Origin of the sequence: Burkholderia crassaminum (assembly GCF_964265005.1) — a bacterium.
In the GTDB taxonomy this organism is placed as follows: Bacteria; Pseudomonadota; Gammaproteobacteria; order Burkholderiales; family Burkholderiaceae; genus Burkholderia.
Genome location: NZ_OZ183800.1, coordinates 513,108 through 569,270, shown reverse-complemented (window position 1 = coordinate 569,270; position 56,163 = coordinate 513,108). Strand labels below are relative to the sequence as shown.

The 56,163-nt window shown below is 66.9% G+C and carries 53 protein-coding genes and 1 pseudogene (1 of these 54 cut by a window edge); 33 read left to right on the top strand and 21 right to left on the bottom strand.

Going from position 1 to position 56,163, the window contains the following annotated elements:
* Window positions 1–410: 410 nt before the first annotated feature.
* Entirely contained in the window at window positions 411–2,378 is a 1,968-nt protein-coding gene (locus ACPTTF_RS19660) for a Xaa-Pro dipeptidyl-peptidase (RefSeq protein WP_423367841.1), read from the top strand.
* Window positions 2,379–2,510: 132 nt separating this feature from the next.
* Window positions 2,511–2,879 carry an NUDIX domain-containing protein gene (locus ACPTTF_RS19655; protein ID WP_166965369.1) on the top strand — a complete coding sequence of 123 codons (369 nt, stop codon included), beginning with the start codon at window positions 2,511–2,513 and terminating at the stop codon, window positions 2,877–2,879.
* Between the two features lie 19 nt (window positions 2,880–2,898).
* Here the strand turns inward: ACPTTF_RS19655 and ACPTTF_RS19650 are convergent, their stop codons facing one another.
* Window positions 2,899–3,828 (bottom strand): 2-hydroxyacid dehydrogenase, encoded by a 930-nt coding sequence (locus ACPTTF_RS19650; RefSeq protein WP_423367840.1) that lies wholly within the window; start codon window positions 3,826–3,828, stop codon window positions 2,899–2,901.
* Window positions 3,829–3,995: 167 nt separating this feature from the next.
* On the opposite strand from ACPTTF_RS19650, the gene osmF reads away from it, so the two are divergent.
* From osmF to ACPTTF_RS19620, 6 genes are all read left to right on the top strand, one after another.
* The gene (gene osmF / locus ACPTTF_RS19645; RefSeq protein WP_423367839.1) at window positions 3,996–4,919 is read left to right on the top strand and encodes a glycine betaine ABC transporter substrate-binding protein OsmF; all 924 of its coding nucleotides are present in this window, start codon (window positions 3,996–3,998) and stop codon (window positions 4,917–4,919) included.
* Window positions 4,916–6,094: an ABC transporter permease gene (locus ACPTTF_RS19640; protein WP_423367838.1), complete on the top strand. Its 1,179-nt coding sequence runs from the start codon at window positions 4,916–4,918 to the stop codon at window positions 6,092–6,094. The genes osmF and ACPTTF_RS19640 overlap by 4 nt, the downstream gene beginning before the upstream one ends.
* A complete protein-coding gene (locus tag ACPTTF_RS19635; RefSeq protein WP_166965377.1) occupies window positions 6,091–7,038 on the top strand; it encodes an ABC transporter ATP-binding protein in 948 nt (315 codons plus the stop codon). The genes ACPTTF_RS19640 and ACPTTF_RS19635 overlap by 4 nt, the downstream gene beginning before the upstream one ends.
* Window positions 7,035–7,823 (top strand): ABC transporter permease, encoded by a 789-nt coding sequence (locus ACPTTF_RS19630; protein ID WP_423367837.1) that lies wholly within the window; start codon window positions 7,035–7,037, stop codon window positions 7,821–7,823. The genes ACPTTF_RS19635 and ACPTTF_RS19630 overlap by 4 nt, the downstream gene beginning before the upstream one ends.
* 219 nt (window positions 7,824–8,042) lie before the next feature.
* Complete coding sequence (locus ACPTTF_RS19625; RefSeq protein ID WP_423367836.1) at window positions 8,043–8,711, top strand: transglycosylase SLT domain-containing protein; 669 nt, start codon at window positions 8,043–8,045, stop codon at window positions 8,709–8,711.
* A 40-nt stretch (window positions 8,712–8,751) separates the two neighbouring features.
* Window positions 8,752–9,162, top strand: coding sequence for a lysozyme inhibitor LprI family protein (locus ACPTTF_RS19620; protein ID WP_423367835.1), 411 nt, complete (start codon window positions 8,752–8,754; stop codon window positions 9,160–9,162).
* A gap of 30 nt (window positions 9,163–9,192) precedes the next feature.
* On the opposite strand, the gene ACPTTF_RS19615 is transcribed toward ACPTTF_RS19620, so the two are convergent.
* Window positions 9,193–10,068, bottom strand: coding sequence for a LysR family transcriptional regulator (locus ACPTTF_RS19615; protein ID WP_423367834.1), 876 nt, complete (start codon window positions 10,066–10,068; stop codon window positions 9,193–9,195).
* A 170-nt stretch (window positions 10,069–10,238) separates the two neighbouring features.
* Here ACPTTF_RS19615 and ACPTTF_RS19610 point away from each other — a divergent pair, with 170 nt between their 5' ends.
* Complete coding sequence (locus ACPTTF_RS19610; RefSeq protein WP_423367833.1) at window positions 10,239–11,351, top strand: alkene reductase; 1,113 nt, start codon at window positions 10,239–10,241, stop codon at window positions 11,349–11,351.
* Between the two features lie 137 nt (window positions 11,352–11,488).
* Here the strand turns inward: ACPTTF_RS19610 and ACPTTF_RS19605 are convergent, their stop codons facing one another.
* The 7 genes from ACPTTF_RS19605 to ACPTTF_RS19575 all read right to left on the bottom strand — a co-directional run bounded on the left by ACPTTF_RS19605 (window position 11,489) and on the right by ACPTTF_RS19575 (window position 19,615).
* Window positions 11,489–12,232, bottom strand: coding sequence for a hypothetical protein (locus tag ACPTTF_RS19605; RefSeq protein WP_423391172.1), 744 nt, complete (start codon window positions 12,230–12,232; stop codon window positions 11,489–11,491).
* Window positions 12,233–12,565: 333 nt separating this feature from the next.
* Entirely contained in the window at window positions 12,566–13,006 is a 441-nt protein-coding gene (locus ACPTTF_RS19600) for a dihydroneopterin aldolase (protein WP_011354099.1), read from the bottom strand.
* The gene (locus ACPTTF_RS19595; protein WP_122947937.1) at window positions 13,003–13,635 is read right to left on the bottom strand and encodes a sarcosine oxidase subunit gamma; all 633 of its coding nucleotides are present in this window, start codon (window positions 13,633–13,635) and stop codon (window positions 13,003–13,005) included. The genes ACPTTF_RS19600 and ACPTTF_RS19595 overlap by 4 nt, the downstream gene beginning before the upstream one ends.
* A complete protein-coding gene (locus tag ACPTTF_RS19590; protein WP_166965393.1) occupies window positions 13,625–16,636 on the bottom strand; it encodes a sarcosine oxidase subunit alpha family protein in 3,012 nt (1,003 codons plus the stop codon). Before ACPTTF_RS19590 ends, ACPTTF_RS19595 begins: the two co-directional genes overlap by 11 nt.
* Entirely contained in the window at window positions 16,633–16,947 is a 315-nt protein-coding gene (locus ACPTTF_RS19585) for a sarcosine oxidase subunit delta (RefSeq protein WP_423367831.1), read from the bottom strand. Before ACPTTF_RS19585 ends, ACPTTF_RS19590 begins: the two co-directional genes overlap by 4 nt.
* A 22-nt stretch (window positions 16,948–16,969) precedes the next feature.
* On the bottom strand, window positions 16,970–18,214 hold the full coding sequence (locus ACPTTF_RS19580) for a sarcosine oxidase subunit beta family protein (RefSeq protein ID WP_006480591.1): 1,245 nt from the start codon (window positions 18,212–18,214) through the stop codon (window positions 16,970–16,972).
* A 15-nt stretch (window positions 18,215–18,229) separates the two neighbouring features.
* Window positions 18,230–19,615, bottom strand: a complete 1,386-nt coding sequence (locus ACPTTF_RS19575) for an L-serine ammonia-lyase (RefSeq protein WP_423367830.1) — start codon at window positions 19,613–19,615, stop codon at window positions 18,230–18,232.
* A gap of 303 nt (window positions 19,616–19,918) precedes the next feature.
* Between ACPTTF_RS19575 and ACPTTF_RS19570 the strand changes: the two genes are divergently transcribed.
* Window positions 19,919–20,977, top strand: a complete 1,059-nt coding sequence (locus ACPTTF_RS19570; protein ID WP_166965399.1) for a GlxA family transcriptional regulator — start codon at window positions 19,919–19,921, stop codon at window positions 20,975–20,977.
* A 42-nt stretch (window positions 20,978–21,019) separates the two neighbouring features.
* Here the strand turns inward: ACPTTF_RS19570 and ACPTTF_RS19565 are convergent, their stop codons facing one another.
* Complete coding sequence (locus tag ACPTTF_RS19565) at window positions 21,020–21,934, bottom strand: LysR family transcriptional regulator (protein ID WP_243771836.1); 915 nt, start codon at window positions 21,932–21,934, stop codon at window positions 21,020–21,022.
* 464 nt (window positions 21,935–22,398) lie between these two features.
* Between ACPTTF_RS19565 and ACPTTF_RS19560 the strand changes: the two genes are divergently transcribed.
* The 8 genes from ACPTTF_RS19560 (at window position 22,399) to denD (ending at window position 30,066) form a co-directional block, all read left to right on the top strand.
* Window positions 22,399–22,662, top strand: a complete 264-nt coding sequence (locus tag ACPTTF_RS19560; RefSeq protein WP_423367829.1) for a TauD/TfdA dioxygenase family protein — start codon at window positions 22,399–22,401, stop codon at window positions 22,660–22,662.
* A 213-nt stretch (window positions 22,663–22,875) separates the two neighbouring features.
* The gene (locus ACPTTF_RS19555) at window positions 22,876–23,580 is read left to right on the top strand and encodes a FadR/GntR family transcriptional regulator (protein ID WP_423367828.1); all 705 of its coding nucleotides are present in this window, start codon (window positions 22,876–22,878) and stop codon (window positions 23,578–23,580) included.
* Window positions 23,574–24,530 (top strand): L-threonate dehydrogenase, encoded by a 957-nt coding sequence (ltnD, locus tag ACPTTF_RS19550; RefSeq protein ID WP_423369849.1) that lies wholly within the window; start codon window positions 23,574–23,576, stop codon window positions 24,528–24,530. The genes ACPTTF_RS19555 and ltnD overlap by 7 nt, the downstream gene beginning before the upstream one ends.
* A 19-nt stretch (window positions 24,531–24,549) precedes the next feature.
* A complete protein-coding gene (gene otnK / locus ACPTTF_RS19545; protein ID WP_423367827.1) occupies window positions 24,550–25,851 on the top strand; it encodes a 3-oxo-tetronate kinase in 1,302 nt (433 codons plus the stop codon).
* Entirely contained in the window at window positions 25,848–26,486 is a 639-nt protein-coding gene (locus tag ACPTTF_RS19540; protein WP_423367826.1) for an aldolase, read from the top strand. The genes otnK and ACPTTF_RS19540 overlap by 4 nt, the downstream gene beginning before the upstream one ends.
* A gap of 112 nt (window positions 26,487–26,598) precedes the next feature.
* Entirely contained in the window at window positions 26,599–27,933 is a 1,335-nt protein-coding gene (locus ACPTTF_RS19535; RefSeq protein ID WP_423367825.1) for an MFS transporter, read from the top strand.
* A gap of 68 nt (window positions 27,934–28,001) precedes the next feature.
* Entirely contained in the window at window positions 28,002–28,784 is a 783-nt protein-coding gene (gene otnI, locus ACPTTF_RS19530; RefSeq protein WP_423367824.1) for a 2-oxo-tetronate isomerase, read from the top strand.
* A 310-nt stretch (window positions 28,785–29,094) separates the two neighbouring features.
* Entirely contained in the window at window positions 29,095–30,066 is a 972-nt protein-coding gene (gene denD / locus ACPTTF_RS19525; RefSeq protein WP_423367823.1) for a D-erythronate dehydrogenase, read from the top strand.
* Between the two features lie 50 nt (window positions 30,067–30,116).
* Here denD and ACPTTF_RS19520 read toward each other — a convergent pair whose 3' ends face one another.
* The 3 genes from ACPTTF_RS19520 to ACPTTF_RS19510 form a co-directional block, all read right to left on the bottom strand.
* Window positions 30,117–31,202, bottom strand: a complete 1,086-nt coding sequence (locus ACPTTF_RS19520; RefSeq protein ID WP_423367822.1) for a lysylphosphatidylglycerol synthase domain-containing protein — start codon at window positions 31,200–31,202, stop codon at window positions 30,117–30,119.
* The gene (gene hpnI / locus ACPTTF_RS19515) at window positions 31,199–32,368 is read right to left on the bottom strand and encodes a bacteriohopanetetrol glucosamine biosynthesis glycosyltransferase HpnI (RefSeq protein ID WP_423367821.1); all 1,170 of its coding nucleotides are present in this window, start codon (window positions 32,366–32,368) and stop codon (window positions 31,199–31,201) included. The genes ACPTTF_RS19520 and hpnI overlap by 4 nt, the downstream gene beginning before the upstream one ends.
* Window positions 32,369–32,435: 67 nt before the next feature.
* Entirely contained in the window at window positions 32,436–32,840 is a 405-nt protein-coding gene (locus ACPTTF_RS19510) for a hypothetical protein (RefSeq protein ID WP_166965419.1), read from the bottom strand.
* 226 nt (window positions 32,841–33,066) lie between these two features.
* On the opposite strand from ACPTTF_RS19510, the gene ACPTTF_RS19505 reads away from it, so the two are divergent.
* From ACPTTF_RS19505 to ACPTTF_RS19495, 3 genes are all read left to right on the top strand, one after another.
* A complete protein-coding gene (locus ACPTTF_RS19505) occupies window positions 33,067–33,726 on the top strand; it encodes a response regulator (RefSeq protein ID WP_423367820.1) in 660 nt (219 codons plus the stop codon).
* Complete coding sequence (locus ACPTTF_RS19500; protein WP_423367819.1) at window positions 33,723–35,177, top strand: ATP-binding protein; 1,455 nt, start codon at window positions 33,723–33,725, stop codon at window positions 35,175–35,177. The genes ACPTTF_RS19505 and ACPTTF_RS19500 overlap by 4 nt, the downstream gene beginning before the upstream one ends.
* A gap of 70 nt (window positions 35,178–35,247) precedes the next feature.
* Complete coding sequence (locus tag ACPTTF_RS19495; RefSeq protein WP_423367818.1) at window positions 35,248–35,775, top strand: cytochrome b; 528 nt, start codon at window positions 35,248–35,250, stop codon at window positions 35,773–35,775.
* 267 nt (window positions 35,776–36,042) lie between these two features.
* Here ACPTTF_RS19495 and ACPTTF_RS19490 read toward each other — a convergent pair whose 3' ends face one another.
* Complete coding sequence (locus ACPTTF_RS19490) at window positions 36,043–36,318, bottom strand: DUF4148 domain-containing protein (protein WP_423367817.1); 276 nt, start codon at window positions 36,316–36,318, stop codon at window positions 36,043–36,045.
* A 71-nt stretch (window positions 36,319–36,389) separates the two neighbouring features.
* Window positions 36,390–36,734 (bottom strand): DUF4148 domain-containing protein, encoded by a 345-nt coding sequence (locus tag ACPTTF_RS19485; protein WP_166965429.1) that lies wholly within the window; start codon window positions 36,732–36,734, stop codon window positions 36,390–36,392.
* 241 nt (window positions 36,735–36,975) lie between these two features.
* On the opposite strand from ACPTTF_RS19485, the gene ACPTTF_RS19480 reads away from it, so the two are divergent.
* Entirely contained in the window at window positions 36,976–37,665 is a 690-nt protein-coding gene (locus tag ACPTTF_RS19480; protein WP_423367816.1) for an aspartyl/asparaginyl beta-hydroxylase domain-containing protein, read from the top strand.
* 94 nt (window positions 37,666–37,759) lie between these two features.
* On the opposite strand, the gene ACPTTF_RS19475 is transcribed toward ACPTTF_RS19480, so the two are convergent.
* Window positions 37,760–38,263, bottom strand: coding sequence for an ASCH domain-containing protein (locus tag ACPTTF_RS19475; protein WP_423367815.1), 504 nt, complete (start codon window positions 38,261–38,263; stop codon window positions 37,760–37,762).
* A gap of 99 nt (window positions 38,264–38,362) precedes the next feature.
* Between ACPTTF_RS19475 and ACPTTF_RS19470 the strand changes: the two genes are divergently transcribed.
* From ACPTTF_RS19470 to ACPTTF_RS19455, 4 genes are all read left to right on the top strand, one after another.
* Entirely contained in the window at window positions 38,363–38,632 is a 270-nt protein-coding gene (locus ACPTTF_RS19470) for a MoaD/ThiS family protein (protein ID WP_166965433.1), read from the top strand.
* A gap of 67 nt (window positions 38,633–38,699) precedes the next feature.
* The gene (locus ACPTTF_RS19465) at window positions 38,700–39,851 is read left to right on the top strand and encodes a WD40/YVTN/BNR-like repeat-containing protein (protein ID WP_423367814.1); all 1,152 of its coding nucleotides are present in this window, start codon (window positions 38,700–38,702) and stop codon (window positions 39,849–39,851) included.
* 333 nt (window positions 39,852–40,184) lie between these two features.
* The gene (locus ACPTTF_RS19460; protein WP_423369848.1) at window positions 40,185–42,188 is read left to right on the top strand and encodes a c-type cytochrome; all 2,004 of its coding nucleotides are present in this window, start codon (window positions 40,185–40,187) and stop codon (window positions 42,186–42,188) included.
* Between the two features lie 93 nt (window positions 42,189–42,281).
* Window positions 42,282–42,467, top strand: a complete 186-nt coding sequence (locus ACPTTF_RS19455) for a porin (protein WP_423367813.1) — start codon at window positions 42,282–42,284, stop codon at window positions 42,465–42,467.
* Window positions 42,468–42,495: 28 nt separating this feature from the next.
* On the opposite strand, the gene ACPTTF_RS19450 is transcribed toward ACPTTF_RS19455, so the two are convergent.
* Complete coding sequence (locus ACPTTF_RS19450; protein ID WP_423367812.1) at window positions 42,496–43,425, bottom strand: LysR substrate-binding domain-containing protein; 930 nt, start codon at window positions 43,423–43,425, stop codon at window positions 42,496–42,498.
* Window positions 43,426–43,583: 158 nt separating this feature from the next.
* On the opposite strand from ACPTTF_RS19450, the gene ACPTTF_RS19445 reads away from it, so the two are divergent.
* The 4 genes from ACPTTF_RS19445 to ACPTTF_RS19430 all read left to right on the top strand — a co-directional run bounded on the left by ACPTTF_RS19445 (window position 43,584) and on the right by ACPTTF_RS19430 (window position 47,059).
* The gene (locus tag ACPTTF_RS19445) at window positions 43,584–44,009 is read left to right on the top strand and encodes a PACE efflux transporter (protein WP_423367811.1); all 426 of its coding nucleotides are present in this window, start codon (window positions 43,584–43,586) and stop codon (window positions 44,007–44,009) included.
* 332 nt (window positions 44,010–44,341) lie between these two features.
* Window positions 44,342–44,470, top strand: a complete 129-nt coding sequence (locus ACPTTF_RS19440) for a hypothetical protein (protein ID WP_021163990.1) — start codon at window positions 44,342–44,344, stop codon at window positions 44,468–44,470.
* A gap of 78 nt (window positions 44,471–44,548) precedes the next feature.
* Complete coding sequence (locus tag ACPTTF_RS19435) at window positions 44,549–45,505, top strand: leucyl aminopeptidase (RefSeq protein ID WP_423367810.1); 957 nt, start codon at window positions 44,549–44,551, stop codon at window positions 45,503–45,505.
* A gap of 135 nt (window positions 45,506–45,640) precedes the next feature.
* Entirely contained in the window at window positions 45,641–47,059 is a 1,419-nt protein-coding gene (locus tag ACPTTF_RS19430) for a hypothetical protein (protein WP_423367809.1), read from the top strand.
* A 152-nt stretch (window positions 47,060–47,211) separates the two neighbouring features.
* Here ACPTTF_RS19430 and ACPTTF_RS19425 read toward each other — a convergent pair whose 3' ends face one another.
* From ACPTTF_RS19425 to ACPTTF_RS19410, 4 genes and pseudogenes are all read right to left on the bottom strand, one after another.
* Window positions 47,212–48,159, bottom strand: a complete 948-nt coding sequence (locus tag ACPTTF_RS19425; RefSeq protein WP_166965447.1) for a choline ABC transporter substrate-binding protein — start codon at window positions 48,157–48,159, stop codon at window positions 47,212–47,214.
* A 99-nt stretch (window positions 48,160–48,258) separates the two neighbouring features.
* Window positions 48,259–49,257, bottom strand: coding sequence for a GlxA family transcriptional regulator (locus tag ACPTTF_RS19420; protein ID WP_047902460.1), 999 nt, complete (start codon window positions 49,255–49,257; stop codon window positions 48,259–48,261).
* A gap of 107 nt (window positions 49,258–49,364) precedes the next feature.
* Entirely contained in the window at window positions 49,365–50,261 is an 897-nt protein-coding gene (gene choW / locus ACPTTF_RS19415) for a choline ABC transporter permease subunit (protein WP_166965449.1), read from the bottom strand.
* Window positions 50,254–51,545, bottom strand: a pseudogene (locus tag ACPTTF_RS19410) (quaternary amine ABC transporter ATP-binding protein); the annotation flags it as partial. The pseudogene ACPTTF_RS19410 and the gene choW, both read right to left, overlap by 8 nt.
* Window positions 51,546–51,760: 215 nt before the next feature.
* Between ACPTTF_RS19410 and ACPTTF_RS19405 the strand changes: the two are divergent.
* The 3 genes in view from ACPTTF_RS19405 to ACPTTF_RS19395 are tightly spaced (at most 26 nt apart) and all read left to right on the top strand, a layout consistent with a single transcriptional unit that may run on beyond the window.
* Window positions 51,761–52,003, top strand: a complete 243-nt coding sequence (locus ACPTTF_RS19405) for a hypothetical protein (RefSeq protein ID WP_166965451.1) — start codon at window positions 51,761–51,763, stop codon at window positions 52,001–52,003.
* 26 nt (window positions 52,004–52,029) lie between these two features.
* Window positions 52,030–55,434 (top strand): DUF2339 domain-containing protein, encoded by a 3,405-nt coding sequence (locus ACPTTF_RS19400; protein WP_423367808.1) that lies wholly within the window; start codon window positions 52,030–52,032, stop codon window positions 55,432–55,434.
* Window positions 55,431–56,163 carry the 5' portion of a DUF3999 domain-containing protein gene (locus ACPTTF_RS19395; protein WP_423367807.1) on the top strand. 611 nt of this gene lie beyond the right edge of the window, so the window shows 733 of its 1,344 coding nt (coding positions 1–733); it begins with the start codon at window positions 55,431–55,433; its stop codon lies beyond the right edge, outside the window. Before ACPTTF_RS19400 ends, ACPTTF_RS19395 begins: the two co-directional genes overlap by 4 nt.

The following is a 56,163-nucleotide window of genomic DNA, read 5'->3' as shown; positions in this document are numbered from 1 at the left end:
CGCCTCGCCGACTCGTGTCGCGCTTTCCTGCCGTTGCAGCACCGCCGTTCGCACCATCCCCGCCTCATCGCATCGTGCCGTTCCGTTTCATCCGAAACCTGAAGGAAGATCGGGCATGCCCACATTTGATTCGCACTCCTCCATTTATTTCGTACCGCCGGCCTCGCGTCGACCGTGCGGCATGAACCGGCCACCGTGCTGACGCTTTCCGGTCGGGGCAACGCAATCGCCCCGACACCCGCCGGGTTGCGCGTTGCGTGACGCGCGTCGACGCCGGCCGTGACACCCGGGCATGACGCCCGGCGCTTTCGAAGATGCAGTTCCGCTTTATCCGATGCAGCACCCGGCCGGCCCGCAGGGGGCATATCGCGGGCCGTCCGGTTCCAGACAATCAAAACAAGAGGTCGACAATGGACATTCATCGAACCGGATTGCGTCGTGCGTGGCTTCCCGCGCTCATTGCAGCCACGACGCTCGCCGCGTGCGGCGGCGACGACGGCGGCAGCGTGGCGGGCGCCTCCGCGCTCGCGCAAAGCCAGCAGGAGGGGGCCGCCGCATCGGCGGCCGACAAGCAGTCGCTCGCATCACGCATTTCGCCGTCCGGCGTCCCGTACGCCAACCCGGCCAGCGGCGGCCGCTACCGCCCCGTGATCACGAACGGCCAGGTGCAGCCGTCGCTGTCGGGCGGCACGATCGAGGAGAACGCGTGGGTCGACACGCCGGTCGATTCCGACGGCGACGGCACGCGCGACCGCATCCACGTACGCATCGTGCGCCCGACCGAAACCGCAAATGGCGCGCGCACCCCCGTCATCGTGCTCGCGAGCCCGTACTACGCGGGCCTCGCCGACAGCCCCGACCACAACGTCGACGTCGAACTCGACGGCACGCCGCATCCGGCCGCCACGGCGGCCACGGCGGCGACCGGCGCCTCCGCGCGCATCATGGCCGCCGCGCCCCAGGTGCGGATGCTGCAGCAGGTCGAAGCGGCCGCCGCCGGGCGCTCGTGGATCGAGAGCTACTTCATTCCGCGCGGCTTCACGATCGTCTACGCGGATTCGCTCGGCACCGCCGGCTCGGACGGCTGCCCGACGATCCTCACGCGTGACGAATCGGTCGCGATGGCATCGGTGATCCGCTGGCTCGGCCGCGACGCGACCGCGAAGGATGCGACCGGCAAGACGGTCGTCGCGAACTGGTCGACGGGCCACGTCGGCATGTACGGCGTGTCGTACGACGGCACGCTGCCGAAGATGGTCGCCAGCCTGCGCACGCGCGGGCTCGACGCGATCGTGCCGGTGGCCGGGCTGACGAACATGTACGGCTATTACCGCTCGGGCGGGCTCGTGCGCGCGCCGGAAGGCTATCAGGGCGAAGACGTCGACGTGTACATCAAGGCGCTGCTGACGAACGCGCATCCTGAGCGCTGCACGCACCTGATCGACGAAGCGTTACAGAAGGAAGACCGCACGACCGGCGACTATTCGCCGTTCTGGGCCGCGCGCGACATCCCGACCGGCTTCGCGGTCGCGCCGGCGCTCGTTGCTCAAGGGCTGACCGACGACAACGTGCGCGTCGACCAGTCGACCTCGTGGTATCTCGCGATGCGGCGCCAGGGCGTGCCGACGCAGTTGTGGCTGCACCGCCTGAAGCACACCGACCCGACCCGCGTGCCGGCGATGGCCGATGCATGGACCGCGGAGGTGAACCGCTGGTTTACGCGTTATCTGATCGGCTTCGACAACGGCGTCGAACGCGATCCGCGCGCGGTGATCGAGCAGGCGGACGGCACGCTGCTGAAGGAAGCGGACTGGGCCGCACGCCACGCCACGCCGGTCACGTATTTTGCGGGCGGCGACGGTGCGGGCACCGGCACGCTGCTGCGGCTGCCGACCGGCGGCCCGCTCGCACGCTTCACGGACGATGCGCGCATCACCGCGCTCACACTGGCGAACGCACCGACCGGCGAGAATCGCAGCCGTTTCGAAACCGCGCCGCTCACGGCCGCGACACGCCTGTCCGGTGCCGCGACCGCACGCGTCAGGCTGACCTTCACGGCGGTGGCCAACGTGACGGCCCTGCTGGTCGATCGCGCACCGGACGGGTCGGCCACGATCGTCACGCGCGCCTGGACCGACCCGCGCAACCGGTGGTCCGAATGGCGCTCGGAGCCCGTACTGCCCGGGATGCCGTACGACCTGAAGCTGACGTTCATGCCGCGTGACTACAAGCTGGAAGCCGGCCACCGGCTGGGGCTCGTTGTCCTGTCCAGCGACAACGAGGCAACGCTGCGGCCGACGCCGGGCACGGGCCTGACGCTCGATCCGGCCGGGACGTCGGTGACGGTGCCGCTGGCGGCAGCGTCGACGGGCGCGTAGCCGCACGCCAACTGCCGGCATGACGGCACCCCATCCCCCGCCTGTTCGCCCATCGGCGCAGGCGGGGGAATCGCTGCAAAAAGGGAACACCTGCGATAGGCTGCGGAAGTCGAACGCCAACGGTGAACCCACATGATCCCCCTCAGCGCGAAAGCCATCGTCCGTGACGGACGCTCGGTCCTGTTCCTGCGCAATCCACGCGACGAATGGGAACTGCCGGGCGGCTGGCCCGAAGCGGGCGAATCGCTCGAAGAAACCGTCACGCGCGAAGTGCGGGAAGAATGCGGGATCGTCGCCTCGGCGCTCCGCTATGTGGCGAGCCGCTCGTGCGAGGTCGTGCCGGGCAAGCGCGTGCTCATCGTGTGCTTCGAGTGCCAGGTCGATCGTCATGAAATCGTCCTGAGCGACGAGCACAACCAGTTCGGCTGGATCGATCTCGATGCCGACAAGCCCGCAAACCTGCCGGATTTCTATTGGGAATTCTGCAGGCAGGCGGGCTGATTCGCGCCCGCCCCGCCGCTCACACCGGCGTCAACACCGGCTCACCCGCGAAATGCCGCGCCGCGTTGTCGAGAAACTGCTGCACCGAGCGATCGAGCGCCTCCGGCGACCAGCCACCCATGTGCGGCGTCAGCACGACATTGTCGAGATCCGTCAGCGCGCGCGGCGGTTCCGGTTCCCCTTCGTACACATCGAGCCCCGCGCCCGCGATGCGCCTTTCGCGCAACGCATCCGCCAAAGCAGCGGTATCGACAACACTGCCGCGCGACACATTGACAAGAAAGCCGCCTGGCCCGAGCGCATCGAGCACCGTGCGGTCGATCAGGTGCCGCGTGCCCGCGCCGCCCGGCGTCGCGACGATCAGGAAATCCGCCCACTGCGCGAGTGCGTCGACGCGGTCGAAATAGCGGTACGGCACGTTCTTCTCCGACCGGTTGTGATAACCGATCCCGATGTCGAAACCGGCTGCGCGACGCGCGCACTTCTCGCCGATCTTGCCGAGCCCGACGATGCCGAGTTTCTTGCCCGACACGTTCGGCGGCATCGGCAGCCCGTCGCGCCATATGCCCGCACGGGTTTTCGCATCGAGCGGCACCACGTTGCGCACCGCTGCGAGCAGCAGCGCGAACGCGTGATCGGCCACGCAATCGTCGTTGGTGCCGGCGCCCGTGACCACGGTCACGCCGCGCGCCTTTGCGTGCGCAACGTCGATGTGCTCGTAGCCGGCCCCGAGCGCGCTGACGAACGTGAGTTGCGGAAGGCGGTCGATCTCGGCGCCGGTGAGCCCCGTGCTGCCGTTGGTCAGCACCGCGCGTATCGTGCCGCCGTGCTCGGCGATCGCGCGTTCGCGTGCTTCGGGGGTCGGGGCGTGGCGCACGTCGAACGACGCGGCGATCTCGCGATGCGCGTCGCCGCGCAATGCGATGAGAACCAGCAACTCGGGCTTCATGGCAGGAAGTGTCGGCAGGAGCGGGAACGGATTTCAGTGTAACAAGCCCGGATGACGGATGCGGGTTATCCCCACACGGGCTGTGGGCACGCCGCCGCACGCGGTTTGCCAAAGCCGGCTCAGTCAAGTAACTTTCGGCCTACGCCCCCGTCCTGGAGATTGGCCCGATGAAGCTCGCCCTGCCCGCCCGGATCCTGGGCCTCGCGCTCGCCGCAACCCTCGTCGCACCCGGCGCGCATGCCGACACGCCCGTCGTGGTGTCGTCGAAGATCGACACCGAAGGCAACCTGCTCGGCAACCTGATCGCGCAGGTGCTGAAGGCGCACGGCATCCCCGTCACCGAAAAGATCGCGCTCGGCACCACGCCGATCGTGCGCAAGGCGCTCACGAGCGGCGAGATCGACATCTACCCTGAATACACAGGCAACGCCGCGTTCTTCTTCAACAAGGCCGACGATCCTCTGTGGAAGAACGCGAGCCTGGGCTACGACGCCGCGAAGAAACTCGACTACGCGGCGAACCATCTCGTGTGGCTCACCCCGGCGCCCGCGAACAACACGTGGGGCGTCGCGTTGCTCGCGCCCGTCGCGCAGTCGCAGCACCTGAAATCCTTCTCCGGTTTCGGCAAGTGGGTAGCCGGCGGCGGCAAGGTGAAACTCGCGGCATCGGCCGAATTCGTGAACAGCGCGTCCGCGCTGCCGTCGTTCGAGAAGGCGTACGGCTTCAAGCTGAAGCCCGAGCAGCTCGTCGTGCTGTCGGGCGGCGATACGGCCGCGACGATCAAGGCCGCCGCGAACCAGACCGACGGCGTGAATGCGGCGATGGTGTACGGCACCGACGGCGGCATCGCGTCGAGCGGCCTCGCGGTGCTCGACGACGACAAGCACGTGCAGCCCGTCTACGCGCCCGCGCCCGTGATCCGGGAAGCCGTGCTGAAAGCGCACCCGCAGATCGCCGACTACCTGAAACCCGTGTTCGCGAGCCTCGACCTGAAGACGCTGCAGTCGCTGAACGCGCGCATCCAGATCAACGGCGAGCCGGCCGCCGGCGTCGCGAAAAGCTACCTGAAAGCGAAGGGCTTCGTGAAATGACCGAACGCGCGGCGGCGTCCGCGCGGCGCGTGAACCCCGACAAGGTCGGCATCCTGATCGGAGTCCTGACGATCGTTGCGGTGCTCGGCCTGCCGTTCGTCGTGCTGCGGCCGAACCGGATCGCGGCCGGCACGGGGCTGTCGGTGTTCGCCGCGCTGCCTGCGATGCAGGGCGCCGTGCTGGCCGCGCTGTGGATCGTCGGCGCACTGTGGGCGATGACGGCAAGCCGCCCCGCGTGGCGGCTCGCAGCCGGCTGCGCATGGCTCGCGACGCTCGCGTATGCGCTCGGCGCAGCCGCGACGCACGTCGTCGCCCCCGACGACATGCTCGCGCGCGTGTCACCCGACGCGGGCGTCTGGCTTCTCTTGTTCGCGTGGACCGTGCTCGTCGCGGACGCGCTCGCACGCCTCGCATTCGGCCCGTGGCGGCGCCTCGCCGCGCTCGTCGTCGCGATAGCAGCGATTTCGGTGCCGCTCGCGAGCGGCTGGTGGGACGGCCTCTCCGTGATGCGCGAATACGCGGTGCGCAGCGACGATTTCTGGCGCGAAGCGATCCGGCACGTGTCGCTCGCCGGTGGCTCGGTGGCCGCCGCGCTCGTCGCGGGCGTGCCGCTCGGCATCGCCTGCGCACGCATCGCGGTAGTGCGTACCGTCGCGATGCCCGTGCTCAATGTCGTGCAGACGATCCCCAGCATCGCGATGTACGGGCTGATGATGGCCCCGCTCGGCCTGCTCGCCGCACACGTACCGCTCGCGGCCGCGCTCGGCATCCGCGGCATCGGCGTCGCGCCGGCCGTGCTCGCACTGTTCCTGTATTCGCTGCTGCCGATCGCGTCGAGCGTCGTGGTCGGGCTCGGGCAAGTGCCGCCGCACGTGACCGAAGCCGCTCGCGCGATGGGCATGACGCGCGCCCAGCGGCTGCTGCGCGTCGATCTCGTGCTCGCGCTGCCGGTGATCCTGAGCGGCGTGCGCATCGTGCTCGTGCAGAACATCGGGCTGACCGCGGTCGCCGCGCTGATCGGCGGCGGCGGCTTCGGCACCTTCATCTTCCAGGGGATCGGGCAATCGGCCGCCGATCTCGTGCTGCTCGGCGCGATCCCGACGATCGCGCTCGCGCTGGTGGCGGCCGTCATATTCGAAGCCGCGACCACGCTCGCGAAGGGGCGTGCAGGATGATCGAGATCGAACGTGCGGGCAAACGCTTCGGCGATATCGTCGCCGTCGACGACGTCTCGCTGACGATGCAGCGCGGCACGATCACCGCGCTCGTCGGTGCGTCGGGCAGCGGCAAGTCGACGCTGCTGCGCATGATCAACCGGCTGATCGCCCCTACCAGCGGCACGATCCGCATCGACGGCGTCGATACGGCGACCGTCGCGCCCGAACAGCTTCGACGCGGCATCGGCTACGCGATCCAGGGGCACGGGCTGTTTCCGCACTGGAGCGTCGCGCGCAACATCGCGACCGTGCCGCGCCTGCTAGGCTGGCCGGCCGCGCGCATCGACGCGCGCGTGAACGAATTGCTCGACCTGTTCCATCTCGCGCCGGCCGAGTTCGCGGACAAGCTGCCGCACGAACTGTCGGGCGGCCAGCAGCAGCGTGTCGGCGTCGCGCGCGCGCTCGCGGCCGAGCCCGCGATGCTGCTGATGGACGAACCGTTCGGCGCGCTCGATCCGATCATTCGCGGCAAGGCACAGGACGACCTGTTCGCGCTGCAGCGCCGCCTCGGCATCACGGTCGTGATCGTCACGCACGATATCGAGGAAGCGTTGAAGCTCGGCGACACGATCGCGGTGATGGACGGCGGCCGGCTGCTGCAGGTCGCACCGCCGGCCGAGATTCTCGGCAAGCCGGCGGCCGGCGTCGTTGAGCAGCTCGTCGCGGGCGTCGACCGGCCGCTGCGCCTGCTCGCGCTGACGCCGATCGACGCAGTGGCCGAACCCGGTCATGCCGACGGCGAACCGATCGCCGCGACGCGCACGCTGCGCGATGCGGTGTCGGAATTGCTGTGGCGCGGCGTCGATGCGTTGCCCGTCGACGACGGCGATGCACGCGACGCGCGCGGCGCTCGCCGCATCACGCTCGATGCGATCCGTGCGCATGCGAGGAAGCCCGCATGACGACACCGGATGCGACGCAACGCGCACGGCCTTTGCGTCAGCTCCTGCCCCGCCACTTTGCCGCGTTCACGGCGCGCGCCGCCGCGCTCGCGCTGCTGCTCGTGCTGCTGATTCGGCCGATGTGGCTGCAGGGTCTTTTCGCACCGTTCGCGGACAATGGCGCGCCCGTCATCTACGATCGCGCGAGCCTGCTCGACCTGACGCTCGCGCATCTCGGCACGGTCGCGCTGTCGAGCCTGATCGGCACGATCGTCGCGGTCGCGGCCGGGATCTTCGTCACGCGGCCGGCCGGCGCGGATTTCCTGCCGGTCGCGCGCAGCGTCGTCGACATCGGCCAGACCTTCCCGCCCGTCGCGGTGCTCGCGCTCGCGGTGCCGGCCGTCGGCTTCGGGCTGAAGCCCGTGCTGATCGCGCTCGTGCTGTATGGCCTCCTGCCGGTATTCGAAAGCACGATCGCGGGGCTCGAAGACGTGCCGCGCGATGTCGTCGATGCCGCGCGCGGCATGGGAATGAGCGGCTGGCAGCAACTGGTGTCGGTCGAGCTGCCGCTCGCGTTCCCGGTGATCGTCAACGGCATCCGGCTCGCGGTCGTGATCAATCTCGGCACCGCGACGATCGGCTCGACGGTCGCCGCGCGCGGGCTCGGCGACGTGATCATCGCGGGGCTGCAGACGTCGAACACCGCGTTCGTGCTGCAGGGCGGCGTAATCGTCGGGCTGCTTGCGGTGCTCGTCAGCGATGCGATCGGTGCACTGGCGCGGGTGGCGACCGCGCGACGCGCGTAAGGTTTGCGGTGCAGCACACCTTACTCGTCTGTTAAAAAACGTCAGCGCGAGATTGCTCGGCGTTTATCCGGACTACGATGCGTGTCCGCGCAACGATCGCCCCGCCGCATCGTTGCGCGCCGAAACAAGCCTACATGCTGCTTTCATTCGAATCGACGTTCGACAACCCGTGTTGATTGGCCGATATACTATGCGCCTCCCATTTCCCCGCACTTCACCATGCGACGGTTTCTCTCGCTAATCGTGCTTTCGTTCGGCATCGCGCAACAGGCATCGGCGCAGCAAGCGCCCGCGCTGCCTGCATCCGCGCCCGAAGCGATTGCATCGGCACCGGCTGTCGCCTCCGCGCCGCTCGCCAACGCCAACGATCAGCCGAACGAAGCAAACCGCCGCATCACGTCCTACCTGACGAAGAAATTCGGCGTTGCGAAAGAAAAAGCCACGAAGCTCGCCGATATCGTGAGCGTGACTGCGACGAAGTATTCGCTGCCGCCGGCACTCGTTTACGCCATCATCTCGATCGAATCGCGCTTCCAGGAAAAGGCGCGCGGCCAGCATGGCGCGACGGGGCTGATGCAGGTCGTGCCGGCCGCGCACCGCGGCCTGCTGCGCAACGTGAAGGACCTGACCGAGCCTAACGCGAACGTCGAAGCCGGCTCCGCGATCCTGTCGGGCTACGTGAGGGCGGCCGGCGGCAACGTGCAGGCCGGGCTGAAGAGCTATGGCGGTTCGAACGCGTATGCGGCGAAAGTGATGCAGCGGGTCGATTCGTTCCGGTTCGTGCTCGAACCCGACGACGACGCAAAAGCCGCGAACGAGACGAAGGCGCGGATGGTGCCGGTCAGCGAATCGTCGTCGAGATCGACGTCGGCTCGCAACACGCAGTAAGCGCGACCACGCACGCCCCTCTTTGCGACTGGTCCTGCACATGCGCGACACGATTCGACACGCCACCCGCCTTCTCGCCGTCGCCGCGCTCGCAAGCGGCGCAGCTTCCACGTTCGCCGCGGTCGATTGCGAACAGCACGGGCCGACGATGGATGCGGTACGCCGATGCATCGTCGACAACAACAATCAGGCAGTGGAACACGCGTACCGGTCCCTCGAACGCAAGACCCGGCAACGCAACCCCGATGCGGCGAAACAACTCGCGCAATCGCAGGCAAGCTGGCTCAACTTCGCGCGCGACACCTGCGACTACGTGAAAGCCGCCAATCCGCAGCAGATGATTCCGGACGATGCGTGGCTGAACTGCTGGGTCGACTTCAGCCAGGCACGCGTGCGCATTCTGAAGAAATGGGAAGCGCAGGGGGACGCGCCGCAGCCGGCGCAGCAGTGAACGGCGGACGATCGTCCGCGCAGCCTCCCGTCACGCCTGCGCGAAATGCGCGCGCAGAAACTCGATGAAAATCTGTGTCTTCGCTGGCAGCAAGCGCGTTTCCGTCATCGCGTAAACGGGAACGGGCGCGCCCTCCCATTCAGGCAGCACGCGACGCAGCCGGCCGGCGGCGACATCGTCGGCCACCACTTCGTCCGGCACCTGGATGATCCCCGCATCATGCACGGCCAGTTGCCGGTTCATGCCCACGCTGTTCACGACGAACCGCCCGCCCACCGGCACGTCGACCGCCTGCTCGCCGCGACGCAGCGTCCACGCGGTGAGGCGCTGCACGCTCATGCACTGGTGCTGCGCCAGGTCGCCCGGTTCGAGCGGCTCGCCCGCGCGTTCGAGATAACGCGGCGACGCATACAGGTAGTTGCGGAACGTCGCGAGCCGCCGCGCGACGAGCTGCGAATCCGGCGATTCGCCGATCCGGATCGCGACGTCGAACGGCTCGCTCACGAGGTCGACGCGCCGTGACGTCAGCTCGAAATCGAAGGTCAGCTTCGGGTAGCGGTTCGCGAATTCGACGATCAGCGGCGTCAGGTAGATCACCGCGAAATCGACCGGGAACGACGCGCGCAGCACGCCCGCCGGTTCGGCCAGCAGCCCGCCGAGCTGCTCGTGCGCGAGCCGCGCCTCGTCGACGATGCGCTTGCATCGCTCGAAATACAGCTGCCCGGCTTCCGTGAGCTCGATGCGGCGCGTCGTGCGGTGCAGCAGCCGCAAGCCGATCGCCTTTTCCAGCGCGCCGATGCGCCGCGACAGCGTCGAATTCGGCATCCCCAGCGTGTCGGCCGCGCTGCGAAAACCCTTCGCTTTCACGACCTCCACGAACAGCGCCATGTCGTTCAACAGTTCCATATCGATTGCTCCATCTGCGGATCAATGTTCTCCATTGCACCCACTTTATCTCGAAAAAGGAGCAATGGATGATGCAGGTATGGCGTCACGGCCGGCGCGACCTGCGCGACCCTCGCCCGATGCGGCACCGCCCCGGTGCCGTCACCCGAACTTCGATGAGGAAATACGCGATGAAACAGCTTTTCGTTCCCGCTCAAGCCGGCCAGGACGCGCCGCGACTGTTCGCCCCGGTCCGCGTCGGCCGCTACGACCTGCAGAACCGCCTGGTCATGGCGCCGATGACGCGCAGCCGCGCGGCATTCGACGGCACGCCCGGCGCGCTGGCCGCCGAGTATTACGCGCAGCGCGCGGATCTCGGCCTGATCGTCAGCGAAGGCACGCAGCCGTCGGACGACGGCCAGGGCTACCTGACGACGCCCGGCATCTACACCGACGCGCACGTCGCCGGCTGGAAGGCGGTCAGCGAGCGCGTGCACGCACGCGGCGGCCGGCTGTTCATCCAGCTGATGCATGTGGGGCGCATGTCGCACCCCGACAATACGCCGCATCATCGCCAGGGCGTCGCGCCTTCCGCGATCGCGCCGGGCGTGCCGATGTTCACGATGAAAGGGATGCAGGAGATTCCGGCACCGCGCGCGCTGACGACGGACGAAGTGCGCGAGACCGTGAACGACTTCCGTATTGCCGCGCGCCGCGCGATCGAGGCCGGCGCCGACGGCGTCGAGATCCACGGCGCGAACGGGTATCTGGTCCAGCAGTTCTTCGCGCCGAACGCCAACACGCGCACCGACGCGTACGGCGGCTCGATCGAGAACCGCGCGCGCTTCGCGATCGAGGTTGCCGAAGCGATCGCCGCCGAGATCGGTGCGGACCGCACCGCGATCCGCCTGTCGCCAGGCACCACGCTGTGGGGCATCGACGAAGGCCCGGAAAGCGGCGAGCTGTACCGTCATCTGGCATCGCAGCTCGACCGCCTCGGCCTCGCATACCTGCACGTGATGCACGGGGGCGACGAGCCGCTGCTCGCGGACCTGCGCGCACACTGGAATGGCACGCTGATCGTGAATCGGCCGGGCCGCGTGCGTGACGCGATCGGCACGGATGTCGCGTCGGGGCTCGCCGATCTCGAAGCGTACGGCCAGATGGTGCTCGCGAATCCGGATTTCGTGACACGGCTGAAGACGGGTGCGCCGATGAACGACGCGCAGCGCGACACGTTCTTCGGCGGCGATGCGCGCGGGTATGTCGACTATCCGGCGCTGGATGGGGCGGCTGCGGCTTGACGCGATCGCACGGGGCGATAGCTGCGACACGCCTGATCCGTTTCGCAGCTATCGCCGGTGAACCGCGCGATATCCGTCAAAGACCGAACGTCTCATTGTTCGCCACCTGTCACGTTGAACTGAGCGGAAGCAGCCGATCAATCGGCATTTCGCATGGCGTCCGGAATACGGTAGGTGCCATCGCGATAGTCGAGCGTAACGTTACGGCGTTGTGCGGGTGACGTGTGATCCGAGCATGTATCGGCTTCGAGCCGGCTCTCGCGCTCGACATACTTTTCGGCGACCCGCAAAACGGCGTAGCCTTGCGTGCCTGCCGGGCCGAGTGCGAGTGTGCGTGATGTTTCAGACGTACTTGTACAAGGACCATCACGGTCGCCGGTCCAATCGCTCACAATCAGGCGATCCAGCACCGGGCGCAAATGCTGCCCATCGATCAAATAGAGACTCAGCGTAGCGATGCCGGACATATCCGCGGGCGGGCCGCCAGACGACTTCAGGCGCACGCCGAAGGCACGTTGAGTGGGGGTCAGCTGATAACGCGCCGTGTCGAGCTCGACGCCGTCAAAATAGTGATCCTCTCCGTAGTGAATCGCCGATCGCTGAAACCGGTGCGCGACAATCGCGCCCGTAGCCGTATCGGCAACCAGTACCTCGATGTCGACGACGTTCGGCCCGTCGCTGCTGCTTTTCTGCTCCAGAGGTAACACCCCGATCGTCAGCGCCTCATTCGCGGGCCAGACCTTGCAAACCGCGTGAGCAGCATCCAGCGCTTGGCCGGGATGAAGTTGTGCGAACCAGTTCTGAAGGTTCTCACTGCACCCTGCGTGTGCGATGAGCGGCGCCAAAGCGGCAACAACGCAAGTCACAGCGCGTTTCATCATCGCCTTCCCGATGGTCTTCGTGAATTTTTCCCGATAGCGAATAGTACGTGGGAAACATCGAAAACCGGACGGAAGAAGCTCGACGGGAATTGAATCAGGCCATGTCAGGGCTACGCGGAACGCTCCTGAAGAGACTGCCGCACGCTTGGCTCGTAGAGGGCGGCATCGCGAGCATTGACCGGGAAGGCCAGCGCAAGCTGCTGGAGCGGGCCCGCAGCGGGTTGCCCAAGAGCGCTCGCGTGACAAGTGACGAGGGGGTGAACGTCTCATTGTTCCGATATTCCAGGAACAATGAGCCATCGCGTGGGCGGATCGCCTCCCCGCCCCGCCCGCTCAAAACTGCCCCGCCGCCCCCGTCCACCGCAAATAATCCCCGCGCGTCCAGTCGAGCGACACGCCGACGCGCTTCGTGCCGGGCCGGATCTTCGGCTTGTACACCGACAGCGTCAGCGACTCCAGCGCCGGCCATTCGCGGAACGACAGCACCGCGATATCGGCGACGAGCGTCTCCAGCAGCCGCGTATGCGGCTTGTGCGACAGGAACGCGGCAAGGCGCGCGCAATAGCCGTCGTAATCGATCCACTCGCCCTGCTCGCTCGGCTCGCAGCGATAGCCGAGGCGCGCATCGATCACGATCGGCTGCGGCGCTTCATGCTCGTGCGCATGAATGCCGATCCGCGCGGGCACCTTCAGTTCGTCGACGAACACGCTCCAGCCGCGCCCGCGCAGGCGCGGCGCGTCGATCGCCACGAACGGTTCGTCGAACGGCTTCATGATGCGAGCGGCGCGGCCGCGTCGAGCATGATGCGCACGAAATAGTCGGCGAAGCTGCGGCGCAGGACGATCTCGAACGCATCGTCACCGGTCGGGATCAGCACGATCGACGTCTTGAAGTAGTGCGACTGCGCGCACTGGCCCGGCTTGAACGCGCGCGGATGGAGATCGAGCGGGCAGCCGCGTGCGAGCACGTCGCGCACCCGCTCGCCGCTGATCTCGACGACGGTATAGCCGCTGCCGACGTCGACCGCCGCCGCATACGAACCCTGCACGGCCTCCGCGAGCTGAGCCTCCAGCACGCCGGCCTGCACGGGCCCGTTCGAGCGCACGAGCCACTCGTCGGGGCCGAGCCACAGCACGTCGTACTCGGCGCCGCGTGCAACCGTGTTCGGCGCCGCAGGCGGCCGGCAGCCGACCACGCGCTCGAATGCGCTCACGAACGCCGGATCGCTCAACTCGCCGCGCACGTTGACGAGATCGAGGAACGGCCGCTCGCGCAGCGTGAACTTCTTCGATGCGCGCGCCTGGTGCGGCTTCAGCACGTCGGCCGCGCCGACGAACGGCGATTCAAGCGTCACGCCGCCCGCGCCTGCCACCTGCGTCTGGTTTCTGGTTTCATTCCACATGCTGGCGCACCCCTTCGGTATCGTAGAAAACCGGGCTCGAGATCTTCGCGGTGATGCGCTTGCCGTTGGCCAGCGGAATCACGACGCTCTCGCCCATCTTGTTCAGGCCGCCCTTCACCACCGCGAGCGCGATCGAGCGCTTCAGGATCGGGCTGTAGTAGCTCGACGTCACGTGGCCGATCATCGGCGTCGGATCGACCGCCGACACCTGCGTGTCCTTCGCGACGATCTGCGCGCCTTCCGGCAGCACGAACTGTTCGTCCTCGGTCAGCAGGCCGACGAACTGCTTGCGGCCTTCCTTCGCGGTGTCCGAGCGCGCGAGCGAACGCTTGCCGAGGAAGTCCTTCGACTTCGCGACGACCCCGCCCATCCCGAGGTCGTACGGCGTGATCGAGCCGTCGGTATCCTGGCCGACGATGATGTAGCCCTTCTCCGCGCGCAGCACGTGCATCGTCTCGGTGCCGTACGGCGTGATGTCGAACTCGGCACCGGCCGCCATCAGCGCTTCCCACACCGCGCGGCCCGCGTTCGCCGGCACGTTCACTTCATAGGCCAGCTCGCCCGAGAAGCTGATCCGCATCACGCGCGCCTTCGCGCCCGCGACGGTGCCGTTCCGGTAGCTCATGAACGGGAATGCCTCGTTGCCGAAGTCGATGTCCTGGCACACCTTCTGCACGACTTTGCGGCTCTTCGGGCCGACCACCGCGAACGTCGCCCAGTGATCGGTGACCGACGACAACCGCACCTTCATGTCGGGCCATTCGGTCTGCAGCCAGCGTTCGAGCCACGTCAGCACGCGCGCCGCGCCGCCGGTCGTGGTCGTCATCATGAAATGCTGGTCGGCGAGGCGCACGGTCACGCCGTCGTCGAACACCATCCCGTTCTCGTCGAGCATCAGCCCGTAGCGGCACTTGCCGACCTCGAGCTTGTTCCACGGGTTCGTGTACATCCAGTTCAGCAGCTTCACCGCATCCGGGCCCTGGATGTCGATCTTGCCGAGCGTCGATGCGTCGAGGATGCCGACGCTGTTGCGCACCGCCAGGCATTCGCGCTTCACGGCCGCATGGAGATCCTCGCCGTTCTTCGGGAAATACCACGGCCGCTTCCAGTTGCCGACGTCCTCGAACAGCGCGCCGTGCTCGACGTGCCACTCGTGCACGCAGGTCTTGCGGATCGGGTCGAGGAAATCGCCGAGCTCGCGGCCCGCGAACGTGCCGAACGACACCGGCGTGTAGTTCGGGCGGAACGTGGTCGTGCCCGTTTCCGGAATCGTCTTGCCGAGCGCGCCCGCGAGGATCGCCATCCCGTTGATGTTGCCGAGCTTGCCCTGGTCGGTGCCGAAGCCCATCGCCGTATAGCGCTTCACGTGCTCGACCGATTCGAAGCCTTCGCGCGCGGCGAGCAGGATATCTGCGGCCGACACGTCGTTCTGGAAGTCGACGAACTGCTTCGGCCCGCGCGCCGCGGCTTCGCGGCTGCCGACGAGCCACAGCGGCTGCAGTGCGCCTTCGACAGCTTCGGCAACCTGCGGCGCGACCGGGCGCTGCTCGGCCGTGAAGCCCGCGGCCTTCGCCGCTTCCACGCCCGCGTCGACCGCGAGCCGCAGCGCGCGCGCCAGCCCGAATTCGCCGGCCGCCGCACCGATGCTCGCCTCCGCCTGCACGGGCTTGCCCGGCAGGAAGCACGCCTTCTCGTCGTTCCAGCATGCCTTGCCGCCCGATTGCGCGAACAGGTGCAGCACGGGGCTGAAGCCGCCCGACATCGCGACGAGATCGCACGGCAGCGTCTGCAGCTTGCCGCCCACCTGGCCGTTCGCGCTGGACGCGACGTCGACCGACGATACGCGCCACTTGCCCGCTGCGGCCGTCACGACCGCGCCGCTCATCACCGTCACGCCCTGTCGCTTCGCCGCGGCCGGCAGTGCGCCGTTCGACGATGCGCGCGAATCGACGACCGTCACCTTCGCGCCGCACGCCTTCAGGTCGAGCGCGGTCTGGTACGCGCGATCGTTGTTCGTGAACACGACCGCGTTGCGGCCCGGTAGCACGCCGAACCGATGCACGTAGGTGGACACCGCGCCGGCAAGCATCACGCCCGGCAGGTCGTTGTTGCCGAACACGATAGGACGCTCGTGCGCGCCGGTCGCGAGGATCACGCGCTTCGCGCGGACCTTCCACAGCAGCTCGCGCGTGCCCTTGCGCATCGATACCGGCAGGTGATCGGTCAGGCGCTGCGTGACCGTCACGAGGTTGTGGTCCTGGTAGCCGAACGCGGTGCTGCGCGACAGGATCGTCACGTCGGGCAGCTTGCGCAATTCGGCCTCGATCTTCTCGACCCACTGCAGCGCGGGCTTCGCATCGATCTCGGCGCGGCACGACAGCAGGCTGCCGCCGAGTTCGCGCTGATCGTCGACGAGAATCACGCGCGCGCCGGACGTGGCCGCCGCATGCGCGGCCGCGAGCCCCGACGGGCCACCGCCCACGACGAGCACGTCGCAGTGCGCGTAGCACTTGTCGTAGCGATCGGCGTCGAGCGCTTCCGGCGCCTTGCCGAGGCCGGCGGCTTCACGGATCTTCTCTTCGTACTTCGGCCACATCTTGCGCGGCCACATGAACGTCTTGTAGTAGAAGCCGGCCGGCAGGAAGCGCGACAGCTTCTGGTTGACCGCGTACTTGTCGTTCTCGAGCGTCGGCTCGGCGTTCACGCTCGATGCGACGAGCCCCTGGTACAGCTCGATCTCGGTCGCGCGCGCGTTCGGCACCGTGTACGGGCCCGATTCGAGCTGCACGACGGCATTCGGTTCCGCGACGTCAGCCGTCACGATCCCGCGCGGGCGGTGGTACTTGAAGCTGCGCGCGACGAAGTGCACGCCGTTCGCGAGCAGCGCGGACGCGAGCGTGTCGCCCTGGAAGCCCTGATACGTGCGGCCGTTGAACGTGAAGGTCAGCGGAATCGCGCGATTGATGCGGCCACCGGTGCCGAGGCGGTCTTTCTGGCTCATTTGCTCGTGCCCTCTTCGTGTGAGTTGCCGGCAGCGGTGCCGCTGATGGCAGCCCCACCAAACGTTTCGTATCCCTTGATATCGTAGGTCACCGTGTCGCGCGTGGCCTTGAACCAGCGGCGGCAGCCCTGCGCGTGCAGCCATTGCTCCTTGTGCAGCCCGCGCTTGTTCTCGCGCATGAACACGTATTCGCCCCATTCGCGGTCGGTCATGTTCTCGTTGTTCACGGGGCGCACGATGTCGGCTTCACCGCCACACGAGAACTCGGATTCGGCGCGCGGCCCGCACCACGGACATTCGATCAGCAGCATGTTTCTTTCTCCAATGGTCGGGTTAGTGCGCAACGGCAGCAGCGCCGTGCTCGTCGATCAGGTGGCCCGTGTAGAAGCGGTCGAGTGCGAACGGCGCGTTCAGCGGATGCGGTTCGTCGCGCGCGATCGTGTGCGCGAACACCCAGCCCGAGCCGGGCGTCGCCTTGAAGCCGCCGGTGCCCCAGCCGCAGTTGAAATAGAGGCCCTTCACGTCGGTCTTGGTGATGATCGGGCACGCGTCCGGCGACACGTCGACGATGCCGCCCCACTGGCGGTTCATCCGCACGCGCGAGAACACCGGGAACATCTCGACGATCGCCTGCAGCGTGCTTTCGATGATGTGGAAGCTGCCGCGCTGGCCGAAGCCCGTGTACTGGTCGATGCCCGCGCCGATCACGAGGTCGCCCTTGTCGGACTGGCTGATGTACGCGTGCACCGCGTTCGACATGATCACCGAGTTGACCACCGGCTTGATCGGCTCGGACACCAGCGCCTGCAGCGGGTGGCTTTCGATCGGCAAACGCACGCCGGCCATGTCGGCAAGCGTCGTCGTGTTGCCGGCCGCGACCACCGCCACCTTCTTCGCCTTGATGAAGCCCTTCACCGTATCGACGCCGACCACCGCGCCGCCTTCGCGGCGAATGCCCGTCACCTGGCAGTTCTGGATGATGTCGACACCCGCGCGGTCCGCACCGCGCGCGAAGCCCCAGGCCACCGCGTCGTGACGCGCGACGCCCGCGCGGCGCTGGATCGATGCGCCGAGCACCGGGTAGCGGCTGTTCAGGTTGATCGTCGGCTCGATTTCCTTGATCTGCGCGGGCGTCAGGAATTCCGCGTCGACGCCGTTCAGGCGGTTCGCGTTCACGCGGCGCTCGGTGTCACGCACGTCCTGCAGCGTGTGGGCCAGGTTCATCACGCCGCGCTGGCTGAACATCACGTTGTAGTTCAGGTCCTGCGACAGCCCTTCCCACAGCTTCATCGCCTTCTCGTACAGCGCGGCCGATTCGTCCCACAGATAGTTCGAGCGCACGATCGTCGTGTTGCGCGCGGTGTTGCCGCCGCCGATCCAGCCCTTCTCGAGGATCGCGACGTTCGTGATGCCATGCTCTTTCGCGAGGTAGTACGCGGTCGCGAGGCCGTGGCCGCCGCCGCCGACGATCACGACGTCGTATTCCTTCTTCGGCTCCGGGCTCTTCCACTGCTTTTCCCAGTTCTCGTGGTACGAGAGGCCGTTGCGGAACAGGCTGAATATCGAGTAGCGGCTCATGTTAGTGATCCTTCGTTAGCATTCGATGACGTTCACGGCCAGACCGCCGCGCGACGTTTCCTTGTATTTCGTCTTCATGTCGGCGCCCGTCTCGCGCATCGTCTTGATGACCGAATCGAGCGACACGTAGTGCTGGCCATTGCCCTTGAGCGCCATGCGCGACGCGTTCAGCGCCTTGATCGCGCCCATCGCGTTGCGCTCGATGCACGGGATCTGCACGAGCCCGCCGACGGGGTCACAGGTCATCCCGAGGTTGTGCTCCATGCCGATCTCGGCCGCGTTCTCGACCTGGTCGGGTGTGCCGCCCATCACGGCGGCGAGCGCAGCGGCCGCCATCGAGCACGCGACGCCCACTTCGCCCTGGCAGCCGACTTCCGCGCCGGAGATCGATGCGGTTTCCTTGTAGATGATCCCGATCGCCGCGGCCGTCATCAGGAATTCGACGATGCCGGCCTCGTTCGAGCCCGGCACGAACTTCACGTAGTAGTGCAGCACCGCGGGAATCACACCGGCTGCGCCGTTGGTCGGCGCGGTGACGACACGCCCGCCCGCCGCGTTCTCCTCGTTGACGGCCATCGCATACAGGTTGACCCAGTCGAGCATCGACAGCGGGTCGCGCAGCGACTCTTCCGAACGCTCACGCAGGCGGGCGTTCAGCTCGGCCGCGCGGCGCTTCACGCGCATCGGGCCCGGCAAGTCGCCCTCGACCTTGCAGCCGCGCTCGACGCAGGCGGCCATCGTGCGCCAGATCGCGAGCAGCCCGGCGCGCACTTCGTCAGCGGGGCGCAGCACGCATTCGTTGTGCATCATCAGCTCGGCGATCGACAGCCCGTGTTCGCGGCACTGGCGCATCAGGTCGTCGCCGGTACGGAACGGATACGGCACCTCGACCGCCGCGCGCACGCCGTTCACGCGATCGCCGTCGCGGTTCACGACGAAGCCGCCGCCGACCGAGTAATACTCTTTCTCGACGAGCAGCTGGCCGTGCTCGTCGAAGGCCTGGAAGCGCATCCCGTTCGGGTGCACGATGCTCGTGCCGCTCATCAGCTTGCGATAGAAGCCGATGTGCTCCTTTTCCTCGAAGCGGACGGTCTGCTTGCCGAGCAGCGACAGCGATTTCTCCGCGCGAATCGCGGCCAGCCGCGGCTCGATCAGGTCCGGATCGATCGTATCGGGCAGGTGGCCCTCGAGACCGAGCAGCACGGCCTTGTCGGTGCCGTGGCCCTTGCCGGTCGCGCCGAGCGAGCCGTATAGTTCGACCCGCACGCGGCGCACGAAACCGAGCAGGTTCGCGTCCTCCACGTGCGACGCGAAGCGGCACGCGGCGATCATCGGGCCGACCGTATGCGAACTGGACGGGCCGATGCCGATCTTGAACAGGTCGAACGCGCTGACGTTCATCTGGCTTCCTCTGGATGGGGACATACATCAAGTGACGTTGGGCACCAGTACATCAAAGCGTAAAATCGGCCGATAGAACAAAAACGGCATCGGCGTGGGATACCGCCGCCAAGTACCACGCCGGCAGGCCGGAAAGTGCGTTTTGGCGATGGTTCGCGACGGAAAACCACAAGTCGGGCCGGAGCCGATCGGCGACGCTGGCTTCATCCGCGCCGCCCCGGCCGCGCCCGACTGCCGTACCCGCATCACCCGTATCAACAGACTGAGTGAGACCGCCCGCCCGGCGTGAAGAGATTGGCCGCGATGACACCTGACGTACCCGCTTCCCCCCTCGCAGAACCCGCGCCGCGCCGCATCCGCTTCGGCATCGTGCTGCTGCCGAACTTCACGCTGACGGCCTTCTCGGGCTTCGTCGACATGCTGCGGCTCTCGGCGGACGACGGCGACTACAGCAAGCCTGTGCGCTGCGCGTGGAGCGTGATCGGCGAGACGCTCGCGCCGGTGCGCGCGAGCTGCGGGATCCAGATCACGCCGTGGGAAACGTTCGACGCGGCCGAGCCGTTCGACTACGTGGTGGTGGTCGGCGGGCTGCTGCATTCGGGGCCGCAGGCGGGCCCCGAGACGCTCGACTTCATTCGCCGCGCGGCAGCCGGCGGCGCAACCGTCGTCGGCATCTGCACCGGCGTGTTCACGCTGATGCGCGCCGGCGTGCTCGACGGCTACCGCACCTGCGTGAGCTGGTTCCATTACTGGGATTTCATCGAGCGCTTTCCGGCTGCCGATCCCGACCTGCTGATCGCCGACCGGCTGTTCGTGATCGACCGGCGCCGCATCACCTGTTCGGGCGGTCGCGCGTCGATCGACGTCGCCGCCGCGATCCTGCTGCGCCATTTCGATCACGCGACCGTGCAGAAGGCGCTGCGCATCCTGCTGGTCGGCGAGATGCAGAAAGGCAATGCGCCGCAACCGCATCCGCCGGGCCTCGAACCGGCGACGCACCCAAAGGTCAAGCGCGCGATTCTCCTGATGGAACAGCACGTCGGGCGGGCGCTGTCGCTCGACGAGCTCGCGAACAAGCTCGACCTGTCGACGCGGCAGCTCGAGCGGCTGTTCAAGGCCGAAACGGGCAAGAGCCCGCAGGCGTTCGCGAAGCAGGTGCGGCTGCGCACGGCCGCGTGGCTGCTGACGAGTTCGGATCGAACGGTGGCCGATATCGCATCGAGCTGCGGGTTCGCCGATGCGTCGCACCTCGGGCGCGAGTTCCGCAAGCAGTTCGGCGTGCCGCCGGCGGCTTATCGGGAGCGCGGCGGGGAAGAAGTGGCGGCTGGCGGCGTGGATATCGTCGCGGAAGAAGACGCTTGAGCGTAGGTGGGCGAGCGCTCACTGGCCTGCGATAGTGCCCCGTTACCGCTTGCCTGCCGGCCGCACGGCGAGACTTTCCTTTGCGATGTCGACGAATCGCGCCACCGGCAACAGGTCGAGTTCGGCCGGATAGACCAGATTGAGCGGCACGTGGAAGGTCGAAGCGTCATCCAGCGGACGGAATACGACGCTCCCCCGATGCAGCGATTGCGCGGAACGCGGCAGGATCGAAATGCCGAGTCCGGCCGCCACCATCGTGACCGCCGACAGCAAGCGGGGCACTTCTTCGACCGCGCGCGGGACGAACCCGGCTCGCCGGCAGGCCGCGAGCAGATCGTCCCAGATCCCCGGCCCTTCTGCCCGGCGATACATGATGAAGGGTTCGTCGGCAAGCGCGCCCAGTGCGATCGGCCGGGTTTCGCGCGCCAGCGGATGATGGGTCGGCAACGCGACCGACATTGCCTCTTCGGTCAACGTCAGTGCGCACAGCCCCGGATATCGAGACGGCCACGACCGAACGAATGCGACATCGACCGCGCGAGCGGCAACGGCATCGAGCAGGTCGCGCGTCGTATTCTCGTGCACCTCGAGCCGCACCTGCGGATAACAGGACCGGAACTGCTGGATGACGCGCGGTACGTCTTCATGCAACGACGCCGAACTGGTGTAACCGACTGAAATCCTGCCAAGTTCGCCACGATCGGCCTGCTGCGCACGCAACACGGCAGCATTGGCCAGCGCCAGCAACGCACGCGCATCCTCCAGAAAAATCCTGCCGGCCGGATTGAGCCGGATGCTGCGGGCCGTGCGCTCGAACAACGACACATTCAGTTCGCGCTCCAGATCACGAATCTGCTGGCTGAGGGGCGGCTGCTGGATGCCGAGCCGCTCCGCCGCGCGCGTGATGTGCTCTTCCTCGGCCACCGCCACGAAATAACGCAGATGACGCAATTCCATTCCGCCTCCCGAGCATACAAAATTTATATGCATATAAAACCAAGCGGATATTTTACATTGCAAATTGGTAAATATAAGATGACCGTGAATGTTCAGATGTAAACAAGCCAGATTTTCGTTATGCCGTTTCGCAAATCGAGGTTCAACACGTGGCTACGCGAGTAATCCCGGCGGTCAAGCGCAGGTTGACTGGAGTCGGATACCAGTCGGGGGGACGGGTGCGTGGCAACCGGACTCATGCGGAATCCCCATCGCATCATCGCCATACACAGGTCGATCCCGACTCCCCGGCGATCGACCTGTGCGCGATCGTCCTGATATTTATGCTGATGGCTGGGATCTACGCGTGGTTCAGAACCGGATGGGCATTGACCGGAATAATGATCATGTTCTGATCGGAAATGCATGCATATCGTCGTTTTTAAAAACGTCCATAAAGCTGCATTTCAGAATCGGGGTATTTCATGAAGATCACGCCCGGTACCGGAAACCTCGGCGCACGAGTCGACGCTGTCGATCTGAGCCGGCCACTCGATGAACCAGAGATTGCCGCGATCAGGACAAATCTGGGCCGGTACGGGGTACTGTGCTTTCCCGGACAACATCTCGACGCACTTCAACTCAAACGCTTTTCCGCCCGCTTCGGGACCCTCGTCCTGAGCCACCCCGGGCAGGTCGCGTGGCAAATCTGCGACCATAAGATCCGACCTCTCCTCAACGACGCCTGACCGTGCGTGGTCCGGCGCGCCCATGCACCGGACCTCGACCCGCTCGTTTCCAACTGAACGCGAAATCAACCGGATCACGTCAAATTAGCCTTAATTGGAACCGGTTTCATTCAACTTGACCGACGTTCATTCCCGTTAACCGAGGGTTATCCCGGATGCTGTCGCACACTCAAATTTGTATGATGACCACATAACCTGACAAACCAGAGCACCATGTTCGAGAAAATTCCCGCCCGTGCGATGAGCGATCACGTCGCGCAGCAGTTGCTCAAGCAGATCGAAGTCGGCAGTTTCTCCGCCACCGGCAAGCTGCCGACCGAAGCCGTGCTCGCGCAGGAATTCGGCGTGAGCCGCACCGTGATCCGCGAGGCGATCTCGCGGCTGAAGAACGAAGGCGTGGTCGAGCCGCGCCAGGGCAGCGGCGTGTACGTGAACCAGCACGGTGCGATCCGGCCGCTGCGGATCGACTACGCGGAAGCGGTCGAGGCCACCTCGCTGCCGCACCTGCTCGCGGTGCGCCGCGCGATCGAGGCCGAGGTCGCGGCCGAAGCGGCCCTGCATCACACCGACGACGACATGGCCGACATCGACGATGCGCTGCGCAAGATCGACGACGCGGTGGCCGAAGGGCGCGACGGTGTCGCGGAAGATGTCGCGTTCCACCGCACGATCGCGGCCGTCACCGGCAACCCGTATTTCCTGAAGACGCTGCAGTTCCTGAACCAGTACCTCGAAGCCGGTGTGAAAGTCACGCGGCGCAACGAGGCGACACGCGAGGACTTTTCGCGCCAGGTGCGCGAGGAACACGCGGCGATCGCCGATGCGATCCGCGCGCGCGACCCGATGGCTGCACGCAACGCCGCGCGCACGCACATGTACAACGCCGCCCGCCGTCTCGCGGAAGCCGGCATCTGCTGAAACCGGCGGCCGCTGCCCGATCAGGCGCCGCCCCTCTCCCGAATCGATCAAGGTTGACCATGTCACGAAATGTTGGAGTCATCGGCCTCGGCGCGATGGGCCTCGGCGTCGCCCGCTCGCTGCTGCGCGCCGGCCTGCGCGTGCACGCATGCGACGTGCGCGACACCGTGCTGCAGGCGTTCGCCGCCGAAGGCGGCATCGCCTGCGCGACGCCCGCCGAACTCGGCGCGCAGTGCGACGTCGTCGTCACGCTCGTCGTCAATGCCGCGCAGACCGAAACGGTGCTGTTCGGCGAGCACGGCGCGGTCGCGGCGATGAAGCCGGGCGGCGTCGTGATCGCAAGTGCGACGGTTGCGCCCGAGTTCGCGGTGGCGCTCGGCGCACGCATCGAGGCCGCCGGCCTGCAGATGCTCGATGCGCCCGTGTCGGGTGGCGCCGCGCGGGCGGCCTCCGGCGAGATGACGATGATGACGTCGGGCCCGGCCGCCGCGTACGCGGGCTGCGAGGACGTGCTCGCCGCGATCGCCGGCAAGGTCTATCGCCTCGGCGACACACACGGCATCGGCTCGAAAGTGAAGATCATCAACCAGCTGCTGGCCGGCGTGCACATTGCTGCGGCGGCCGAAGCGATGGCGCTGGGCCTGCGCGAAGGCGTGGACGCCGACGCGCTGTACGACGTGATCACGCACAGCGCCGGCAATTCGTGGATGTTCGAGAACCGCGTGCCGCACATCCTGAACGGCGACTACACGCCGCTGTCGGCCGTCGACATCTTCGTGAAGGATCTCGGCCTCGTGCTCGATACCGCGCGCCGCAGCAAGTTCCCGCTGCCGCTGTCGGCCACCGCGCACCAGATGTTCATGAGCGCGTCGAGCGCCGGCCACGGCGGCGAGGACGATTCCGCCGTGATCAAGACTTTCCCCGGCATCACGCTGCCGCCTGCCCGCTGATTCGAACGACGTTCCTGCCATGACCGCTTCCGCTTCCCGTCCCCTGCTCGGCTGCATCGCCGACGATTTCACCGGCGCGACCGATCTCGCGAACATGCTCGTCAAGAGCGGCATGCGCACCGTGCAGACGATCGGCGTGCCCGCCGACGGCGCCGCAGCCGGCAACACGCTCGACGCGGACGCGATCGTCGTCGCGCTGAAGTCGCGCACGCTCCCCGCCGCCGACGCCGTCGCGCAATCGCTCGCGGCGTACGAATGGCTGCGCGCGCAAGGCTGCCGGCAATTTTTCTTCAAGTACTGCTCGACATTCGATTCGACCGACGCGGGCAACATCGGCCCCGTCGCCGATGCGCTGCTCGATGCGGCCGGCGGCGGCTTCACGATCGCCTGCCCGGCGTTCCCCGAGAACGGCCGCACGATCTATCGCGGCCACCTGTTCGTCGGCGACGTGTTGCTGAACGAATCGGGGATGGAGAACCATCCGCTCACGCCGATGAAGGACGCGAACCTCGTACGCGTGCTGCAGCGGCAAACGAAGTCACCTGTCGGCCTGATCCGCTACGACACAATCGCGCTGGGCGCGGCCGCCGTGCGCACGCGGATCGACCAGCTGCGCGCGGAAGGCGCGCGCTTCGCGATCGCCGACGCGCTGTCGGACCGCGACCTCTACGTGCTCGGCGAAGCCTGCGCGGGCCTGCCGCTCGTCACCGGCGGCTCGGGCATCGCGCTCGGCCTGCCCGCGAATTTCCGCCGCGCGGAGCAACTGCCCGAACGCGACAACGCGGCGTCGCTGCCGCGCATCGACGGCCTGTCGGCCGTGCTAGCCGGCAGCGCGTCGAAGGCCACCAATGCGCAGGTCGCCGCGTGGCGCGCCACGCGGCCGAGCTTCCGCATCGATCCGCTCGCGGCATCGCGCGGCGAACCCGTCGTCGACCAGGCGCTCGCGTTCGCGCGCTCGCACCTGCCGCAGCCCGTGCTGATCTACGCGACCGCGACGCCCGACGAAGTGAAGGCTGTGCAGCAAGCGCTCGGTGTCGACGCCGCCGGCCATCTCGTCGAAACCACGCTCGCGGCAATCGCGCGCGGCCTGCGTGATCTCGGCGTGCGCAAGTTCGTTGTCGCCGGCGGTGAAACGTCCGGCGCAGTCGTGCAGGCGCTCGACGTGAAGTCGCTGCAGATCGGCGCGCAGATCGATCCGGGCGTGCCGGCGACTGCAACCATCGACACCCAGCCGCTCGGCCTCGCGCTGAAGTCCGGCAACTTCGGCACCACGGACTTTTTCGACAAGGCGCTGCGCGCGCTGGATGGAGCCGCACGATGAGCAACGAAGCGAAACTGCGCGAAGAGATCTGCGTCGTCGGCGCCAGCCTGTACGCGCGCGGCCACGCGGTCGGCAGCGCCGGCAACATCAGCGCGCGGCTGCCCGACGGCTGGCTGATCACGCCGACCGACGCGTGCCTCGGCCGGCTCGACCCGAACGACATCGCGAAAGTCAGTACGGACGGCCAGCCCGTATCGGGCGGCAAGCCGTCGAAGACGCTCGCCCTGCATCGCGGCATCTACGCACGCAATGCCGAAGCGAACGGCGTCGTCCACACGCATTCGACGCACCTCGTCGCGCTGACGCTCGCGGGCGTGTGGCGCGACACCGACGTGCTGCCGCCGATCACGCCGTACTACGTGATGAAGGTCGGCCACATTCCGCTGATCCGCTACCGCCGCCCCGGCGATCCGGGCGTCGCGGCCGAAGTGGCGGCGCTCGCCGACCAGGTGCGCGGCGTGCTGCTCGACCGCCTCGGCCCGGTGATGTGGGGGGCGTCGGTGTCGCACGCGTCGTATGCGCTCGAAGAACTCGAGGAAACGGCGCGGCTGTGGCTGATGACGAACCCGAAACCCGAACCACTCGACGACGCCGCGCTCGACGAATTGCGCGTGAGCTTCGGCGCGCGCTGGTAACGACGCACCACGCAACGATTTCCATGCCCGCCGTGTGCGCGGGCCCTTCCGTCAGCACACACATGATCCGGCGGCGTACGCGCCGCCGGCAGACAACACCCTGGAGACGACGATGACTGCTCTCGACGCGGCCGCTGGCCGCTCGCCCGCTGCGCCCGCCCACGCCGCGGAACTCGACCGCACCTACAAGAAAGTGTTCTGGCGCATCGTGCCGTTCCTGATGCTCTGCTACGTGGTCGCGTATCTCGACCGCGTGAACGTCGGCTTCGCGAAGCTGCAGATGTCGCAGGACCTCGCGTTCAGCGAAACCGTGTTCGGGCTCGGCGCCGGCATCTTCTTTCTTGGCTATTTTTTATTCGAACTGCCAAGCAACATGCTGATGCACCGGATCGGCGCACGCATCTGGATTGCGCGGATCATGATCACGTGGGGCCTGCTGTCCGCGCTGTTCGCATTCGTGCAGACGCCGACGCAGTTCTACGTGCTGCGCTTCCTGCTCGGCCTCGCGGAAGCCGGCTTCTATCCCGGCGTGATCCTGTATCTCACGTACTGGTTCCCGTCGCATCGCCGCGCGAAGATCATCGCGGTGTTCATGTCCGCGATTCCCGTGTCGGGCATCTTCGGCAACCCGTTGTCGGGCTGGATCATGGAGCGCTTTCACGGCGGCTCGGGTTTCCACGGCTGGCAATGGATGTTCATGATCGAAGCCGTGCCGGCCGTGCTCGTCGGCATCGCGACGATCCTGTATCTCGACAACAGCATCCGCAGCGCGAAGTGGCTCGACGAGCGCGAGAAGCAACTGCTGGAGGACGAGATCGCCGCGCAGCCGCAGGAACAGCAGGAACAGCAGAAGCACGGCCATTCGCTGAAGGCCGTGTTCGCTGACCCGCGCATGTGGTGGATGTCGCTGATCTACTTCGCGTTCGTCACGGGCCAGTACGGCCTCACGTTCTGGATGCCAACGCTCGTGAAATCGACCGGCATCACCGATACGTTGCAGATCGGCCTGCTGTCCGCGATCCCGTTCCTCGTCGCGATCGTCGTGATGAACCTGTTCGGCCACAGCGCGGACAAGCGCCGCGAACGCCGCTGGCACCTGATCGTGCCGGCGCTGATGGGCGCGCTCGGGTTTGCGGTTGCCGCGTCGTACTCGCACAATACAGCGGTGTCGATCGTGTTCCTGTCGCTCGCGGCGGGTGGCGTGCTGACCTGCGCGCCGCTGTTCTGGTCGCTGCCGACCGCGTTCCTCGCGGGCTCCGCGGCTGCCGCCGGGATCGCGATCATCAATTCGGTCGGCAACCTCGCCGGATTCGCGAGCCCGTACGTGATCGGCTACCTGAAGGACGTCACGCATAGCACGGCGTCCGGCATGTACGTGCTGGCGGCGATGCTCGTGATCGGCGCGATCGCCGTGTGGCTCACGCCCGGGAAACTCGTGAACCGCTGATCCGCTGAGTTGCCATTCGACGCGGGGCCCCGTACGCCCCGCCCCCTTCATTCACAGGACCCGCTGCCATGCCACGCTTCGCCGCCAACCTCTCGATGATGTACACCGAGCACGCGTTCCTCGAACGCTTCGCCGCTGCCGCCTACGACGGCTTCAAGGCCGTCGAGTACCTGTTCCCGTACGACTTCGCCGCCGAGGACATCCGCGCGCGCCTCGACGCGCACAACCTCGAACAGGCGCTGTTCAACGCGCCGCCCGGCGACTGGGCCGCGGGCGAACGCGGCACCGCGTCGCTGCCGGGCCGCGAGGACGAGTTCCGGCGCGGCATCGACCAGGCGCTCGACTATGCACGCGTGCTCGGCAACAAGAAGCTGCACGTGATGGCCGGCATGGTGCCGCCGGGTGCCGACCGTGCACGCCATCGCGACACCTACCTGTCGAACCTGCGGCATGCGGCGCAGGCCGCCGCCGCGCACGGCATCACGATCCTGATCGAGCCGATCAACCAGCGCGACATGCCCGGCTATTTCCTGAGCCGCCAGGACGACGCACAGGCGATTCGCGCGGAAGTCGGCGCGCCGAACCTGAAGGTGCAGTTCGATTGCTACCACTGCCAGATCGTCGAAGGCGATCTCGCGATGAAGCTCAAGCGCGATTTCGCGGGCATCGGCCATATCCAGATCGCCGGCGTGCCCGAACGCCACGAGCCGGATCTCGGCGAACTCAACTACCCGTACCTGTTCGAGCTGATCGACACGCTCGGCTACGACGGCTGGATCGGCTGCGAGTACCGCCCGAAGGCCGGCACGTCGGAAGGGCTCGGCTGGCTTAGGGCCTATTCCCGCCAATAACGGGCTTGCGCTGGCCGCCAGAAGGGCCGAGCGCAAGGAATGCGACGAAGCGAATACTCGACGTATTCGCGAGGAGCATGACGCGGCGATCGGCCCTTCTGGCGGCCAGCCCCACGAATGATTTTTTCCAAGCAGGGGAACGTGCCTTGCCGGCCGCATTGCGGCGTCGCGCGTCGCTTGTTTGGCTCGGCCAAACGGCGCTCCTTGCTTCTTGCACTGCAGCCGGCAAGGCACGTTCGCAAGCCCGTTATTGGCGGGAATAGGCCCTGACCGTACCTGTAATTCACGCATTCCTCAGAGGGCAACAAACATGAAAGTACTGATCACCGGCGGCGCCGGCTTTCTGGGCCAGCGTCTTGCGCGCAAGCTGCTCGAGCGCGGCGAACTGACCGGCCCCGACGGCCGCAGCGAGAAGATCGACGAGCTGGTGCTGCTCGACGTCGTCGAAGGCAGCGATTTCGGCGACGCGCGCGTGACGTCGATCGTCGGCGACATCGCCGAGCGCGCGGTGCTCGAACGCGCGATCGACACGCAAACGGGTGCGATCTTCCACCTCGCGGCGATCGTCAGCGGGCAGGCCGAGGCCGATTTCGATCTCGGCATGCGGATCAACCTCGACGCATCGCGCACGCTGCTCGAAGTGTGCCGCGCGCGCGGCCACCAGCCGCGCGTCGTGTTCACGAGCTCGGTCGCGGTCTATGGCGGCACGCTGCCCGACGTCGTGCAGGATGACACCGCGCTGAACCCGCAATCGTCGTACGGCGCCGAGAAGGCGATCGCCGAGCTGCTGCTGTGCGACTACGCGCGGCGCGGCTTCGTCGACGGCCGCGTCCTGCGGCTGCCGACGATCAGTGTGCGGCCGGGCCGCCCGAATGCGGCCGCGTCGTCGTTCGCGAGCGGCATCATCCGCGAGCCGCTGAACGGCGAGGAAAGCGTGTGCCCGGTACCGGGTTCGACGCGGCTGTGGCTGCTGTCGCCGCGCGGCGCGATCGAAGCACTCGTCGCGGGCTGCGAGATCGACAGCGCGAAGCTCGGCAACAAACGGGTGATCAACCTGCCCGGCCTGTCGGTATCGGTCGACGAAATGATCGCGGCGCTGCGCGAAGTCGCGGGCGACGAAGTCGTGAAGCTGATCCGCCATGTGCCCGACGAGCGCGTCGAGAAGATCGTCGGCAGTTGGCCGGGCCGCTGGGATACGTCGCGCGCCGAGGCGCTCGGGCTGAGGGGCGATACGTCGTTCGCGGACGTGATCCGCAGCCATCTCGCCGACGAACGGCGCTGATTCCCGCGCCGGGCACCGCCCACCGAGCGGGCACGGGGTACGGGGCCGCATCAATGCGGCCGCGCGGATTCCCCGATGGGCAACGACGCGCGGTTCGTGCCGCCCGGCCGGTTCGCCGAACCGGCCGCCCACTGCCACGCGAGCAGGCCCGGCAGATAGAACAGCAAGTCGCGCACGCGGCGCGCGCCGGCCAGTGCGAGACACGTCGGCGGATCGAACCCGAGCAGCCCGCCGATCAGCACGAACCCGCCCTCCTGCACGCCAAGTCCGCCCGGCATCAGGAACGCGATGCTGCTCACGAGCTGGATCAGCGCCTCGATCGCGAGCGCCTGCGCGAAGGTCGGCTCCGCGCCGAGGAAATACAGCGCGAGCCAGATTTCCAGCGCGTACCCCACGAACTGCAGGGTCTGCCAGATCGCGAGATAGCGCACGACGATGCCGGTCTTTCTCCAGATCATCCGGATCGACTGATCGGTACGCGCCGATTCGCCGACGAGCGCCACCACCTTCCCGCTCGTGATGCGGTTGACCACGCGCATCGCGCGCTCGAACGGCCGCGCATGCTGCACCAGCGCGAACAGCAGCAGCACCGGCACCAGCGCGGCCATGCCGATCGCGAGGTTCCCGGCCACCCGCGCGGCATCGGACGAGACGTGCTCGAGCACGTAGCCGATCGCGACCAGCGCGAACACCAGCTGGCTGATCAGCGTCAGCTGCATGTCGGCGACGAGGCTGGCCACGGCCGTCGCCGGTCGCACGCCCGCCTGCCGCAGCAGGCCGAACGACACGATCTCGCCGCCGATCCGCGCGACCGGCAGCAAGCCGTTGATCGATTCGCGAATCCACACGAGTTTCAGCATCGCCGCGAACGACGGCCGGCGCGGGCCGCGGATCAGCATCCGCCAGTCCCACGCATTCGCGAGCATCGGCAGGAGGTGGGCCAGCGCCGCGAGCAGCAGCCCCGCGCCGGCGATCTGCAGGCGATGCAGGATTTCCAGCGGATGCTCACGCCAGATCAGCCACACGGCGAGCGCCAGCCCGCCCAGCGCCGCCGCCTGCCCCGCGTGCCGAAGCCGCGCGTCGCTGCGCGCGGCGTTCCGGGCCGCGTCGGCGCCGGGGTTCGCCTGCGTCGTCATGATTCGCTCACCGGCGACAACAGCCCTTCCCGGTCGACGTGAAAGCGCGTGCCACGCCACACGACATGCGACGAGAAGAAGCTCGACACGAACACGAAGAACTGCAGGAGATCGACGAACGGCAGCCAGATCGCGCCGCGCAGGCCCGCGCCGGTCGCACGGCTCGTTTTCAGCATCAGCACCACCCGCGCGGCGAGCGCCGCGACCGCCAGCCAGCACGCGGCGGCCGTGCCGCCCGAGAACAGCAGCGCCAGCAGCGCGAGCGGCACCGGGTGCATCAGCACCGAGCCGGCATGACCGAGCCGGTCCGCCGCGCGAATCGTGCAGCTCCAGCGCAATTCATGGGCGTACAGCTTCGCGAACGTCTCCTCGACACACGCATGCCCGACGACGAACGGCGGAATGACGACCTGCGCGCCCACCTGCCGCACCGCTTCGCCCAGTGCGTGATCCTCGGCCAGGTGATGCGCGAATCGCACGAGGCCGCCGATGCGCTCGAGCGTCGCGCGCGTGATCGCAATCGTCTGGCCGAAGCATGGCCGCGCACGCCCGATGAAGAGCCCGGTGATCACGCCCGGCAGGAAATGGTAGTTCGTCATCGCGACGGCGACACCGGGCCAGAAACCCGGCGACGCGACGCCGCGATACACGCTCGTCACGATGCCGACATCCGGCTGCTGTAACGCGCCGACGACCGCGCGCAAATAATCGCGCTCGACCAGCACGTCGCTGTCGGCGAAACAGAGCACCGAATACTCCGCGTGTTCGAGCATGTTCACGAGATTGCCGATCTTGCGGTTCGGCCCGTACAGCCGCGCATCGGCGACGACCTTGATGTTCGCGTCGGGATAGCGCGCACGCAGCGTCTCGACGGCCGCGAGTGCCGCGTCGCCGGCATCGTGCACGCCGAACAGGTGCTGGACCGGGCCCGGGTAATCCTGCACGAAGAAGCTTTCGAGATGCTGTACGAGTTGCCACTCGTCGCCGTGAAGCGGCTTCGCGACGGTCACGCCCGGATACTCGCTCGGCTGGGCCGCCGCCCGGGAAAAGAACCGGCCGACCAGCACGCTGGCCGTGATCGTATAGGCAATACCCAGCAATACGCCCAATCCGCAGACGATCGACATCACGCCGGCCAGCGCGTGCAGCACATGCAGCAACACCATGCGACTCCTCAGTGGTGGCCCGGCCGGACCACGGCGCCGCTCGGGGCCGGCACGCGCGAAGGCGGGCTCACCCGTGTGCGTAGCGGAACCGATTCCCGTTGAGCCGGATATGAAGGATGACCAAGCGACGGTACGCGCAATCGGATGAAACTGCTACCGTGTGGCGGTCGATTCCGGTCACATGTGCGAATCCGCATGCCAGCGCGGCCCTGAACGCCGTCTCGGCAAGCTTGCGAACCGAAAGGATCGCAGTGACGATCGCGACGACGATCCAGATGCGAAACGTCATCGTCGTGAAAAATGCCTGGGGTACGCGCAGCGCAAGCAATGAAACCAGCACGAAGCACTGAACGACCATGCCGGCCAGCGCGGCGATCAGCAGGTAGGCGCGCCATCGCTCGATCGTTGAGGGTGCCATGAGGAAAGACTCTCCCGTACGGGCGACTCGCGTCGACCGGATATCGATCGGCAAGGTCGCGGATTGACGGGCCAGCCGGACAGGCCTGACCCGGTTCGGGATCAGGGGAAGCGGAGAATCCCCCTGGAAATGTTGTGGCCGATGGTAGCGGGATTGCCGCCGCCGAACCTTAAGCGTTCTTCAGAATCGGGGGGAAGTTTGATCCCGCACAATTACAATCCGTTGCACGGCGTGCGCGGCCGCGCTCGTACAATCGCAGGCATCCGCCCCCGAATCGACCATGCGACTCCTCCTTGTTGAAGACGACGACCTGATCGGCAGCGGCCTCGAGATCAGCCTGACTCAGGCCGGCTATCACGTCGACTGGCTGCGCGACGGTCACGCAGCCGCCGTCGCCCTCGCGACGACGCGCTTCGCGCTCGTCGTGCTCGATCTCGGCCTGCCCGGGAAATCGGGCACCGAACTGCTGCGTGCGTTGCGCGATGCGGGCGATACCGTCCCCGTGCTGGTACTGACCGCGCGCGGCACCGTGGCCGACCGCGTCCGCGGCCTCGACGACGGCGCGGACGACTATCTCGCGAAACCGTTCGAACTGACCGAAGTGCTCGCCCGCTGCCGTGCGCTCGTGCGCCGCTCGCAGGGCCGCGCCGGCGACGAGATCGTGTGGCGCGACATCACGATCGACCTGACCGCCCACACGGTGACACGCGATGCATCGCGCATTGCGCTCACGTCGCGCGAGTGGGCCATCCTGGTCCAGCTCGTCGGCCACCCGGGCACGCCGCAGTCGCGCTCGCGCCTCGAGGACGCCCTGTACGGCTGGCAGGAAGGTATCGAAAGCAATGCGATCGAGGTGCATGTTTCGAACCTGCGCAAGAAGCTCGGCGCGGAACTGATCCGCACCGTTCGCGGCATCGGCTACGTCGTCGACCTCGCATGATCTCCCGCTCGATACGGCGCCGCGTTTCGTCGATGGCGCTCGGCTGCGTGACCGTCGTGTGGCTCGTCGCCGTGTTCGGCAGCTTCCGGTATGCGACGCGCGAGATCGGCGAATGGGAAGACGCCCGCCTCGTCGAATATGCGTCGCTGCTGGTCAATCTCTCGCCTGCCGACCTCGACCGCCTCGCCCGTGTTCCGCCGGACGCGCGCGTCGAACTGGATCGCCACGGGTCGAAACCCGGCCCCGAAACCGACGGCGATCGCCTGCCGCGCGACGTGCTGTTCGAGGTGCGCGACGCACGGGGCCAGGTCGTCGCGTCGAGCCTGCCGGCCGACGCCGCCGGCCTGCCCGATGCGCGCGACCCGCGCGGCGACCCTGAAACGATCGTCATCCGCGACGCGACATGGCGCACGCACACGCTGCGCGACGGCGCGTCGGGGCGCTGGATCCGCGTGATGGAAACCGCGAACACGCGCAGCGACCTGGCGACCGGCATCGCGCGCGGCATCGTCCTGCCGCTGATCGTCGCGCTCCCGGTGCTGGCGCTCCTCCTCTGGTACCTGATCGGACGCGGTCTCGCACCGCTGAAGACGCTGTCGATGATGATCGGCGCGCGCGACGCGCGCTCGCTCGAACCGCTCGACATCGCCACCGTGCCGGACGAAGTGCGCACGCTGGTCGACGCGATCGACCGCCTGCTGGCCCGGTTGCGTCAATCGATCGTGCGCGAACGCGCGTTCACGTCCGACGCCGCGCACGAGCTCAAGACGCCGCTTGCCGCGATCAAGGTCCAGGCCCAGGTGGCCATCGCGACCGACAATCCGGCGCAACAGCAACTGGCGATGCAGCGGGTCGTTCAAGGCGTCGACCGCAGCGCGCGGCTCGCCGACCAGTTGCTGCTGCTCGCGCGGCTCGACGAATACGAACGCATTCCGACGCGCGCCGTCGCCGTTCGCGAACTCGTCGAAGCCGCCCTCGACCGCCATCTCGCGAAGGCGGCGGACAAGGCCATCGACCTCGTGGCCGGCCCCGTCTCCGGACGAACGATCGACGCCGATCCGATCCTGATCGGCATCCTGCTCGACAACCTCGTCGACAACGCGGTGAAGTACGGTCGCCCGGGCGGCCGCATCGAGCTCGGCGTGCACGACGACGGCGCGCTGCAACGCATCGTCGTGCGCGACGACGGGCCCGGTGTCGCACCCGGCGAGCACGAGCGGCTCGGCGACCGCTTCTATCGCGGCAGCGGCGCGCAGTCGCCCGGCAGCGGGCTCGGGTTGTCGATCGTCACGCGCATCGCGCAATACTTCGGCGGCACCGTGCAGTTCGGGCCCGGCATCGGCGGCCAGGGCCTCGGTGTCGCCATTGCGCTGCCGTCGGCGGGCGCGGGCGCAGCGATGCCGGCAGGCGCAACCGGCGACCGCTCGTCGCGTGAGATGCCGCGTGCTTAACGTTTCGTTAAGGATACGGCCGTAGAATCCGCCCGATCGTTACCGTCTCCATCGTCCGCCAGGAGTCTCCATGTCCACGCCCGCCCGATATGACGCCGTTGCGCGCTTTCTTCACTGGCTGATCGTCGCGCTGATCGTCGCGCAATATGCGATCGGCTGGACGATGCCCGACGTGCATCGCGATACGCAGCCGGTCGGCCTGATCGCCGCACATCTGATCGTGGGCACCGCGCTGCTCGCCGCGATGGCCTGCCGCGTGCTGTGGCGTGTGACGCATCGGCCGCCCGCGAGCGACCTGTCTGCCGCGATGCGTGCGCTGTCGGGCGTCACGCATTTCGCGCTCTACGCGCTGCTGATCGCGGTGCCGCTGCTCGGCTGGATCAACGCGTCGTCGCGCGCATGGGGCGTGACGCTGCTCGGAATCGTGCCGTTGCCCGCGCTGTCGGCGGCCGGCTCCGGGTTCGGCCACGCGATGGGCGATGTGCACGGCATCCTCGCCTGGGTGCTGTTCGCCGGCATTTGCCTGCATGTGGCAGCGGCGCTGGCGCACCGCTTCGTGCTGCGCGACCAGATCGTGCAGCGCATGATGCCCTGGTGATCCCCCGGCCGGCAGCACGGCATGCCGTTGCACGCATGAACCGGCCTGCCGCAAGGGCCGATACCGTCTTCGCTCCGGCTCATCGCGCGATCGGCCTGCCTGCCCATCGCGCGCGGCCGGCGAGATGATCGCGGCGCCGCGCGAAGCGGCGCGCGATGACGGGCACGGCGGCCGGCGCCCTTGTGTCGCGTCGAGCGGCACGAAGGGCTGCCGGACGGCTGTGCCGCGAACACGACGGCCTGAAGTCGCACAAGATCATGTCGACACCTAGTTGCTGGTCTGCGCCGGCATACCGGGCGCCGGTGCATGCGCGGCGGCAGCCGCCATCCGCGCCCGGTCCTGCTCGGCGAGCTTCGCTTCCGCCGCCTGGATATCCGCCGGATACTCGCCTTCGTCTCCTTTCGCCGGGTCGTACCCGGCTGCTTCCAGGCGCATCAGTTCATCGCGAACCTGCGCGCGCGTCAGCGGCGCGGCCGATTGCGCAAAGGCCGACTGACCGACGATCGCCCAGATCATCATCAGGACTGCGATATATGCTTTCATCATGAACTCCTTCAATGTTCCGTATCGATCAACCTGGGTGAATGCCTGCCCTGCGAACGCAGGCGGCTGCGTCAGCTGCCGAAATAGATCGTGCAGAAGCTCGCCGGGCCGACGCATGCGGCGGAACGCTGGCGCGGCGCCATCGTCGCCGGCTTGCCCGCATCGGACGAGGCGGCCGGCTCGCTGCCGACCGCTGTGCCGGCCTGGCGCTGCGGCATCTGTTCGACCTGCTGCTGGAACAGCGGGCTCACGTCCGGATACGACGTATCGGTCACGAGGCGAAGCCCGTGGTTTTCGGCGTCGATCAGTTGCTGCGTGACCTGCGCGCGCGTCAGCGCCTGTGCCGATGCAGGCGCCGCGACGCCCGCGAAAGAAATCGCCGCCACGGCGGCGGCCACCAGCCAATGCTTGTTCATGATCCACTCCTCGAGAAGTCAACGAGACGACGTGCTACACCCGTATGACGACGGAGCGCGTGCGTTTATTCCCGCGTATCCCGATCCGAGTCGCGCGGCTTCCCCGGCCTCGGGAGCGCCCGGAACGGGTGTTCATGGAACTGTCATTCTTTCGTCAGCCGGCGTAACCTGACGTAACGCAGCGCCCGACGCGCTTCGGGCAGACTGATGTCACCCTTTTCGGATCGCCCTTCGATCGCCCATGTCCGTCGCTTACGACTATGCAGCCGGCCTGCTGCGCACGCTGTACGACCGCCATATCGACGGCGGTGCGGTGCTCGATACGGCCGCGTTTCCCGACGCTGAACGCTTCGTCCGTGCGTGGCCCGCCATCCAGGCAGAGGCATTCGCCGTGGCCCGCGACATGCCGCGCATCCCGCGCTTTCACGAGATCATGCGCGAGCAATACGACATCTCGGCCAACGACGCACGCGACTGGCGGATGTTCATCATGCAGGCGTACGGCCAGCCGTTCCCGCGCAACCTGTCGCGTTGCCCGACCATCGCGTCGATCATCGCGACGTCGCCGGACGTGCTGTCGGCATCGCTGTCGTTCCTCGCACCCGGCAAGCACATCCCGCCGCATCGCGGGCCGTTTCGCGGCATCCTGCGCGGCTATCTCGTGCTGTCGATGCCGAAGCGCGCGGACGGCACGCCGGCCGCCGTGCTGAAGATAGACGGCCACGAATACCGGCTCGCGGAAGGACGTTTCCTGCTGTGGGACGACACGTTCATGCACGAGGTGTGGAACGACAGCGACGCCGTGCGGATCGTGCTGCTGCTCGATATCCGCCGGCGCGGCATGCCGCGCTTGCTCACGTGGCTGTCGAATGCGGTGATCGGCATCGTGCGGCTCGGAATCAGGATTCGCGGGCGATCGATTCCGGTTTAGCGCGGGTGGCCGGCACACGCCGGGTGACCGGTCGTTTCGCCCCCTCTGGTGTGTCGAAAGGGAACGCGGCCGGCTCCGGATGCCTGATAAATCATCAGGATTCCTTTTCTAAACCGTCCGCCAACGCATAGATGCCGCGCCTGGCGACACACGGAAAAGGCGGGGCGATCGCCCGCACATTCGCCAGTTCCCAGCACACGTATCCGGCACACCATTGCTTGCCTTGCGAGCGGGCTTCATCAGGCGTCCAGTCGTGCACCCCCACGACGTCGACCAACGCGAGCGCGATACCGTCGGGATCTTCCTGCCCGTCCTGTCGCAGGAAGATCGTGTTCTGCACCAGCACGAGATCGCGCAACGGAATGGCCGGCGGCGCCCACGACCGGATTTCCACGCGCTTGCGGCCCGCGACGATATCGTCGACGGCGGGCTTGACGATCGACAGCGCGGATCGAGACATGACAAGAATTTCCTTCATCGGCAAGTGAATGACATGCGACCGTCGATCGGCATGGCGGCCGAATCCGGCATGCGATGACGGTCCGGGCAGGATTGTTGCCGATGCGCCCGAACGTGTCGACCGGGACGGATCGGACATGCCGGCGCACCGCGACTACGCGACGTCCCCCTTTTTGCCCCTGACGGATCGCCTAAACTAAAGACCGTCCCCTCCGCGCGGCTCCTGCCAGCCACCGCCATGGCGCACCTCTTTTTCGCCGCGTCGATCCAGCGGCATATCGAAACGCCCGAACGCGAAATCGACGCCCACACGCTCGGCGAAGCATTCGACACCGTTTTCAGCGAGCAGCCGCGACTGCGCGGCTACATCCTCGACGACCAGGGTGCGCTGCGCAAACACCTGTCGGTATTCATCGACGGCCAGCCGATACGCGACCGGCAGCACCTTTCGGATGGGCTCGGCGGCGCCAGCCGGGTCTATGTCGTACAGGCGCTGACGGGCGGATAAGGGGACGTATGCACAAGCGCCGACCGTGTGCCGGAACGCCGGGTCGGGCCATCAGGAGACATCGCACATGAACGATCGACTGCTCGTCGCCACCCGCAAGGGCCTGTTCGTGCTGCAGCCCGACCGCACCGGCGGCTGGGCGCTCGGTGAGCCGCACTTCGCCGGCGAGCCGGTCAGCATGACGCTCGCCGACCCGCGCGACGGCACGCTGTATGCGGCGCTGAACCTCGGCCATTTCGGCGTCAAGCTGCACCGCAGGCGCGCAGGCGCCACCGACTGGGAAGAATGCGCGGTGCCCGTGTACCCGCCGCAGCCTGCCGACGCCCCACCCGCCCGCGCACATGCGGGCACGGGCGCCGCGAATGACACGGGCGACGCGCCGCCCGGCCCGCCGCAGCCGCCGTGGACGCTCCAGCAGATCTGGTCGCTCGAAGCCGGTGGCGCGGACGAGCCGGGCGTGCTGTGGGCAGGCACGATTCCCGGCGGGCTGTTCCGCTCCGACGACGGCGGCAGTTCCTGGGTGCTCAACCGGGCATTGTGGGATCGCCCGGAGCGCGCCGAATGGGGCGGCGGCGGATACGATGCGCCGGGCATCCATTCGGTGATGGTCGATCCGCGCGACAGCCGGCACGTGACGGTCGGCATCTCGTGCGGCGGCGTCTGGCAGACCGCCGACGGCGGCGCGACGTGGCGTGTGACCGCCGACGGCATGGAAGCCGACTACATGCCGCCCGAGCGGCGCGGCGAACCCAACGCGCAGGACCCGCACCGCGTCGTGCAGTGCGCGGCCAACCCGGACGTGCTGTGGACGCAGCATCACTGCGCGATCTTCCGCTCGACCGACGGCGCCGAACACTGGCGCCGGATCGAGGCGCAGCCTTCGAGCTTCGGCTTCGCGGTGGCCGTGCATCCGCACGAGCCGGACACCGCGTGGTTCGTGCCGGCCGTGAAGGACGCGTGCCGGATTCCGGTGGACGGCCGGTTCGTCGTCACGCGCACACGCGACGGCGGGCGCAGTTTCGAGCCATTCACGAACGGGCTGCCGCCCGCACCGGCGTACGACCTCGTGTACCGGCACGGGCTCGCGGTGGACGATTCGGGCACGCGCCTCGCGATGGCGTCGACGACCGGCGGGTTATGGACGTCCGGCGACGGCGGGGAAAACTGGCGGCTGGTGTCGGCGCATTTGCCGCCGGTTTATTGCGTCAGGTTCGGGTGACGGTGGGCGGTGGGCGGTAGGTGACCCGCTACACGACACCCGCACATCGCGCGAATCGAAGGCCTGCCTCCGCGCACCCGTCGCACCGCCCCTCTTCCGAAGCAACCGGACTTCGAAAGTCATGGCGCCATGCGGACCGAATCCGAATATCCCGGTTGCCGAAACAAAAAGTATTTCGTGATCGAGTGATGGCCGGTTGATTCCCGTCAGACCGCGGGACGGCCGATAAGGAGACGATGACTCGTGTCTCCCAAAAAAACATCACCTGCAATGAGATCACCGATCCGCAGTCTGTCGCAGTTCTGCCTCAAAGCCGCACTATCGATCGCCGCGATGCTGCCCGTCATCACGGCAGCGGCGACGTCCCCGGTGCAAGTCGACGCAACCGAGCTGGTCAAGAAAGGCGCGTACGTCGCACGCGCCGGCGACTGTGTCGCGTGCCACACGTCGGCGAACGGCCCGCCTCTCGCGGGTGGCCTTGCGTTGAGCACGCCGTTCGGCACGGTCTATTCGACCAACATCACGCCCGACGATGCCACCGGCATCGGCCGATACACGTTCGAGCAGTTCGACCGGGCCATGCGCAAAGGCGTCGCGGCGGACGGGCATCACCTGTATCCGGCCATGCCCTACCCGTCCTTCGCCAAACTCGACGAAGACGACATGCGCGCCCTCTTCGCGTATCTGAAGCACGGCGTCGAACCGGTAAAACTCGAGAACAAGCCGCTCGGCATCAAATGGCCGTTCAACATGCGCTGGGGCCTCGCGTTCTGGAATGCCCTGTTCCTCGACGACACCCGTTACGTGCCCAACCCTGACAAGGACGCGACCTGGAATCGCGGCGCGTACCTGACGCAAGGCGCCGGGCATTGCGGCGCCTGCCATACCCCGCGCGGGATGTTCTTCCAGGAAAAGGCCATGTCGGAGTCGGGCAGCAGCGGGCCGCTGTACCTGTCCGGCGCGACGGTCGAGTCCTGGCGGGCCGTCAATCTGCGCGCACTCTGGCCCGTCGACGATATGGTCACGTTACTCAAGACCGGTCGCAATCGCTACACGGCCGCATCCGGCGGCATGTCGGACGTGGTGCACCACAGTACCCAGTACTTCAGCGACACGGATCTCTCCGCGATCGGCGTGTACCTGAATTCGCTGCCGAACGCGGCCGCGAACGCGCCGGCCACGGTATCGCCCACCTCGGGCAAGCCTGAGCCCGATATCCCCGGGACGCTGTACACGTCGAAGGGCGGGCTCGGCTACGTGCAGTTCTGCAGTTCATGCCATCAGGCCGACGGCCACGGGTTCTCGCCGGTATTTCCGCCGTTGTCCGGCAATCCCGCCGTGCTGTCGAAAAACACCGATTCGTTGATCCATATCGCGCTGACCGGCTGGCAAACGCCGCAGACCGGTACCCATCCGCGCGTCTACACGATGCCGGCGTTCAACCAGCTGTCCGATCGGGAACTGGCCGAGATCCTGACGTTCGTCCGCGCGTCATGGGGCGGCCGCAACGACCCCGTACTCGCGATGGACGTCCGCAAGATGCGCAGGTCGCTGGCCGCTGCCGCCGGCGAAGCGAGCACGTTCAGGACGCCGCGCTTCTCCGCGCTGCTGGACCAGCCGAACGCGGCGCAACTGGTGCGCGGCATGCGGCTGAATCTCGAGACGAAAGCACTGCTGCCGCACAACGTCGGCAATTCGCTCAACTGTGCGAGCTGCCACCTGAGCGCCGGCACCGTTGCACTCGCGTCGCCGTATCCCGGCCTGTCGTCCCAGTTCCCGAGCTACGCGCCGCGATCCGGCAAGGTGTTGTCGCTGGCGGACCGCATCAACGGGTGTTTCCGGCGTTCGATGAACGGCAAGCCGCTCCCGGTCGACTCGGACGACATGAAAGCGATGGTCGCGTACTTCGACTGGATGCGAAACGGCGCACAACCGAAGGACCGGATTCCGGGCCGCGGGGTCGGCACGATCGATACCGCACTGAAACCCGATCTCGCGCACGGCAAGGCCGTGTATGCCGCACAGTGCGCATCGTGTCACGGCGCGGACGGCGCCGGGATGCAGCGTGCCGACGGCACCGCGATCTATCCGCCGCTTTGGGGCGACCAGTCGTTCAACATCGGGGCCGGCATGGCACGCCTCTACACGGCCGCCGCGTTCGTGAAGCACAACATGGCTATCGGTTCGCACGACCGGTTCCCGCTCGGACAAGGCGGATTGAGCGACCAGGACGCAGTCGACGTCGCGGCGTGGTTCACGACCCGGCCGCGCCCGGACTTCCCGGACAAGATCCACGACTGGCCGAACGGCGGCAAGCCCCGGGATGCGCGTTACTGACCGCCATCGCCCCCATCGATCATCGTCGGCCGGATGCGCAGCACCGGCCGCCCCCTCGCAACGCGCCTCCGCATTTTTCGACTACCAGACACGATGAAACCAGGTTTCACCCGGACAGGATCGCTCGTCGCATCGATGCTCGTCGGCATGGCGACCGCAGAAGGTACGCGAGCGCAAAGCAGCGTCACGCTGTACGGCCTGATCGACACGTCGATCGCGTACGTCAACAACCAGGGCGACAACGGCAAGCCGCTCGGCAGCGGGCCCCACAAGCTCTGAACTCGCCACGTCATCCACGCGAACCTTCTCACGCGTGTCCGTCGTCCCCCATCCGCGCCACCGCCTCCCGCGTCTGCGCGATCTCCGCTTCGAGCCAGTCGAGAAACGACCTGACCTGCGGCTCGCGCTCCCGCCCGGGCCGACACAGCGCGATGAAGCGCGCGCCGTCGAGCCGCACCGACGGCTCGATCGGCGTCAACGCCCCGTGCGCGACATGCTCGGCGGCCAGCACCGAGCTGAGCAGCGCGATGCCCTGCCCATGCAGCACGGCCTGCAACGCGTAATGCTCGTCGTCGTAGTGGCGAAACACCGCGCGCGCGAGCCACGCTTCGCGGCCGGTCGCGCGGCACCACGACGCCCAGTCGACCGACACCGGCAACGGCGTATCCCACACGGTCTCGATCAGGTCGAGCGGCTCGTCCGTGCGATGCGCGTCGAACCCGGCGGCCGCATAGGCGCCGAAATACTCGTCGATCAGCGCAATCTCGTACAGCGCCGGAAACGTGCGCGACGTCGCGCGAATCGCGAGATCGATCCGCGCATCGCGTTCGAGATCGGCGAGCGCGTTACCGGTTTCGATCTTGATGTGCAGTTGCGGATCGATGCGACGAAACCGGCCGAGACGCGGAATCAGCCACATCGCGGCGAATGCGGGCGTGGTGGTCAGCACGAGCGTGCGCTCGCCGGTCGCTTCGGGCCGCACCGCATCGAGCCCGCGGCTCAGCGCCAGCAATGCATCGTGACTCGCGCGAAACAGTCGCTCGCCTTCCTCGGTGAGCCGCACGCCGCTCGCGCCACGCTCGAACAGCAACACGCCGAGCCGGCTTTCGAGCGACTTGATCTGGTGCGACACGGCGGCCGGCGTCACGGACAGCTCGTCCGCGGCAGCCTTGAATGCGCCAAGCCGCGCCGACGCTTCGAATACACGCAATGCGGTCAGGGGAAGTTTCGAGAACACGGGGCCTCACGGGCCGGATCGGGCCGGGTTGAATTCGATTGAATCCGGGTGAGATTAGGTGAATTGAAGCGGGCGTGCAACGCGGATAGCCTTGCTGGACGTCACGGCACGGTGCCGCGGCGAGTGGCGTCGGAGCGGCGTCGAACCGGAGAAACAACGTGCAAGGCCTCACGCGCAGGATCACGCAAGCAGTGCTCTACGAAGCGATCGCGATTTCCTGCATCTCGCCCGTGATCGCGGCGATCTTCAGGCAGGACCTCGTCTATTCGGGCGCGCTGTCGGCGACGATGTCGGCGATCGCGTTGCTGTGGAACATGGTCTTCAACGCACTGTTCGAGCGCTGGGAAGCGTCGCGCCGGCAGCCGGCACGCACGCTCGGGCGGCGGATCCTGCACGCCACCGGATTCGAAGGCGGGCTGATCTTCATCCTGGTGCCCGTCGTGTCGTGGTGGCTCGGCATCTCGTGGTTCGACGCGTTCGTCGTCGACATCGGGCTGTTTGCGTTCTTCTTCTGTTACGCGTTCGTATTCCAGTGGGCGTTCGATCGGGTGTTCGACGTGCCGGTGGCGACGAAGGGGCAATGAGTCGAGCCGCCCCTGTGACCGAACATTCGAGATCGATATCAATCGGTGCGTTTATTTCAATTCCAAAACGCACCCTATTTCATTTGTTCGACATTCAAATAATACCGCCGCCAGCATTCACAAAATCAAAACAACCCTAGGGTTTACGTTACATTGTCTCTCCACAAATCCGAATGCTAATGTTGGTTGACGATTAACATAAAATAATCACCCACATCCATCCCAAATAATCAGCGCAACTCCATGCGCCCACTTAATCGCTAAATCCGCCCTCGAATTTTCGAGGGCGATTTGCGATGTTCGCGGTTCAATTCCTAAACAAGGAAATCATCATGAACGAAAATCAGGAAAAGCAGGATCTCCCGCTGATCGAGTGGATGCAGGAAGATCAGCATGAAGACTGGGTCGAGATGATGAAAGACAGCGCAGTGATTCCATTCGCCACGGCTCTGTGGGCATAAACGGGCACCCCGAATGATGGCGGATCGTAATGACCCGCCATTTTTTTGATCCAGAACCTGGATACCCCGGAGATAATCATGGAAAAAAGTGTCGAAAATTTCTTTTCGTGCGTCCGCGGACATCCAGCCATGATGCAGAAACACTCGCCCGGCGCCAGCATTCTCGTCGGCTCGGACAAAAGCCAGAGAAATACCGCGCAATCGATCATTCAGCATTGCCCGAAAAAACTCGAATACTCGTTCACCTACGTCGAGCTTGACACGGAAGATCACGAACAGGTCATAAAGGAAATCGACCGATGTGACATGTTCATCTTCATGTACGACTCCTCCATACGTTCCGACATCAACCCGCACGGGCCGTCATTCATCCCGCCCCTCAAGCCGAAAATGGCCGAGCACTGGAAGAAGTCGGTATTGCTCCGGGAATACGGTGAATTCTTCAAGGAAGCCTTTTCCGAGAACATCGACGACATTGCCGCTCGCAACGAACGCATCATTGCGGCGGCACAACGCGCTCGACACGTGCAATTTCACGACGGCTTCGGCGGTTCGCTGCACGGAACGCTGGATCAGACATGGAAAAGCCTGGATGGCCGCAACCACTATGACCTGATGCCGGGCGAAGTGGCGACCCGGGTACTCGACCTGACCGGAAACGTCGTATTCGGCGGCACGTTCTTGAGCACGGTGCCCTTTGCCATCAAGTACGGCGTCATCGACCCGATCTTGAACATCGGGATCGAACGGGGCCACGTGATCAGCGTCGAATCAGCCAATCGGCAGCTCGAGGATGATTTCAAGCTGTATCTCGATAAATGCGCAGGAAACAGGATCGTCGAGGAGTTCGGGATCGGGACGAACCTGAACGTCAGGCTGCATGGGCGAAATGCAAGTTTCGAGGAACGCCATCCCGGATTGCACCTCGGCCTCGGTGGCGGTGAACGTGGCAGCCATCATCTGGATCTGGTGTTTTCGTCCGGAACAATACGGTTCGACGACACCGTCATCTTCGACGGCTCATTCCGTGTGTAGCCCCTTCGGCGACACGGCCGGCATCGAAGCACCGACAAGGTGCCGGCCTCGTGATGCGCACCTTCGGCATCCTGCTCGCGCTGGTTCCCGTTGCGCCCGTGCTGCACGGTGACCGCGCCCGCCGGAGCCGAATTCATGCCCGATCTCGAACAGCAGCTGCATGCTGCGCAGACGCAATATGCGGACGATTCACATAATCCCGCGCTTCTGCATCGAATCTACGAACTGTTGACTGCCCTCAGGCGAGACGAGGAAATGCTCCCCTGGGCCGACCTCGCGCTGGCGCTCGACCCGCACGACGCCGTCTCCCTGACACGGCGTGCCGATGCGCTCTACCTGCTGGGCCGGTACGTCGAAGCCGCCGAAACATGGCAACGCGATCCGTCGCGGCACAGCCGGCCCGAACTCTACCGCTTGCGACTGGGCATGAGCCTGATGATGGCCGGCGATCTCGTGCAGGCCATTGCGTTGCTGGACGAAGCCTACCGGATGGCCGCCTCCGGCCATACCGAGATGACCGCGTCGATCGGATTCGCGATGGGAGAGGCGATGCTCAAGGCAGGCGATCCGCGCGGCTTCGCCTATTGGCGAATGCGTGACGACGTTCCGCGCCTGTCCGCCAATTACCGCCCGGTCGACATCCCGGCATGGGATGGTGAATCGGACGTGCGCGGCAAGCGTGTCCTGATCACGCATGAACACGGCTTCGGCGACAACTTTCTCCTGGCAGCCTGCGTGGCCGACTGGCTGGACGAAGGCGCGCACGTCATGCTCACCTGCCATCCGCAGAGCCACGCGCTCATGCAGGCGTCACTGCCGCGGTGCGAGGTGGTCGCCGCCCCCAATCCGGTGCAGTTTCATGCCCCATTGCCCGGTGCACTGCAATCACTTGCCGACAGGTTCGCGCCGGACCTGCATGCCACGCTGCTCCATTTGCCGATGCTGAAGGCCCGGCGGACATGCGTGCCGGAACAATGGTTCGCGCCCTACATCCAGACGCCGCCGCACAAGCAGCGGATCGCTGCCGAATGGGCGGCGCAAGTGCGCGAGCAACATCCCGGCAAGCAGCTGATCGGACTGTTTTGGGATTGCGTTCAACGACATTGGCCTGAAAAGGGCGCCGTCGTCAGGTGCTGGGCCGGCCGCCGCAGCCTGCCGCTCGATGCGATCAACGCGATCGTGGCACACCCCGCCATTGCGGAATGCATGCATTTCGTGAATCTGCATCATCCCGCTGCCCAGGCGCTGGCGGGCACGCCGGCCGGCAATGTCAGCCACTACCAGCCGGTGATTCGGGATTTCGGCGACACGGCGGCATGCATTGCCCAACTGGATGCCGTGGTCGCGGTCGACTCAGGCGTCGCCAATCTGGCGGTCATGATGGGTAGGCGGACTTGCGTACCGACCCACATCTGCGGCGATTGGCGTTGGGGGGTCGAGGGTACCGCGAGCCCCTGGATCAGGGATGCGACCGCTATGCGGCAAACCCGCGAAGGTGACTGGAGCGACGTGATTCGACGCATCACCGCGTGGCTCATGCATGCGGTGGCCTGATGCGTGATACCTGATGCCTGATTCGAACCATCCCGCCTGAATACGCCGGACAGACATGCCGACGCCCCCCGTCCCCGGATCTTCCCGGGACGGGGGGCACCAACCAGTCCGTCAAGCCGCTTGCGGGCCCGGCGAAAGCCCGAACACGTCGTTCAATGCACGCCGAGATAAGCCTTCACTGCCGGCAGGCCCGGCTTGCCGTCGAGCGTCGTCACGCCCGCGAGCCACTTGTCGAGCGCCTGCGGGTTCGCCTTCAGGTACTCGGCCGCAGCCTTGTTCGGGTCTTCCTTGTTCATGATCGGCACCATCACGTGGTTCTCGATCGTCGTCGTGAACTGCAGGTTCGACACGAACTTCGCGACGTTCGGGCAGCGCTGCGCGTAGTCGGGCGGCGTCGCCGTGAGCACCTTCGCTTCGCCGTAGTTCGGGCCGAACACGTCGTCGCCGCCGCTCAGGTAGTCGATCTTCATCTGCACGTTCATCGGATGCGGTTCCCAGCCGAGGAACACGATCCACTGCTTGTCGCGGATCGCGCGATTCACCTCGACCAGCATCCCGGCCTCGCTCGACTCGACCATCTTGAACTTTCCAAGGCCGAACTGGTTGCCGTCGATCATCTTCTTGATCAGCAGGTTGCCGTCGTTGCCCGGCTCGATCCCGTAGATCTTGCCGTTGAGCTTGTCCGCATACTTCTGGATGTCCGCGAACGACTTCAGGCCGCCCTGGTACACGTAGTCGGGCACCGCGAGCGTGTATTTCGCGCCGGTCAGGTTGGGCGTCGCGAGCACCTTGATCGAGCCGGCCTTCGTGAACGGCTGGATGATCGGGTCCATCGTCGGCGACCAGTAGCCGAGGAACACGTCGATCTGCTTGCTCTTGATCCCCGCGAACGTGATCGGCACCGACGCGATCGTCTTCGTCGGGCTGTAGCCGAGCCCCTGCAGCATCGTCGACGCGAGGCCCGTGGTCGCCGCGATGTCGGACCAGCCGACATCCGCGAAGCGCACGTTCTTGCACACGGGCGGATCGGCCGCATAAACGGCCGACATCGGCGCGGTTATCCCGATCCCGCACACCGCTGCGATCAATAGGCGCTTCATCTTGCTTCTCCTCAAAGTGATGTCGTTTGCTTGAATTCGGGATCGTTTATTGAAGCCGCGCGCCGCGATCCCGGCGGCGTCGCGGACCATGGGTTTTGATCAGCGCCCCGGCAACCGGCGCTCGTAGCTCGGCGCGTGGCCGAACTGCGCGCGGTAGGCCTTGCTGAAATGGCACGGCGAATGAAACCCGCAGACCGTCGTCACGCGCGCGATCGACGCATCCGTCGTGCGCAGCAGGTCGCGCGCGCGCTTCAGGCGCATCGTCAGGTAATAGTGGGTCGGCGACACGTTCAGGTACACCTTGAACATCCGCTGCAGGTGCCGCTGCGACAGCCGCACGAGCCGCGCGAGTTCCTCGAGCGACAGCGGCTCCTCGATGTTCGCCTCCATCAGCCGCACGACCTCGATCAGCTCCGCGCGCGAGAAGCCGACGCGCGCATCGACCGGAATCGGCTGCGTATCGGTCGAGCTGCGGATGCGCTCCAGGATGAACTGCTCGGATACCTGCGCGGCAAGCTGCTGGCCGAACCGCATGCCGACGAGGTTCAGCATCAGGTCGAGCGGCGCGGTGCCGCCGGTGCAGGTCAGCCGGTCGCGGTCGACCACGAACAGCTCGTCGGCGAAGCCGACCTGCGGAAACTCTGCATGCAGCGCGGACAGGTTTTCCCAGTGCACGGTGCAGCGATAGCCGTCGAGCAACCCGCTCGACATCAGCGCATATGCGCCCGTGCAGATGCCGCCGAGCGGCAGTCCGCGTTCGGCGAGCGCCGCGAGCGTATCGCGCGCGCCCTCGTCGACCACGTCGCGGATGCGGATGCCGCCGCACACGATCATCACATCCGGCAGGTTCGTGTAGTCGAGTGCCTGCGTGGGCCGCACCGCGATGCCGTTGCTGGCATGTGCGGGCGCGCCGTCGAGCGAGTAGATCGACCACTGATAGTGATCGGCACGCCCGACGTAGTTCGCCATCCGAAGCACTTCGACCGCGCTCGAGAACGCGATCATCGAGAAGTTCGGCAGCGTCAGGAAGCCGAAATGGGCGAGGGACGAAACCGGTGAAACGCAGGCGGCGGGCGCGACAGCGACGGCGGACGTCACATCGGTCTCCTGGCGAGGAGGTTGCAGGGGGCCAACCCCGCGGCGCAAGCCGCGGAAGCCGTTATTCATTCAGGATGAGCGGCCGGTGGTAGTCCGGCCGCCGGAGGTCAGGCCCGTGCGGGCGCAGCCTTCACGCGAAACAGCTGCTTGAGACCGGCGAACAGCGGTGCCTTCACGGTGCCCGGCGCACGGCCGAAGCTTTCGGTGATGCGGTCGAGAATGATCGCGAGCAGCACGACCGACAGGCCGCTTTCGAAACCGAGGCCGATGTCGAGGCGCTGGATACTGGCGAGCACGTCGTTGCCGAGGCCGCCCGCGCCGACCATCGACGCGATGATCACCATCGACAGCGCCATCATGATCGTCTGGTTCACGCCCTGCATGATCGACGGCAGCGCATTCGGGAACTGCACCTTGTACAGCAACTGCCACGGCGTGCAGCCGAAGGCCTGGCCGGCTTCGACGATCTCGCGGTTCACGTGGCGGATACCGAGGCTCGTCAGGCGCACCGCCGGCGGCATCGCGAAGATCACCGTCGACAGGATCCCCGGCACGCGGCCGAGACCGAACAGCATCGCGGCCGGAATCAGGTAGACGAACGCCGGCATCGTCTGCATCAGGTCGAGGATCGGGCGCACGGTCGCGGCGACCCACTTGCTCTTCGCGGCCCAGATGCCGAGCGGGATGCCGAGCACGAGGCTGATGATCGTCGACGACAGCGTGAGGCCGAGCGTGATGACCGTCTGGTCCCAGAAGCCCGTCGCGAAGATCAGCAGCAGCGACGCGGTGGTGAACAGCGCGAAGCGCCAGCCCACCCGCCACAGCCCGACGCCGATGAAGATCGCCATCATCATCCACATCGGGATCGCCTGCAGGCTGTGCTCGACGAATGCCGCGAGCCCCTCGATCGCCTGACCGATCGTGTCGAACGTCTTCGCGTCGTGGTCGAGCAGGTAGTGAACGCCCTGGTCGACCCAGGTACCGAGCGGAATCATTTCAGACATGGGAACCTCGCGAACGCGTGATGGCCTTCAGGATGAGCGCACGATCGACCGAACCGCAGTAGCAGCCGTCGTCGTCGACGACAGGCAGTGCATTCGGGCTCGCGACCACGCGCGCGACGACGTGTTCGAGCGACGCATCGCGCCGGATGCTTTCGATCGGCCGCACGGACGGCGTGGCCTGACCGATCGCATCGCGCGTAACGAAGCCGCGAATCTTGCGTTCGGCGTCGAGCACGAACGCGTATTCGGCACTGCCGTTCAGCGTTGCCGCGACGTTCGCGGCGTCGCACTTCGACACGATCGGCACGGCGCCCGTCTGCATCAGGTCGCCGGCTGTGAGGTAGCGGCTGGTGTCGATGCCGTCGAAGAACGCGCGCACGTAATCGTCGGCCGGGTTCGCGATGATGTCCTGCGGCGTACCGACCTGCACGAGGCGGCCGCCTTCCATGATCGCGATGCGGTTGCCGATGCGCAGCGCTTCCTCCAGATCGTGCGACACGAACATGATCGTGCGGCGCTGTTCCTTCTGCAGTTGCAGCAGCACATCCTGCATTTCCCGGCGCTTGAGCGGATCGAGCGCGGAGAACGCCTCGTCCATGATCATCAGCGACGGGTTCACGGCCAGCGCACGCGCGAGGCCGACGCGCTGCTGCATGCCCCCCGACAGCTCGGACGGCAGCTTGTTCGAGAACGGTGCCAGGCCGACCTGCTCGAGCACTTCCATCGCGCGGCGCTCGCGTTCCTTCTTGCCGACGCCCGCGACTTCGAGGCCGAACGCGGCATTCGACACCACGGAGCGATGCGGCATCAGCGCGAACGACTGGAACACCATGCTCATGTCCTTGCGGCGCAGCGCGGTCAGCGCCGAGCGGCGCGCCGATGCGACGTCGAGCCCGTCGATCATCACCTTGCCGGCGCTCGGATCGACCAGCCGGTTCACGAGGCGGATCAGCGTGGACTTGCCGGAGCCGGACAGGCCCATCAGCACGAAAATTTCGCCTTCCTGCACATCGAAGGAGACGTTGTGCACGCCGACGACCTGACCAGTGCGCTTGAGCACATCGTCTTTCGTCGCGCCGGCGGCGAGCATGTCGAGCGCCTGCTGCGGGTTGCTTCCAAACACCTTGCACAGACCTTCGACCACGACCTTGGGGGCATCCATCGAAACCTTCTCCTCGTGTAGCGGGGACTCACGCGAGTCATAGCGTGCCTACATAGTTGCCAGAAAAAACCCCGACCTGCCGACGAATTACGACAAACGCTTGCGCAAATACGACACGGCCGCCAGCCCCGCCGGGCGGGCCGCGGCACGCGACAGCACCCGATTGCGGCGGCGCAATACGCGCACGGCCAGCAACGGCGGGCATCGCGCGCCAGACTTGTGCGCAGCAGCGCGGCGCATATCGCGTCGCGTTATGCGCCAATTCGCATCGGGCACGCGTCGCTTTACGACAATTTCACGTCCGATCACGCGTCGATCTGCTCAGACGAATGCGCGCATGGCATTCACCCGTAAAAAGCATGACCGTGCAAAAAGCCGCGCGACGACACCGGACGGCGCACGCCGCGATACCTCGCCAACCCGGAAAATCCGCGACGGCCGCTGTGATACATTCCCCGCCAACAGGCTGAGTGCGACGCAGGCCGCCACGCGGCCACCGCTGTCAGCAGTGCATGCCGGTTCGCCTGCCGGCCATGCCGACACCGCCTCGATCGGCAACCGTCCGATCGCCGGCCGATAACGATACGAGAGAGGGAGCAGGGCGAGATGAACTGGGCTTTTACCGCAATCGGCTTCATCGTGGGCGGGATTGCCGCATTGATCGGGGATTTCTCCGCCATCAACGGCGCAGTGCTCGGCGCCGCGATCGGGTTCTGTCTCGATCACACGCTGCAACAGCGCAAGCGCAAGTCCAAGGGCGCAACACCCGACACGTTCGCGATGCCGGCGCAGCCCGCACAGCCGCCGGTTCCGCTTGCCGATCGCGTCGCGCGCCTCGAAGCAACCGTCGAGACGCTGACGCGTGAAGTCGCGTCGCTGCGCGGCCAGCTGGCCGGCGCGAAGGCCGGCTCGGCCACGACCGGCGCGACAGCGCACACGCCCGCCGGCACCGCTTCAGCGTCCGCAACGACATCCGCCCCCGTCCCGCCTTCGGCCGCCCTGCCGCCGCGTGCGCCTGCCCAGTCGGCCGCCGCACAAGCGGACGCACCGGCGTTCGCATCGGCACCGGCCCCCGCACCGGTTCGCACCACCGCGCCGGTACCGACACCAGCCGCGACCCGCGCGAGCGAAACGCCTGCCGCCCCGGCTCCCGCACCGTCGGTTCCCCCCACGCCGCCCAAACCGCGCGAACCCGACATCGTCGAGCGTGCATTTCGCGCCGCGCGCGACTGGCTGCTCGGCGGCAACACGGTCGTGCGCGTCGGGATCATCGTGCTGTTCTTCGGTGTCGCGTTCCTGCTCAAGTACGCGGCCGACAACAACATGCTGCCGATAGAATTCCGCCTCGCCGGCACCGCGCTCGCAGCGGCCGCGCTGCTCGCGATCGGCTGGCGCGTGCGTGCGCGCCGCGCGGCGTACGGGCTGGTGCTGCAGGGGGGCGGCGTCGGCATCCTGTACCTGACGATCTTCGCCGCGACCAAGCTTTATACGCTGCTGCCCGTCGGCGCCGCGTTTCCGCTGATGGTCGCGGTATGCGCGCTGAGCGCGTTCCTCGCGGTGCGGCAGAACGCGCTGCCGCTCGCGTTCATGGGCACCGCGGGCGGCTTTCTCGCGCCGGTGCTGCTCTCGACCGGGCACGGCAACCACGTCGCGCTGTTCAGCTACTACGCGCTGCTGAACGCGGGCATCTTCGCGATCGCGTGGTTCAAGGCGTGGCGTCCGCTGAACCTGCTCGGCTTCGTGTTCACGTTCACGATCGGCTCGGCGTGGGGCGTGACGGCCTACCGCCCCGCGCTGTTCGCGAGCACCGAGCCGTTCCTCGTCCTGTTCTTCCTGATGTACGTCGGCATCGCATTGCTGTATGCGGTGAAGCGCGAGCTCGCGCTACGGCACTACGTCGACGGCACGCTCGTGTTCGGCACGCCGATCGTCGCGACCGCGCTGCAGGCGTCGCTCGTGAAGGACATGCCGTTCGGGCTCGCGTGGAGCGCCGTCGCGCTGTCGGCGTTCTATGTCGTCGTCACTGCATGGCTCGCGCGGCGCCGCGACCGCCTCGCGCTGCTGTTCGAATCCACACTCGCGCTCGCGGTGATCTTCGCGACGCTGGCCGTGCCGCTCGCGTTCTCGGGCCCGACGACCAGCGCCGCGTGGGCGATCGAAGGCGCGGCCGTCGTCTGGCTCGGCGTACGCGAGAAGCGCATGCTGCGGTTCGGCTTCGGGCTGCTGATGCAGGTCGCCGCGGCCGGCGCGTTCTTCACGAGCCTGCTCGGGCCGGCCGACGCCACCGCGCTGCCCGTGCTCAACAGCCCGTACATCGCGATGCTGCTGATCGCGCTCGCCGGCCTGTTCACCGGCTGGTGGCTGCACGGGCGCGAGGAAGCGCGCGCCTGGCATGCGTGGATGCCCGAGATCGGGGCCGCGGCAGCCGCGTGGGGCCTGCTGTGGTGGGTCAGCGGCGGGCTGCACGAGATCCTCGTCTACGCGAGCCGTCACGTCGACCTGCATGCCGACCGCTTCGTCGTCGATTCGACCGCGCTGTTCGCGGCCGGCACCGCGTGGCTCGCGCATGTCGCGCGCCGCCGGCTTGCGTGGCCGCTCGCCGAATGGCCCGCGCTCGCGCTGACGCCGGTGCTGGCGCTGCTCGCGCTGCGCGTGTTCGATGCGCATGAAGCGCCGCTGTCGGGGATGGGCGCGTTCGCGTGGCCCGTCGCTGCTGGCGCAGGCCTTGCGCTGCTGTGGCGCCAGTCGCGCGGCACGGCCGGCGCCGATCCCGCGAAAGGCCCGGCGCCCGGCCTCCTGCCATCCATCGGCGCAGGCATCATCGCGCCGCTGCATACGCTGATGTTCTGGACCCTGTGCGGGCTGCTGTCGCTCGAAGGCTTCTGGCGCCTGCGCGCATTCGTGCCCGAAGGCGCATGGAGCTGGAGCGCGTGGGCCTACGGCTTCGGTGCGCTGCTCCTGCTGGTGTCGGGCCCCGGCTCCCGCCTGCGCTGGCCCGTCGCGGCGTTCCCGCGCGCGTACCAGGTGTGGGGCGCGGCACCGCTCGCCGCGCTGCTGTGGCTGTGGAGCATCGCCAGTGTGAGCAGCGACGGCAACGCGGCGCCGCTCTTCTGGCTGCCGCTGCTCAACCCGCTCGACATCGCGCAATTCCTCGTGTTCGTCGCGTTCACCGTATGGCTGCGGCGCCTGCGCACGCTCGGCATCGCATGGCATCCGCGCGTCGTCGACTACGCCGCGATCGTCACCGTGTTCCTGTGGTTCAACGCGCTGATGCTGCGCACGCTGCATCACCGCTTCCACATGGCCTACGACATCGACACCGTGCTGTCGTCGTTCAGCATCCAGCAGGTGTTCATGGTCGGCTGGAGCCTGTTCGCGTTCGCCGGGATGTGGCTGACGCGCCGCGACGGCATCGCCCGCGTGTGCGCGCTCGCGTCGCTGCCGCTCATTGTCGTGATGTGGGTGTGGACCTTCTACGCGAACTTCACGCAGGACGGCGGAAGCTGGGCGCGCGTACCGCTCTTCAACCCGCTCGACCTCGTGCTCGCGGTCGTCTATGCGCTCGCCGCGTCGTGGTTCCTGCGCGCCCGCAAGCTCGGCTGGTCGTTCGGCAACTATCGCGTCGAGCTGCTGAGCGCGGCCGGCGCGACCGCGTTCCTGTGGCTGAACGCGATCCTGCTGCGCACGCTGCATCACTGGGCCGGCGTGCCGTACGAACTCGGCGCGATGGCGGAATCGACGCTCGTGCAGGCGTCGGTGTCCGTGTACTGGACGCTCTGTGCGCTCGCGATCACGATCTGGGCCACGCGCCGCGGGCTGCGTCCGCTGTGGTTCGTCGGCGCCGCACTGCTCGCGCTCACGGTCGTCAAGCTGTTCCTGTTCGACCTGTCGCACGTGACCGGCATCGAGCGCATCGTGTCGTTCATCGGCATCGGCGTGCTGCTGCTGTTGATCGGTTATTTCTCGCCGCTGCCGCCGAAGGCCGCCGCGCAACAGGACGACCCGCAATGAAACGACTCGCCGCGCTGCTCGGACTGAGCCTGCTCGCGTCGTTCGCGGCCGCCGACGGCGCGCCCGCGCAGCGCTTCTCGCTCGACCTGGACGGCGCCGCCGCGTATTACCAGCTCACCGTGCCGCAACCAGTCTATGCGGCGAGCCGGCGCGACGATCTCGGCGACGTGCGCATCTTCAACGGCGCGGGCGAGCCTGTGCCGTATTCGCTCGACGCGCCCGCGGCTGCCGCACCCGCCGTACCGCCGGCGCACACGCCGGTGCATTGGTTCCCGCTGCCGCCCGCTCACGCCGACAACGGCAACGCGCCGCTCGGCGTGACGGTCGGCCCGGACGGCGCGCTGCGCGCGGGCGTCGCCGCACCGGTGCGCGCGAAGCACGGCGCGGATCTCGTCGACCTGTCGCACGCAGACGGCGACATCGACGCGCTGCTCGTCCACGTGGGCGACGACAGCTACCAGGGGCGTGTCGCCGTCGAAGCCAGCGACGACCTGCGCAGCTGGCGGCCGCTCGGCAGCACGCAGTTGCTGAAGGTCGGCCACGGCGACGACATGCTGGTGCAGGAACGCATCGCGCTCGAAGGCGCGGCGCCGCGCTACCTGCGGCTCGACTGGCTCGACGGCGCGCCCGCGATCGCGTCGATCGACGTCGAGACGCACCCGCGCGACACGCGCGGGACCGACACCGCGTCCGTGCCGCGCCAATGGCGCAATGCCGTGCGCGTGCGGG

What these genes read in the sequence shown, in the direction of transcription:
- ACPTTF_RS19490 (WP_423367817.1), bottom strand. Translation starts at nt 36,318, where the DNA reads ATGAAAGCATATATCGCAGTCCTGATGATGATCTGGGCGATCGTCGGT.
- ACPTTF_RS19435 (WP_423367810.1), top strand. Translation starts at nt 44,549, where the DNA reads ATGGAAAAAAGTGTCGAAAATTTCTTTTCGTGCGTCCGCGGACATCCA.
- ACPTTF_RS19615 (WP_423367834.1), bottom strand. Translation starts at nt 10,068, where the DNA reads ATGGAACTGTTGAACGACATGGCGCTGTTCGTGGAGGTCGTGAAAGCG.
- ACPTTF_RS19540 (WP_423367826.1), top strand. Translation starts at nt 25,848, where the DNA reads ATGAGCAACGAAGCGAAACTGCGCGAAGAGATCTGCGTCGTCGGCGCC.
- ACPTTF_RS19535 (WP_423367825.1), top strand. Translation starts at nt 26,599, where the DNA reads ATGACTGCTCTCGACGCGGCCGCTGGCCGCTCGCCCGCTGCGCCCGCC.
- ACPTTF_RS19610 (WP_423367833.1), top strand. Translation starts at nt 10,239, where the DNA reads ATGAAACAGCTTTTCGTTCCCGCTCAAGCCGGCCAGGACGCGCCGCGA.
- ACPTTF_RS19440 (WP_021163990.1), top strand. Translation starts at nt 44,342, where the DNA reads ATGAACGAAAATCAGGAAAAGCAGGATCTCCCGCTGATCGAGTGGATG.
- ACPTTF_RS19630 (WP_423367837.1), top strand. Translation starts at nt 7,035, where the DNA reads ATGACGACACCGGATGCGACGCAACGCGCACGGCCTTTGCGTCAGCTC.
- ACPTTF_RS19585 (WP_423367831.1), bottom strand. Translation starts at nt 16,947, where the DNA reads ATGCTGCTGATCGAATGTCCGTGGTGCGGGCCGCGCGCCGAATCCGAG.
- ACPTTF_RS19650 (WP_423367840.1), bottom strand. Translation starts at nt 3,828, where the DNA reads ATGAAGCCCGAGTTGCTGGTTCTCATCGCATTGCGCGGCGACGCGCAT.
- ACPTTF_RS19600 (WP_011354099.1), bottom strand. Translation starts at nt 13,006, where the DNA reads ATGAAGCCGTTCGACGAACCGTTCGTGGCGATCGACGCGCCGCGCCTG.
- ACPTTF_RS19635 (WP_166965377.1), top strand. Translation starts at nt 6,091, where the DNA reads ATGATCGAGATCGAACGTGCGGGCAAACGCTTCGGCGATATCGTCGCC.
- ACPTTF_RS19405 (WP_166965451.1), top strand. Translation starts at nt 51,761, where the DNA reads ATGGCATTCACCCGTAAAAAGCATGACCGTGCAAAAAGCCGCGCGACG.
- ACPTTF_RS19640 (WP_423367838.1), top strand. Translation starts at nt 4,916, where the DNA reads ATGACCGAACGCGCGGCGGCGTCCGCGCGGCGCGTGAACCCCGACAAG.
- choW (WP_166965449.1), bottom strand. Translation starts at nt 50,261, where the DNA reads ATGTCTGAAATGATTCCGCTCGGTACCTGGGTCGACCAGGGCGTTCAC.
- ACPTTF_RS19400 (WP_423367808.1), top strand. Translation starts at nt 52,030, where the DNA reads ATGAACTGGGCTTTTACCGCAATCGGCTTCATCGTGGGCGGGATTGCC.
- otnK (WP_423367827.1), top strand. Translation starts at nt 24,550, where the DNA reads ATGACCGCTTCCGCTTCCCGTCCCCTGCTCGGCTGCATCGCCGACGAT.
- ACPTTF_RS19455 (WP_423367813.1), top strand. Translation starts at nt 42,282, where the DNA reads ATGAAACCAGGTTTCACCCGGACAGGATCGCTCGTCGCATCGATGCTC.
- ACPTTF_RS19500 (WP_423367819.1), top strand. Translation starts at nt 33,723, where the DNA reads ATGATCTCCCGCTCGATACGGCGCCGCGTTTCGTCGATGGCGCTCGGC.
- ACPTTF_RS19625 (WP_423367836.1), top strand. Translation starts at nt 8,043, where the DNA reads ATGCGACGGTTTCTCTCGCTAATCGTGCTTTCGTTCGGCATCGCGCAA.
- ACPTTF_RS19475 (WP_423367815.1), bottom strand. Translation starts at nt 38,263, where the DNA reads ATGTCCGATCCGTCCCGGTCGACACGTTCGGGCGCATCGGCAACAATC.
- osmF (WP_423367839.1), top strand. Translation starts at nt 3,996, where the DNA reads ATGAAGCTCGCCCTGCCCGCCCGGATCCTGGGCCTCGCGCTCGCCGCA.
- ACPTTF_RS19495 (WP_423367818.1), top strand. Translation starts at nt 35,248, where the DNA reads ATGTCCACGCCCGCCCGATATGACGCCGTTGCGCGCTTTCTTCACTGG.
- ACPTTF_RS19485 (WP_166965429.1), bottom strand. Translation starts at nt 36,734, where the DNA reads ATGAACAAGCATTGGCTGGTGGCCGCCGCCGTGGCGGCGATTTCTTTC.
- ACPTTF_RS19555 (WP_423367828.1), top strand. Translation starts at nt 22,876, where the DNA reads ATGTTCGAGAAAATTCCCGCCCGTGCGATGAGCGATCACGTCGCGCAG.
- ACPTTF_RS19520 (WP_423367822.1), bottom strand. Translation starts at nt 31,202, where the DNA reads ATGACGACGCAGGCGAACCCCGGCGCCGACGCGGCCCGGAACGCCGCG.
- ACPTTF_RS19660 (WP_423367841.1), top strand. Translation starts at nt 411, where the DNA reads ATGGACATTCATCGAACCGGATTGCGTCGTGCGTGGCTTCCCGCGCTC.
- ACPTTF_RS19580 (WP_006480591.1), bottom strand. Translation starts at nt 18,214, where the DNA reads ATGAGCCGCTACTCGATATTCAGCCTGTTCCGCAACGGCCTCTCGTAC.
- hpnI (WP_423367821.1), bottom strand. Translation starts at nt 32,368, where the DNA reads ATGGTGTTGCTGCATGTGCTGCACGCGCTGGCCGGCGTGATGTCGATC.
- ACPTTF_RS19505 (WP_423367820.1), top strand. Translation starts at nt 33,067, where the DNA reads ATGCGACTCCTCCTTGTTGAAGACGACGACCTGATCGGCAGCGGCCTC.
- ACPTTF_RS19655 (WP_166965369.1), top strand. Translation starts at nt 2,511, where the DNA reads ATGATCCCCCTCAGCGCGAAAGCCATCGTCCGTGACGGACGCTCGGTC.
- ACPTTF_RS19590 (WP_166965393.1), bottom strand. Translation starts at nt 16,636, where the DNA reads ATGAGCCAGAAAGACCGCCTCGGCACCGGTGGCCGCATCAATCGCGCG.
- ACPTTF_RS19620 (WP_423367835.1), top strand. Translation starts at nt 8,752, where the DNA reads ATGCGCGACACGATTCGACACGCCACCCGCCTTCTCGCCGTCGCCGCG.
- ACPTTF_RS19460 (WP_423369848.1), top strand. Translation starts at nt 40,185, where the DNA reads ATGCTGCCCGTCATCACGGCAGCGGCGACGTCCCCGGTGCAAGTCGAC.
- ACPTTF_RS19565 (WP_243771836.1), bottom strand. Translation starts at nt 21,934, where the DNA reads ATGGAATTGCGTCATCTGCGTTATTTCGTGGCGGTGGCCGAGGAAGAG.
- ACPTTF_RS19425 (WP_166965447.1), bottom strand. Translation starts at nt 48,159, where the DNA reads ATGAAGCGCCTATTGATCGCAGCGGTGTGCGGGATCGGGATAACCGCG.
- ACPTTF_RS19570 (WP_166965399.1), top strand. Translation starts at nt 19,919, where the DNA reads ATGACACCTGACGTACCCGCTTCCCCCCTCGCAGAACCCGCGCCGCGC.
- ACPTTF_RS19575 (WP_423367830.1), bottom strand. Translation starts at nt 19,615, where the DNA reads ATGAACGTCAGCGCGTTCGACCTGTTCAAGATCGGCATCGGCCCGTCC.
- otnI (WP_423367824.1), top strand. Translation starts at nt 28,002, where the DNA reads ATGCCACGCTTCGCCGCCAACCTCTCGATGATGTACACCGAGCACGCG.
- denD (WP_423367823.1), top strand. Translation starts at nt 29,095, where the DNA reads ATGAAAGTACTGATCACCGGCGGCGCCGGCTTTCTGGGCCAGCGTCTT.
- ACPTTF_RS19470 (WP_166965433.1), top strand. Translation starts at nt 38,363, where the DNA reads ATGGCGCACCTCTTTTTCGCCGCGTCGATCCAGCGGCATATCGAAACG.
- ACPTTF_RS19465 (WP_423367814.1), top strand. Translation starts at nt 38,700, where the DNA reads ATGAACGATCGACTGCTCGTCGCCACCCGCAAGGGCCTGTTCGTGCTG.
- ACPTTF_RS19480 (WP_423367816.1), top strand. Translation starts at nt 36,976, where the DNA reads ATGTCCGTCGCTTACGACTATGCAGCCGGCCTGCTGCGCACGCTGTAC.
- ACPTTF_RS19560 (WP_423367829.1), top strand. Translation starts at nt 22,399, where the DNA reads ATGAAGATCACGCCCGGTACCGGAAACCTCGGCGCACGAGTCGACGCT.
- ACPTTF_RS19430 (WP_423367809.1), top strand. Translation starts at nt 45,641, where the DNA reads ATGCCCGATCTCGAACAGCAGCTGCATGCTGCGCAGACGCAATATGCG.
- ACPTTF_RS19595 (WP_122947937.1), bottom strand. Translation starts at nt 13,635, where the DNA reads ATGTGGAATGAAACCAGAAACCAGACGCAGGTGGCAGGCGCGGGCGGC.
- ACPTTF_RS19605 (WP_423391172.1), bottom strand. Translation starts at nt 12,232, where the DNA reads ATGATGAAACGCGCTGTGACTTGCGTTGTTGCCGCTTTGGCGCCGCTC.